This is a genomic window from Flavobacterium sp. YO12 (genome assembly GCF_004119495.1).
Taxonomy (GTDB): Bacteria; Bacteroidota; Bacteroidia; order Flavobacteriales; family Flavobacteriaceae; genus Flavobacterium.
Map to the genome: position 1 here is coordinate 1 of NZ_NRQU01000034.1, position 48285 is coordinate 48285.

Annotated in this window: 28 protein-coding genes; 9 read left to right on the forward strand and 19 right to left on the reverse strand. The window is 34.4% G+C overall.

The features are described from left to right. The 3 genes from BOW55_RS21050 to BOW55_RS12350 form a co-directional block, all read left to right on the forward strand. A partial coding sequence (locus BOW55_RS21050) for a hypothetical protein (protein WP_206733607.1) occupies positions 1 to 203 on the forward strand: 203 nt, incomplete at its 5' end. A 571-nt stretch (positions 204 to 774) separates the two neighbouring features. Beyond that, positions 775 to 1956 carry an IS3 family transposase gene (locus BOW55_RS12345; protein ID WP_129024367.1) on the forward strand — a complete coding sequence of 394 codons (1182 nt, stop codon included), beginning with the start codon at positions 775 to 777 and terminating at the stop codon, positions 1954 to 1956. A 14-nt stretch (positions 1957 to 1970) separates the two neighbouring features. Continuing rightward, the gene (locus tag BOW55_RS12350) at positions 1971 to 2567 is read left to right on the forward strand and encodes an IS3 family transposase (protein WP_129024368.1); all 597 of its coding nucleotides are present in this window, start codon (positions 1971 to 1973) and stop codon (positions 2565 to 2567) included. A 389-nt stretch (positions 2568 to 2956) separates the two neighbouring features. Here the strand turns inward: BOW55_RS12350 and BOW55_RS12355 are convergent, their stop codons facing one another. From BOW55_RS12355 to BOW55_RS12380, 6 genes are all read right to left on the reverse strand, one after another. Further along, positions 2957 to 4465 (reverse strand): alpha-L-fucosidase, encoded by a 1509-nt coding sequence (locus BOW55_RS12355; protein WP_129024369.1) that lies wholly within the window; start codon positions 4463 to 4465, stop codon positions 2957 to 2959. A gap of 19 nt (positions 4466 to 4484) precedes the next feature. Beyond that, a complete protein-coding gene (locus BOW55_RS12360; RefSeq protein WP_129024370.1) occupies positions 4485 to 7085 on the reverse strand; it encodes a LamG-like jellyroll fold domain-containing protein in 2601 nt (866 codons plus the stop codon). A 234-nt stretch (positions 7086 to 7319) separates the two neighbouring features. After that, positions 7320 to 9764, reverse strand: a complete 2445-nt coding sequence (galA, locus tag BOW55_RS12365) for a beta-galactosidase GalA (protein ID WP_241686549.1) — start codon at positions 9762 to 9764, stop codon at positions 7320 to 7322. A 52-nt stretch (positions 9765 to 9816) separates the two neighbouring features. Continuing rightward, positions 9817 to 11535, reverse strand: coding sequence for a beta-N-acetylhexosaminidase (locus tag BOW55_RS12370; protein ID WP_129024371.1), 1719 nt, complete (start codon positions 11533 to 11535; stop codon positions 9817 to 9819). Between the two features lie 58 nt (positions 11536 to 11593). After that, the gene (locus tag BOW55_RS12375) at positions 11594 to 12421 is read right to left on the reverse strand and encodes a glycoside hydrolase family 16 protein (RefSeq protein WP_129024372.1); all 828 of its coding nucleotides are present in this window, start codon (positions 12419 to 12421) and stop codon (positions 11594 to 11596) included. Between the two features lie 420 nt (positions 12422 to 12841). Further along, complete coding sequence (locus BOW55_RS12380) at positions 12842 to 15847, reverse strand: triple tyrosine motif-containing protein (protein ID WP_129024373.1); 3006 nt, start codon at positions 15845 to 15847, stop codon at positions 12842 to 12844. Positions 15848 to 16036: 189 nt separating this feature from the next. On the opposite strand from BOW55_RS12380, the gene BOW55_RS12385 reads away from it, so the two are divergent. The 3 genes from BOW55_RS12385 (at position 16037) to BOW55_RS12395 (ending at position 22711) form a co-directional block, all read left to right on the forward strand. Beyond that, positions 16037 to 17722 carry a sulfatase gene (locus BOW55_RS12385; protein WP_129024374.1) on the forward strand — a complete coding sequence of 562 codons (1686 nt, stop codon included), beginning with the start codon at positions 16037 to 16039 and terminating at the stop codon, positions 17720 to 17722. Between the two features lie 61 nt (positions 17723 to 17783). Continuing rightward, positions 17784 to 20942, forward strand: coding sequence for a TonB-dependent receptor (locus BOW55_RS12390; RefSeq protein ID WP_129024375.1), 3159 nt, complete (start codon positions 17784 to 17786; stop codon positions 20940 to 20942). An 11-nt stretch (positions 20943 to 20953) separates the two neighbouring features. Further along, a complete protein-coding gene (locus BOW55_RS12395) occupies positions 20954 to 22711 on the forward strand; it encodes a RagB/SusD family nutrient uptake outer membrane protein (RefSeq protein ID WP_129024376.1) in 1758 nt (585 codons plus the stop codon). A gap of 864 nt (positions 22712 to 23575) precedes the next feature. On the opposite strand, the gene BOW55_RS12400 is transcribed toward BOW55_RS12395, so the two are convergent. From BOW55_RS12400 to BOW55_RS12440, 9 genes are all read right to left on the reverse strand, one after another. Further along, on the reverse strand, positions 23576 to 24259 hold the full coding sequence (locus BOW55_RS12400; protein WP_129024377.1) for a DUF1080 domain-containing protein: 684 nt from the start codon (positions 24257 to 24259) through the stop codon (positions 23576 to 23578). A 276-nt stretch (positions 24260 to 24535) separates the two neighbouring features. Then, positions 24536 to 25441, reverse strand: a complete 906-nt coding sequence (locus tag BOW55_RS12405) for a carbohydrate kinase family protein (protein WP_129024378.1) — start codon at positions 25439 to 25441, stop codon at positions 24536 to 24538. 24 nt (positions 25442 to 25465) lie between these two features. Next, the gene (locus BOW55_RS12410) at positions 25466 to 27022 is read right to left on the reverse strand and encodes a glycoside hydrolase family 32 protein (protein WP_129024379.1); all 1557 of its coding nucleotides are present in this window, start codon (positions 27020 to 27022) and stop codon (positions 25466 to 25468) included. A gap of 21 nt (positions 27023 to 27043) precedes the next feature. Then, positions 27044 to 28441: a DUF4960 domain-containing protein gene (locus BOW55_RS12415; protein ID WP_129024380.1), complete on the reverse strand. Its 1398-nt coding sequence runs from the start codon at positions 28439 to 28441 to the stop codon at positions 27044 to 27046. Positions 28442 to 28460: 19 nt separating this feature from the next. Then, positions 28461 to 30152: a RagB/SusD family nutrient uptake outer membrane protein gene (locus tag BOW55_RS12420; protein ID WP_129024381.1), complete on the reverse strand. Its 1692-nt coding sequence runs from the start codon at positions 30150 to 30152 to the stop codon at positions 28461 to 28463. 15 nt (positions 30153 to 30167) lie between these two features. Beyond that, positions 30168 to 33272 carry a TonB-dependent receptor gene (locus BOW55_RS12425; protein WP_129024382.1) on the reverse strand — a complete coding sequence of 1035 codons (3105 nt, stop codon included), beginning with the start codon at positions 33270 to 33272 and terminating at the stop codon, positions 30168 to 30170. A 179-nt stretch (positions 33273 to 33451) separates the two neighbouring features. Beyond that, positions 33452 to 35068 carry a glycoside hydrolase family 32 protein gene (locus BOW55_RS12430; protein WP_129024383.1) on the reverse strand — a complete coding sequence of 539 codons (1617 nt, stop codon included), beginning with the start codon at positions 35066 to 35068 and terminating at the stop codon, positions 33452 to 33454. Beyond that, complete coding sequence (locus tag BOW55_RS12435) at positions 35031 to 36389, reverse strand: sugar porter family MFS transporter (protein WP_129024384.1); 1359 nt, start codon at positions 36387 to 36389, stop codon at positions 35031 to 35033. The genes BOW55_RS12430 and BOW55_RS12435 overlap by 38 nt, the downstream gene beginning before the upstream one ends. A 230-nt stretch (positions 36390 to 36619) precedes the next feature. Beyond that, entirely contained in the window at positions 36620 to 39358 is a 2739-nt protein-coding gene (locus BOW55_RS12440) for a substrate-binding domain-containing protein (RefSeq protein WP_129024385.1), read from the reverse strand. 390 nt (positions 39359 to 39748) lie between these two features. Here BOW55_RS12440 and fdhD point away from each other — a divergent pair, with 390 nt between their 5' ends. Beyond that, positions 39749 to 40621 (forward strand): formate dehydrogenase accessory sulfurtransferase FdhD, encoded by an 873-nt coding sequence (gene fdhD, locus BOW55_RS12445; protein ID WP_129024386.1) that lies wholly within the window; start codon positions 39749 to 39751, stop codon positions 40619 to 40621. Positions 40622 to 40716: 95 nt separating this feature from the next. Further along, entirely contained in the window at positions 40717 to 43071 is a 2355-nt protein-coding gene (locus tag BOW55_RS12450; protein WP_129024387.1) for an FdhF/YdeP family oxidoreductase, read from the forward strand. A gap of 11 nt (positions 43072 to 43082) precedes the next feature. Here the strand turns inward: BOW55_RS12450 and BOW55_RS21540 are convergent, their stop codons facing one another. Together BOW55_RS21540 and BOW55_RS12455 are read right to left on the reverse strand one after the other, a co-directional pair. Then, positions 43083 to 43214 carry a hypothetical protein gene (locus tag BOW55_RS21540; RefSeq protein WP_256371696.1) on the reverse strand — a complete coding sequence of 44 codons (132 nt, stop codon included), beginning with the start codon at positions 43212 to 43214 and terminating at the stop codon, positions 43083 to 43085. A 243-nt stretch (positions 43215 to 43457) separates the two neighbouring features. After that, a complete protein-coding gene (locus BOW55_RS12455) occupies positions 43458 to 44402 on the reverse strand; it encodes a Dyp-type peroxidase (RefSeq protein WP_129024388.1) in 945 nt (314 codons plus the stop codon). Positions 44403 to 44717: 315 nt separating this feature from the next. Here BOW55_RS12455 and BOW55_RS21545 point away from each other — a divergent pair, with 315 nt between their 5' ends. After that, positions 44718 to 45608 carry a DNA-binding protein gene (locus BOW55_RS21545; protein WP_129024389.1) on the forward strand — a complete coding sequence of 297 codons (891 nt, stop codon included), beginning with the start codon at positions 44718 to 44720 and terminating at the stop codon, positions 45606 to 45608. Between the two features lie 476 nt (positions 45609 to 46084). Here the strand turns inward: BOW55_RS21545 and BOW55_RS12465 are convergent, their stop codons facing one another. Both BOW55_RS12465 and BOW55_RS12470 read right to left on the reverse strand, forming a co-directional pair. Then, on the reverse strand, positions 46085 to 46525 hold the full coding sequence (locus BOW55_RS12465; protein ID WP_129024390.1) for a hypothetical protein: 441 nt from the start codon (positions 46523 to 46525) through the stop codon (positions 46085 to 46087). Positions 46526 to 46594: 69 nt separating this feature from the next. Next, positions 46595 to 48285: OmpA family protein (locus tag BOW55_RS12470; RefSeq protein ID WP_129024391.1), on the reverse strand; the 1691-nt coding region annotated here is incomplete at its 5' end.

The window sequence follows — 48285 nt, forward strand, 5'->3', positions numbered from 1 at the left end:
TTTATCAAATCATTTACCATTTCTTAAAGTCAAACAAAATCAAAAACAATAATACTGCAAAAGAAGAGAGTAAAATTCTGTTCTTACAGATATTTTCAAAATACATCTTATTTAATTTATGTATTTCAGAAGCTTCTAATTCAAATTTTAAAGATAAATTAAAACTATTCATATTATGTGGTACTTTGATGATATTTGTTTAAATACAAAAATATCTCATTACCAATGACTCCAACTCCTTATAAAGATATAAAACTATCAAAATAGGACTTTACTTCAATCTAGCAGAATCAAATAAAATTCAGAAAAACCACAAATTCCTCTCATAAATATCTCTCTGCCGGGAACATATTGGAACAGAATTTTAAGACAGCCCGCTGCACCCAAGATGGCTTAGAAAATACCTAGAAAGAAACCGATGAAAAATGGCTGCATTTCAAAGTAGAAATAGACCTCTTTAACCGCTAAATGATCGACTAATCACTAAAAACTCTCCAAGCAGAAGAAACTAGTAATCAAGCTTTTAAAACGTAATTATTAACCATCTTTTAAAAAACTGCATCTGGTAATAATCCTTTAACTATTCCTCTACTATCAACAGAAGCTGGTGTCATATCAAGACTAAAATAAACCATACTTCCAGATACAACAAAACTTAAAACTAAACCAATATAAATAATGGTCTATTTCGAGCTGGTAAACATTCTTTAAAACAAATAGAATTTATTAATTTAGTTTACAAATCAAACAAGCATATTCCTAATAATCAGACTTATGACAGGGAAATACAAAAAATATGACCGTATTTTCAAGGAGAATGCTGTTAAGCTAAGTTATGAAAAAAGAACTTTAAAAGAATTTGCTGACGAACTTGGGATCTTGCCGTGTCTGCTGACAAGATGGCGAAAAGAATATCAAAAATTTGGAGAAGGAAGTTTTCAAGGTACAGGTTATGAAAGAGTTCATCCTGAACAGAAACTAGTTTTTGAACTTGAAAAAAAATCGAAAGAAGCGGAACTTAGATATGAAATTTTAAAAAATGCATTCCCATATCTTTATAAAGGTAAACTTGTAATTTATAAGTTCATTAAAGACAATGAACACAAATACTCGATATTGAAAATGTGTGACGTTTTAGAAGTAGGTTATGGTAGATATCACAGGTGGGAAAAAGATGGCGTTTCAGAAAAACAACAACAGATCGCTTTATTAAAAAATGATATTATAACAATATTTTTTAAATTTAATAAATATTACGGAAAAAGTAAAATTACACAAGAACTTAACAACCGAGGATATAAAATATCTAAAACGCAAGTTGCTTTCTATATGGACCGTTTAGGATTGCGTAAAGTTGTGAAAAGAAAATTTAAAGTTACAACTGATTCCAATCATACTTATTATACAGCTCCAAATGTTTTAAATAGAAAGTTTGTAGTTAATGCCCCTTCTAAAGTATGGGTATCTGACATAACGTACATTCAGACAAAAAAAGGTTTTTTATACCTTACCATAATCATGGACTTATACGACCGAAAAATAATCGGTTGGAGTCTAGGTACCAGGCTTTCCACTGATAGGACTACTTTAGCTGCGTGGGAAATGGCTGTAACAAATCGAAAAATTTCAAATGGATTACTATTCCATTCGGACAGAGGAGTTCAATACGCTAATAGAGTCTTTACCGCTAAACTAGACTCCTGTAAATGTATAAGAAGTATGAGCCGTAAAGGAGATCATTTGGACAATTCCGTGTCTGAAAGCTTTTTCAGTTCTTTTAAAAGAGAACTAATCGATCGCAAAGGCAAGCTGCTCACCCAAAAAATGATGAGAGAAGAAATATTTGAATTTATCGAAAACTGGTATAATAAAAAAAGGAGACACTCAGCATTAAACTATAAAACTATAGAGGAATATAATGCAGCAAGCAATCAAAATCATAGCGATAATTTTTAAAATTAATTCATGTCATGAAAAGAAATAAACAAAAATATAATTTTGCTTTTAAAGAAAAAGCTGTTCTGCTGAGTTACGAAAGAAATTGTTTATCAGAACTAGAAAAAGAATTATGTCTTTTTCCTGGTGCATTGAGCCGATGGCGTAGAGAATATAAAAAATACGACAGTGAAGACGGTCAGCAAAATTTTTATTTAAAATCAAATATTGAAAGCCAAAAAATTAAAGAACTAGAAGGAAAAATTCAAAAATCAGATTTAAAATTTGAAATTTTAAAAAATGCAGGAAAATACCTTTCTCAAGAAAAAACATTGATCTTTTATTTCATGTATACCTACGAAAAAAAATATTCTATTAAACTAATGTGTGAAACTTTGAACGTAAACACAAAAACTTACCGAGCATGGAAAAATAAATCATTTACAAAAACGCAAGAAAGAAAAATCTTAATGCAGAAAGAAATAACCTCTATCTTCTTTGCGGCTAAACAGCGCTATGGACGCGAAAGGATTACAGCAGAGTTACGCAGCTTAGGATATGAAATATCCTATAGTACGGTAAATAAATACATGAAAGAATTAGGCCTATCGGACAAAGTAAAGAAAAATTAAAAATATTCTAAATCATCTTTTGTGAATATATATTATGAAATCCAGTTGTGTCCAAATTGCAGACACAACTGGATTTAAAATTTATTCTGAAAGATATTTTCCTTCATTTTTTTTGCTCAGTCGGTATTGAATGATATTGTTTAAATATTGGCTATTGCGGCGCACTCAAAAGCTTCTACAGTTATCTGCTTAGTAAATCCCTAACACTCACTAATTGGATTAGCATAAAACAACTTTACTTCTTTATTTTTCATTGGTATTATAGCTAAAAAAAATGGGATCAGCTTAATTTTCGTGACAGTATCACGACAATTTCTTTGTCAGTAAACTAATCAGCAAACTGCATCATTCTCCGAACTGATAAATTACCAAAACTCACAAAAAAAGATTTATTTAACCTTATTTTCATCATCAAAATACAATCCCATTTCTGCTAATGCAGGTTGCAATCTTGCTGATAAAATACGCAATCTAACTTTGGATGCTGTTACTGCAGGAAACTCCAGCAAACGTTTAAAACCAATAGTTGTTCCTTCTGTCGCTTTTTTCCATTCTTTGCCATCGTAATATTCAAATACAAAACTTTCAACTCGTTGTCCAATAGTGACATTTTCCTGAAGCAGCAGAACATTAAATTTTTGTTCTTTCTTCAAATCCAATTCAACTACATTATCATTTCCTTTCATCGAAAAAGAAATATGTGTTGCATCATTGCCATCCAGCAAAGGTTTTATTTTTTTTACAGCGCCAATTCCCTTTGAGTCATTCAGAAGATTTGTTTTAAATATTTTATCCAATTTTGCCTTCCAGCTTTTTAAAACGGTGATGTCAAAATCAGTAATCAAACCCCTTTTATCAGGCGGAATATTTAATAGAAGAACACCATTTCGTCCTACAGAATGAAAATAGATTTCTTTGAGATATTCTGCTGTTTTTACTTTTTGATCTTCGGCTTCATGATAAAACCAACCCGGACGAATCGACACATCCATTTCGGCAGGATACCATTTTAAGGCATCACCATCTCTCAATTGACTGCGGCCTCCTAAAACCTGTCCTCTGTTATTTCCGGATGGTGGCTCATCAGCCTTGGTTTGTGAACCTTCATTATATTTTTTGTTTTTCCCAACAGGCACTACACTCCATTCTTGTTCACGACCGTGTCCTGTTTCTGTTCCTACCCAACGTACATCTGGGCCTGAAACAGCAATAACTGCTTGAGGCTGCAACTTTCGAATATGTGCATACCATCTTTCAAAATCATACACTTGTTTTTTTCCATTAGGACCTTCTCCATTTGCTCCATCGAACCAAACCTCATCAACTTTTCCATATTGAGTCAGCAATTCTGTTAATTGTTCGATAAAAAAATCATTGTATTCAGGTGTTCCGTAAGAAGCATTATTCCTGTCCCAAGGCGATAAATAAATCCCAAAACCAACTCCTAGCTCTTTGCAAGCATCGGCTACTTCTTTTACAACATCACCTTTACCATCTTTCCAAGGACTGTTTTTTACAGAGTATTCTGTTGTTTTAGTGGGCCATAAACAAAAACCATCGTGATGTTTTGCAGTAAGAATAACTTGTTTTATTCCGGCATCTTTGCAGGTTTTCACCCATTGTCTTGCATCCAAAGCTGCTGGATTGAATAATTTAGGATCATCTTTTCCCTCTCCCCATTCTCTTCCTGTAAAAGTGTTCATTCCAAAGTGAATAAAACCTGTTATTTCTAATCGCTGCCATCGCAGTTGCTGTACCGAGGGAGTAATTGTTGCGGCAATGTTAACCACTTCTTCATCTGACATGGATTTGTCGATACGTACAAAATTTTTACTTTGCGAAAAACATGCTGGCGTAAGCATGATTACGAAAAGCATTAACTGAATTCTCTTTTTCATTTTATAATTGATAAAGTATTTAATTTTTGATAAGCTTAGTAGTTTTCGAATTTCCTTTTTCGTCAATATATTTAACAATATAAATACCTGATTTAAAGTTGCTGCTGTTGACACTGATCTCTTTTTGATCGTTTAAGGATTGTGTAAATAATTGCTGTCCAGTCAAATTATAGATTTTTATGAATCCCTTTTGTTCAGCTGGCAACACGACTGTAAAAATATTTTGGGCGGGATTTGGATATACTGAAAAAACAGAAACTACATAATTAGCATTAATTTCCAAGGTTTCGTTATTGGCTTTTCTACTGGTTAAACTTCCGCCTGCAACCGTCAATTCCAGATTAGCATTCATAACTGTATTTAATGCTCGCAAAAGCGAAAGTTGGTTGAGATAATCTACATCTGTTGCGGTATCCCAATACATAACTCCGGCTAACGCCATATCCCGAACATATTTCGTTTTTTTTATGATGGTTTGCTGTCCGTTAAACGTGATATCTTTTGAGGTAGGCGCATTCATTAATGCATTATCCAATGATGGATCCAGCGACGGATATTGCGCTACTATCGCTCTATAACTTACGGTAGCTTTTGTATTATCTGTAGTAGCTCCATAAAATGGCATTCCCATAATTAGTTTTTGAGCAGGATATCCGTAATTAAGCATAGCGGTAACATTGTTTACAAACTCTGTATAAGGAAATCGTTCCGGACTTGGCCCATAAGATTGTATTGATACATAATCAAGGACAGAAATTGCTGCCGGACTTATTTTATAATACAACGGATGCAGCGTCACGCTAAAATTTGAAGTTGAAGATAATGCAGTATTTAGGGCCAAAATTGCAGCACTATAATCCGTCCATTCCTGAGTTGTTAAACACCATTCGAAATCTAAATCTACTCCATCAAAGCCATAGGTTTCAACAATATTTTTTACATTATTGGCAAAGTTTGTTCTGGCTGTAGGTGTTGCAATCATCGTTTTCCAATCGCCTCCACTAATTCCTAAACGGATTTCAGCTCCATTATAACTGGACAATGTCTGTTTTAATCCATCTAATACACCTAACCAGGTTCTTGAATCTTTTCCGGGTTGAGATACATCGTCATATTTCCAGTGTGCGCAAGTTTTGGTTTCATTCCAGGAATCGACCACTATTTCGTTATTCTTGATTGTATTGATTTCACTACTGCTTAAACTCAATAAATTAAGGCTGGTTTCGTCTAATTTTCCATCAAAGTTAACGCCTAACTCAAAATTTGATCTACTAAAAGGTCCGGTTGTAGCGAGTAATCCGTCGCCGTTTTTATAAGAAACGGGTACAGAAATCCCATCAACATATATTTTAACTTGTTGATTGGCTCCGGCGGTTCCTGCATAAGTTACGGCAACGTGATGCCATCCGCCTGTGGCAATTCCAGAATTATTGGCCGTAACATAATTATCTGCTCCATTAGAAAGATGAAAAATCAATTGATTTGTCGCGGCTGTTCCTAATTGTAAATCAATATTTTTGGTTGCAGATTCGTACTTCCTAAAAATACTGCTGTTTTCAATCCATTGATCAATATAAACCCATGTAGCAAAAGAAAATGCGCCAAGTCCCGCTGTCGATTTATTAAGCAAATCACCTCCGCAATTCATGGAAGCTCCGGAACCTGAAAAATCCATCACACCATTTCTTGAAGCAAAACTGGCAAGATAAGTTGCGTTTGTCAAAACACCATTATTTACAGGATATTCAAAAAATAAATCACCATTTGCATAAGGATTTGCTGCCAGATATATTAAATCATTATTGTTCCGAACATACTCTTCACTGACTTGTCCGCTTTCGTAAAAATTAGATCTTATATAACCACTTACAATCTTATATTTAAAAACATTATTGTCTGTTACGGGTACTAAAGACGCACCTGTAAGTGTACCTTGATAAAGATTTTTAGTATCAGCAATTGATGTGCTGCTTTTATCCATTTTCCAGTACGAAATTAGATTAGCGTATAAAGGATGGTATTTATTAATGGTGTTCTTCATGTCAATATCTGCAGCCGTAATAGCATAATTCCAAATTTTGACTTCATCGATACGGCCATCAAAACTTTTCCCTAGTTCAAAAGCTCCTGTTGAGGCAGATGTCGTTGTGGGAAGTGTGCCGTTTCCTGAAGAATATGTAATACCAGATGTAACCTGAGTTCCATTGATATAAACACGAATCATATTGTATGCAGACTTCGTACCATCATAAGCCATAACGATATGATTCCATTGTCCAACTGCAATGGCCGAATTATCTACTTGCGCATAACTATTGCCATTGTTGGCAACATGAAAATATAATCTTTTTGTTGAAAGCTGTCCTAACTGAATGTCGATTCTATTTTGAGCAGGAAGTGTCGCAGCAGTTTTGCTAAAAACATAACTATTTACATTCCAAGCATTAATATAAACCCAAGCTTCAAAAGAAAACTGGTTCACTCCATTTAATTCATTAATATTCCCAAAAGAAGCGTAACTACTTGTCGTGCCCGAAAAGATGATGCTCTGGTTGATGGTCTGACTTTTCATTACCTGGTTAATGGTAAATAAAAAAGCAATAAGTAATACTTTTTTCATAATAAACGGTTGTTTTTGGTTAATTTTTGGTCAATCTATAAGCAATCTTTTTTAATGGTTTTATTAAAGAAAGAGTCATTTTATTTGGCAAACAAAAGACATAGAATATCCTTGTCACTACAACAGAAAGTGTGTTGTAGTAATTTGAAAATCCATTAATGTTCTATTGATTTTTTAAGGTAAAACGACTCTTTCTCTACTGCTGTCTTTTAATTTAAACAAAGCTTTAAGCTTTTATATTTTATCTCTTTTTTGGATTATGGTCACGGTCGCATTTTTCAAACCTTCAGAAGAAGCTTTCAATACAAACTCTCCTTCTTTTTCTGAAGACTCCAAAATAATTTGACATTTTCCGTTGAATAATGAACGTTTCCAATTGCCATCAAGACATTTGTCAGCTTCATGAGAACTTGGATCGCCGTTACCTACACCAAGAATACGAGCATCGCCGTTAAGGTTAAACTGAATCAAATTCATAGCATTAGTAACTTCTCTTCCTTTGTTATCGAGGACCGTTACATTTATGACAGATACATCATTTCCGTCAGCATTAATAATTTTACGATCAGGTGTCAAAACAATTTGATAGGCTTTATCAGTTGTTTCTACAAAAGTTCGAATTGTCTTTCCGTTTTTTAAACCAACGGCTTCGAGTTTCCCGCGTTCGTATACAACTTCCCATTCTAAATGTCCGTTTCTAGGCATTGCTTTTTTTCCAAGGCTTTTTCCGTTTAACAATAATTCGACCTCATCAGCATTACTATTACACCATACATTTACTTTCTCACCCGTTTTATAACCATTCCAATGCGGATAGATCTTGATAACGTCTTTATCTGTCCACCAACTTTGATAATAATAGTAGGTGTTTTTTGGAAAACCACAAACATCCATTATTCCAAAATGAGAATTGACGTTAGGCCATGTAAATGGTGTAGGTTCTCCGCGGTAATCGAAACCTGTCCAAACAAAACCTCCCATAAGCCAAGGTCTGTCGACTGTAAATTTCCACCATTCTTCGGCAGTTTGTCCCCAACGTGGTTTGTTCAAATCATAATCCGGCAAGTAACCTTTTATGGAATCTTTTACATACATTCCTCTAGAGCTAACCATACTCGATACTTCACTAAAAATAATGGGTTGCTTAGGATGTTCTTTATGATAATCGTCTAATTCTTTTATATGATAATTAAAACCTCTTACATCCATTTCCTGATTTATACCAAGATATTTAATACCGTTATTTCCGCCATACGTACTTAATCTCGAAGGGTCTAACTCTTTTTGTCTTTGTACCAAAGTATGCGCCATACGTCGTCCTAAGTCTGTATTCTGAACTCCTGTTTCTTCATTTCCAAGACTCCAAAGCATGATGCTTGCGTGGTTGCGATCTCTTAAAATTAGTTTTTCAAATTGTTCCAAATATTCTTTACCTGTACCAATTACTCTGATCTCATCTAAAACCATCATTCCTAACTTATCACAGGCTTCTAAAACTGATTTTGATGGCGGATTATGACTGCAACGGTAAGCGTTAACGCCCATTTCTTTCAATAATTTTATTCGGTAATACACCAATGCATCCGGAACTGCAGTTCCAACACCAGCGTGATCCTGATGTACACACATTCCTTTTACTTTCATGGATTTTCCGTTCAACGAAAATCCTTTTTCTGCATCATAGTCAAAAGTTCTAATTCCAAATTCAGTTTGAGTACTGTCTGTCGTTATACCATTCTTTTTTACAAGCGAAACCAAACGGTATAAATTCGGACTTTCCAAATCCCATAATTCAGGTTTATTAATAGTGAAATTTTGAATTGTCACAGCACTTTCATTGTTTTTAACGGTTAGTTTCTCTGTCAATGATTTAGTAACTTTTACTCCTTTTGCATTTATCAAATAAGAAACAACTGAACAATCTGTTGTTTTTCCTTCTTGATTCTTTACTGAAGTTTGCGCCTGAACTACTCCTTTAGCTTTTTCTACTTTTGCAGATACATAAACTCCATACTCCGGAATATGCACCGGACTTAATACTTCTAGAGAAACGTTCCTGTAAATCCCTGCTCCTTCATAAAACCAACCTTCGTACTGAGTGGCATCAACGCGAACTACAATAACATTGTCTTTTGAGAATTCTATAAAATCTGTTATATCAAATGAACTTTCAGAATACCCGCTAAAAGTACTTCCGATATAATTGTTGTTTACCCAAATTTTGAAATCGCGATAAACTCCTTCAAAACGAATAATAAAACGTTGTCCTTCTTTTGTATTATCGACCGTAAAATGTTTTCTATACCAACCAATACTATTATCTGGATAAAAACCCCCAACGGGTCTATAACCATGGCTTTGCACATCAAAATGCTTGTGGTATTCAAAAGGAAGTTCGACCGCCCAATCGTGTGGTATATTTACGGTACGCCAATCATCATCTTTAAATTCAGGAACAATACAACCACCTCCGCCGCCTGCAATGGTAAAATTACGAACGATGCTGTAGTCAAAGTCTTTTGATGGATTGTTGGCACTACCTAAATGGAATTTCCAGTTTTTATTTAAAGAAACTATTTGCCTGGATTTTGAAGTTTTAACTTGCGAATAAACGACTTGAAAGGAGATGCAAAACATCAATAATAAAACCCAATAATTATTTTTTTTTAAAATCTTCATATTTTGATAAGCTATTATAGTAAGTTATTTTTCTAATCGATTGTTCTCAATATCAAGGGGTATTATCCTTTTTAGTTTCAAAAACATGTTTTGCATAATTTACTCCCAAAGCATCATAAAGCACTTTCATTGTATTTAAACGAAATTTAAAATCGTTCCAGTTCTTATTTTCTTTTGGAGTCCAAACTACTTCTGACAGGGCCGACATTCTAGGCAAAACCATATATTCTACATAATTTGTCGTGTCCATATATTCTGTCCAAACATTGCCTTGAGCGCCAAGTATATATTTTTTCTCTTCAGCGGTTAAGGCATCTGGGGTTGGATCATAACTGTATACTTTTTCGACAGATATAAAACCTCCAATAGCTAACGGTTCTTTTGCATAATCCTGTTTATCTACTTGATATTTGTCAAAATAACAATGCGTCCCCGGAGTCATAATAACGTTATGATGTTGTTTTGCAGCTTCGATTCCGCCTTTTTCTCCGCGCCAGGACATTACTGTTGCGTTTGGTGCCAGACCTCCTTCGAGAATTTCGTCCCAACCAATAATTTTTTTACCTTTTGTGTTTAAGTATTTTTCAATACGCTGTATAAAATAACTCTGTAATTCATGTTCGTCGGCCAGTTTATTGTCCTTGATTCTTTTTTGACAGGCAGGACAGCGCTGCCAATTTGATTTTGGACATTCGTCTCCACCAATATGAACATATTCTGAAGGAAACAGTGGAATAATTTCGGCTAAAACATCTTCTAAAAATGTAAAGGTCTTTTCGTTTCCGGCGCAAAACACGTCATCAAATACACCCCAGGTTTCCTGAACAATTTTTGAACTTCCTTTTGCCTGCGCTTCTTTTCCTGCTTTCGATCCCATGTTGTTTGTTACGAATGTAGGTTCGTCCGGGAAACAGCTTAAAAAAGTATAAGAGGCTATCGCGGCACTTGCATGACCGGGAAGTTCAATTTCGGGAATAACAGTAATATGTCTTTGAGTGGCATATTTTACGATATCTTTTACTTCTTCTTGTGTATAAAAACCTCCGTATTCTGTTTCATCATTACCTGTTTCCTGATGAAAATGTCCTGTAATAGTTCCGTATCTTTTAGATCCTACTTCAGTAAGTTTTGGATATTTTTTTATTTCTATACGCCAGCCTTGATCTTCGGTTAAATGCCAATGCAGTGTATTCATTTTGTGCAATGCAATAAGATCGATGTACTTTTTTATGAACGACACAGGAAAAATATGTCTTCCCACATCCAAATGCATTCCTCTATACGAGAATCTCGGGTTGTCTTTAATCGTAACTGCAGGAATAGTAATTTTATTTGTGCTAGTTTTTCCTGTTTCTAGTGATGCTGGTAATAATTGCTTTAAAGTTTGAATTCCGTAAAAAACGCCTGTAGAGTTTTTTCCTGATATAAGAATTTTATCACTCGTAACTAAAAGTATATAACCTTCGTCTTCTTTAATGTTTTTATCTATTTTTAATTCGATCGTACCAGAACTTTGGGTTACAAACGGAATATTCATTTTTGTGGTAAGCGTTAAAAAAGAGGCCAAATATTGTCCTTCATTCTCTAAATCTGAGGTTCCGGAAATTTTGGTTTGAGGAGTTATTAAAAACCTCCCTTGTGATATTTCTAATGATTGTGGTTTTGGAATTATTAGATAATCTGATACCATATTCTGGGAATTCTTATATGGATTAACGCATGCAGAAATTAAAATGCTGCTTACTAATAATACTATTAGACTTCTTTTCATACTGAATTATTTTTTGATTCGTTTTTTACTCTAATTAGATTTTTTGAAAGATTTTGTTTTACTCAACGACGTTCCAAACTTTTACATAATCTACCGCCATTTCGTATGGAAATCCTTCAGTTGAGGTTACAAATCCGGGCCAAAATTTAACTCCTGCCTTTCCTTTATCTGCGCATGCATGATTCAAAATAATATAATAATCGGTTTCAAAAGGCCAATTTTTAGCAAAGTCGCCTTTGGGTTCGTGTGTCATAACTAATACGTTATTCACATAAAATTCTATCTTATTAGGTAGTTTTATAACGCCGTATGTATTGTATTCTGTAGACGAAATCAAAGGGGTTTTCCCTGTTGATATTGGTTTAAAATCACCATCGCTCTGATGAATTACTTGATTGACAAAATTGTCATTATTAAGCCTTTCCATAATATCAATTTCTCCACCTTTTGGCCATTCCGGATATATTGGATTTTGAGGCATTAGCCATATTGCAGGCCATCCTCCCTGACCCGCTTTATTGAACTTTGCTCTCACTTCAATTTTTCCGTATTTAAAACTAAACTTATCTTTGGTTTGTATAGCTCCAGTTTCAGGATGTTCTTCTTCATTGTTCCAACGTGCTCTTACAAACAAATTACCATTTTTAACTTCTGTCAGCATTTTATCATCAACTACAAATCTATTCCAGGGCGATCTTGCATTTTGTGACGGGTAAGCACTCCATAATTTTGTATTATATACTTCGCCATCAAAATTATCTTCTAACACTAATTTATAGCTAATTGGATTCTTTTTTTCTGCTGTATTCTTACGAACAGAACAAGATGTAAATCCGTAATACACCACAGCCAATACTAATATTCTGCAACAATAGTTTCTTTTCATTATTATTATGTAATTTTATTTTTGTCGAACATTCTTTAAAATTGAAGTATTCGAATTGTTTACTTTGAGGAAAAAACACAATCAAAAAATACAATAATACAGTGTTTTAATTCTGCCGAATGTTTTGACGTTTTTAAGTTATTTTAATGTAAATAAATCTTAAACTCCAACTGTCCAAAAATAAAATTAAAACTACTTAGACGACTTTTTTGAGGGTTACAAATACGTTACTTCACTACTACATTTAAGTTACATTAGTACTTAAAACCAAAACTAAAAAACTAAAAATAAAATACTTAGCACACAAAAGAAGTATACAAACAAATATTAAAAGTATAACTCACGAATATTGAAAGTCTAAAAGCAAATAGGTTGCTTAAAGACTTATCTTTTTCTGCCATTGGAATTTGCTTTTAGTGATTATTCCAATGGTAACTCAGACATAAACTGTTTTACAGATTTGCCATTTGGTATATTTAGTTTTTTTCGCAATCGATGCCTTGCTACTTTTACTGAGGTTAACGATATTCCAAAAAGTGTTGCGATATGCTGCGACGAAAAATTTATTAAAACTAAGGCACATAATCTTACCTCACGCTCACTCAGCGCAGGATACTGCTTCTTTAGACTTTTAATGAAGGTAGGATGCACTTGATTAAAAACGGTGTAAAAGCTTTCCCAATCTGCATCGAGTATAAAACTATCATTGATATGATCGACTATACTTTGCAAACTGGTTTTATCAATGGTTTTACTTTTTACTTCGATTTTAAGCTTGTCTTTTATATCGTTCAGCAAATTGTTCTTGTGTATGGTTCGCAGTGTATTATTGGTAAGTTCATCTATTTTGAAAGTCAGCTCATCTTCTAACTTTTTTTGTTTTAGGACTTGATTTTGCTTCTCGTATTCTAAGATAGAAATCTTGTCCTGAGATATTTTTTGCTCTTGTTCTTTGATCTCAATAGTTTTTAAGTCAAGAAGTTTTTCGAGCTTTTCTTTCTGTTTTTTAATGTTAGAAGTTCTCCAATTGTACACTAATAAAAGCATTCCGATAAAATATAAAACCATCATAATTCTCACAATAGGTCTTTGCCAAAATGACGGCTTAACAATGATGTACAGTGAGGTATACTTTTTATCCCACAATTTTAAATTATTAGTTGCTCTAACTCTTAACTCATATTTGCCCGGATTTAAATTCGAAAAAGATATTTTATTTTGTCCGTTTAAGTTTTGCCAATTCTCATCAAGTCCAACCATTAAAAACTGATATTCGATACTACTTTTCGAATACAATTCTGAGGAAGCAAAATTTATATTCAAGAATTTATTGTCAGGTTCAATAACTACCGTATCGTTTGCTATTTCGGCAAAAGGATAAACAAACTCTTTTTTTCCGTTTACTCCTTTAACTGAAGTAAAATAAACATGAGGAAAATAAATATTATAGTTTAATTTTTCAGGCCTAAAATAAGATAATCCGTAAACACCTGCCATTAATATTTTTCCGCCAGAATCTAAACTTGCGGCACCTCCATTAAATGGATAAATACCATCGGCCATTCCAAAATTAGATACATTGTGATTTGTGTCTATTTTTGTTAAACCTGTGTTTGTACTAAGCCAAATATTTTTTTGATTATCCTGCAAAATTCCACGTATAATCCCGCCTTTGATTCTGTCGCCATTTGCTACCTTTTCAAATTTTCCAGATTTTCGTATGTATGTATTTAATCCTTCTCCATAAGTTCCTACCAGAATTGAGTGATCGTAGGTTTCTACCACTGATAAAATATAACTGCTACTTAAAGAATGAGCATCTTTTGCGTTGTGTTTGTAAGTAGTTTTTAGAAAACTATTACCTCTTTTTTCATATTTAAAAAGACCATCTGTTGTTCCTATCCACATTGCTCCTGCAAGATCTTTATAAATACAATTTACCTGATTTGAATTTGAATTAACATTGGCTGCGAGTTTTATTTTATTTATCAGTTTTAACTCCTTGCTGTAAATAGTAATACCATTTCTATGACCAATCCAAATATTGCTTTCTTTATCTTCGGCTACTGAAAAAACACCTCTCAATTCTCTGCCTTTAGGCACGTCTAAGAACTTATCTGTTTTTAGATCGTACACATTAATTCCTTCTCTGAGCGTTCCTGCCCAAAGTCTTTTATTAGAATCTTCAAAAAGAGAAAGTACGATATCACCTCTAAATCCTGTACCTGATCCAGTTCCGGAAAATACACTTAATGCTTTTGTTTTGGGATTATATCTACGAAGTCCTGCTCTTCCAGCTGATAACCAAATGTTTTTATAGCTGTCTTCTATCACGCGGGAACCTTGCGGATCCTGAATTAAAAATTGGAAGTTTTTAGCCGGAATATTTTCTGTTTTATAATTATTTCGAAAAATGGATATTCCGCCATGCACCGTTCCTAATAAGATTACGCCATTTAATCCTGGTTGTATGTCGATAATAGAATTATCTGATACAGAGAACTCGTTCCCAAAATCGTACATATAATAATTGAAGCTTTTTTTATCCTGACTGTATAAATTGAGTCCTCCTCCATCTGTACCAATCCAAACATTTTTTCCTTCTGCATAAACTTTTGTTACTACATCATTATTTATGGTCGATTCTTGTTGTTTTGCTTCTTTAGAAAAATGTTTTACAGCATTACTTTCAATCGCATAAGAATAAAGTCCATTTCCATTTGTAGCAATCCATAGATTACCCAAATTATCAATAGACATATCATTTATGTACGAATTATTGCTGGATTTTGCAAAACCGGATTCTTTTATAACATCATTTTCGATATAAAATACTTCGCCTTTATCTGTACCTAACCAAAATCCAGAATTGTAACCTTTTACAATTTTGGTAACATATCCGTTTATCTTTCGTTTGTCTAAAACTTTAATTGAATTGTCGACGACTTGTCCATTTTGATCCACTTTAAACTTGACTAAAGAACCTTTTCCTCCACTTATTAATAGTTCGTTTTCTATTACTTGCGAGACACACAACACATTAGAATTAAATAAAACCTTAATTTTTTCTGCATTGAATTTAATTCTAACAAAATCATTCTGTTTCTTATCAAAAAAATAAAGTCCAAACTCTGTGGCTACCCAAAGGTTCTTGTAAACGTCTTCAAAAAATTGATTCACACTATTGTTTTCACCAACGTGATAGATTTTTGTTAGCTCTCCGTCAAAGCTGTTTATTCCTATTTTATTTCCTACCCAAAGTACTCCATTAAAATCCTGAAATACGGCATTGGCTCTATTTGTGGTTAAGCCGTGTTGCGATGTAATTCGTTTAAATCGTAAAGCATGTGTCTGGGAGTGCAAAGAAGTTTGTTGTAATAGAAATACAAAAAATATAAAATTTATTAACCTTAATCGTAGTATCATAATTTATTCTTTTTTCGGCTTTTAGTCATTAAAAACTATAGGCGCAAAAGTAGGGATGTAACCTTAAAATTCCTCACATGTAACCTTTATGTAGGCCTACAATATTAACAATAATTTAATACAAATGATATTTTTGCCCCAATTAGTTTTCAATTTAACCAATAGTTTACTCAATAAAAGTTATAAATAATGAATATTACTTCAATCAACTTATTTCCTTCTTTTAAAATAAAAAATTACAGCGTCTTTGCTCCCAAAAACGGAATCTTAGGAGCTGTAATTTTATGTATAACTGCTTGCTCAGTTCACAAAAATCAAGTTACTGAAAAACAAAAGCCTAATATAATTTTTATAATGTCTGATGATCATGCTTATCAAGCTATTAGTGCTTATGATAATAAATTAATGCAAACTCCAAATATAGATCGCATTGCTCATGAAGGAATGATTTTTACGAATGCAAGTGTAACCAATTCTATTTGCTCTCCATCCCGAGCTGTAATTCTTACGGGAAAACACAGTCACTTAAATGGTAAAATAGATAACTTAAGTAAGTTTGATACCTCGAATGTAACCTTTCCGCAATTACTGCAAAAAGCAGGTTATCAAACGGCAATGTTTGGAAAATTACACTTTGGTAATAATCCTAAAGGTTTTGATGAATTTATGATTTTGCCTGATCAGGGCGATTATTACAATCCGGAATTTATTACTAAAAAAGGTGATACTATAATAACGGGTTACGTGACAGATATTACTACAGATCTAACATTAAACTGGCTGGAGAAAGGTCGGGATAAAACAAAACCTTTTTTATTGATGTACTTGCACAAAGCGCCGCATCGACCTTGGCTTCCTAAAGAAAAGTATTATAAGGAGTTTACCAAAAAGACATTTCCGTTGCCCGAAACTTTATTTGATGATTATAGTACGAGATCGAGTGCTGCTAAATCTGCCGAAATGAACATTTTAAAAGATATGCTTTTAACGTATGATAATAAACTAGAAGGTTCTATTTTGGATAGTTTGGGTATTAATGAACGAAGACTAAATACTGGTTTAAACAGAATGACTAAGGCAGAACGCCAGGCTTGGGATGCGGTGTATGGCCCTATAAACGAAGAATTCTTAAAGAACTATCCAAAAATGAGTCCGAAAGAGCTGACGGTTTGGAAATATCAACGCTATATGCAAGATTACCTTGCTACAATTGCATCCGTTGACGAAAATGTGGGTCGATTACTAGATTATCTGGATGACAAAAAACTTTCAGAAAATACTGTTGTGGTGTATACCTCAGATCAAGGTTTTTATTTGGGCGAGCACGGCTGGTTTGATAAACGTTTTATGTACAATGAATCTTTTAGAACTCCGCTTTTAATTAAATGGCCCAACAAAATAGCACCAGGAACAACTGAAGATGAAATGGTACAAAATCTTGATTTTGCGCAAACTTTCTTAGAGATTGCCGGAGTTAAAGCACCAAATGATATGCAGGGAAAAAGTTTAGTTCCGCTACTATTAGGCAAAAAAGAAAAATGGGACAGAGATGCTATCTATTATCATTATTACGAATATCCCGCAGAACATGCTGTAAAAAGACACTACGGAATCGCAACAAAAAAATACAAATTGATTCATTTCTATTATGATATTGATGCCTGGGAATTGTACGACAGAGAAAAAGACCCTAACGAATTGCACAATGTTTATGATGATCCGGCTTATAAAGATATTGCCGAAATGATGAAAACTAAACTACAGGAATTAAGAGTAAAATATAAAGATTCTGAGATATTAGACAATTATTATATCCAACTCTATAAAAAAAAGAAAGTTACAAAAACTGCAGATCATTCTTTAATTTCAGAATGATGCTTTAAATTTTTAAATAACCAAAAACAATATTTTCTAAACTAACTAAAACACAATTTTTATGAGCAAAAGAAGTTTGATACTATCATTTCTTTTTACTATTATGGCTAGCAGTACTTTGTTAGCCCAAATAAAAGTGGTAACCGGAAAGGTTACTGATGATAAAGGTTCACCCATACCCGGTGTAAATGTCCATATTAAAAATAGCACAAGAGGTTCATTAACAGATTTTGATGGAATCTATAAATTAGATGCCAATAAAGGTGACATCTTAGTTTTTAGTTATTTAGGTTTTAATAACCAAGAAAAAACTATTGGTGCAGAAAAAATTGTAAACGTATCTCTTAAAGAAGATAGTCAAGAATTGAACGAAGTTGTCATCGTTGGATATGGCTCTATGCTTAAAAAAGATCTTACAGGTGCTATTAGCTCCTTTAAACCAAGTCGAGATGAAGCTGCTATTGCAACGTCGGTTGAAGACTTACTACAAGGAAAGGTCGCAGGTGTAAGTGTATCTACAGGAGGTTCAACGCCTGGTTCTGCAGGTTCTATTATTATTCGTGGTGCAAATTCACTTCAAGGAGACAGCCAACCCTTGTATGTAATTGATAATGTACCTCAATCCCCTACTGGACAAACCATGCGTAATTCAAGTGGAGATTATCAGCCTACACTAGATCCTTTGGCAGGTATAAACCCTAATGATATCGAAGATATTCAGATCTTAAAAGATGCTTCTGCAACTGCTATCTATGGTTCTCGTGGTGCCAATGGTGTTATTTTAATTACTACCAAAAAAGGTAAAGCAGGTAAAGCAACCATTCGAGTAAGCGCAAATTTTTCTGTGGCTGAACCAACAAAATTTTTAGATCTGATGAATCTTAACGAATATGCAACTTTCTGGAATACTAAATACCCAAATGATCAAAGATTTGTGATTGGTAACGACATAAAGTATGCATACACAGGTGTAGACGAAACTGGAGCAAATGTTAGGAAGGAAACTGCAATTAGCAATAGAGACTGGCAAAAAGAAGTAACAAGAGCAGCATTATCTCAAGATTATAATTTGAATATAAATGGTGGATCTGAAAATACAAAATATAGCTTTTCTACTTCTTATAAAAATGTGGAAGGTATTATTAAAAATACCGGTTTGAAACATGGCGATTTTCGCTTGAACTTAAATACTAATATCACAGATAAACTATCATTAGGTTTTCAGGTTAGTGGGTATTTAAGAAAAAATAATATGATGTCTGGAGGAAATACCGTTGGTAGAATTTCTGGAGGTCTTCTATCTACAGCAACGAGTTCTGCCCCTTATGTGAGACCTACTGACGATGTAACTTTTGCAACCGATGTGGATACTAGAGCTACAGTATATAGTTGGCTTACAGATTATGATGATATTACAAATGAATACCGTTTCACAGGTGCTTTTGATGCTAACTATAAAATCACTAAAAACCTAAAATATACTTTTAGAACTGGAGGTAACTTAAACAATGTAGATAGAAAAAACTGGTATGGTTTACCTTTATACAATGGTTTTCTTTACAATGGTTACTTAACTCAAGACATTTTAAAACGTAATAATTATAATGTTGAAAACCTCTTGTTCTTTAATAAATCTTTTGGGATAATGAACATCGATGCTACTGCAGGAGTAACTTATGATGTTTATCAATTCTCAAGTACAGGTGCAATAGGAAAGGGCTTTGCTTACACAAATTTACGTTCGAATGGATTGCATACTGCTACTAGTGTACAAACTTTAACTCCGGTTCAAAGCGATTACCAATTACTATCCTACCTGGCTAGATTAAACGCATCATTTTTTAACGGAAAATATGTTCTTACAGGTACTATACGTGCAGATGGAACCAGTAAATTCAGTCCTGAAAACAGATGGGGGTATTTTCCATCATTTGCTTTGGCATGGAACGTAACTCAAGAAGACTTTATAGCTGACAAAGCCGACTGGTTATCCCAATTTAAACTACGTGCAGGATATGGAGCTACAGGAAGTCAAAATATAAATCCATATTCAACCATATTTGGCTATGGAACTCCAGGTGTTGGTTATGCAACAGTTGCTGGAGCTCAAATACAAGGTTTGGGTGTTAACGGAATAACTAACCCTAACTTAAAATGGGAAAGTACAGAATCTATAAATGCAGGAGTTGACTTTGGCTTTTTTAATAACAGAATTTCTGGAGCAATAGATGTTTACAATAAAACAACTAAAGATTTACTTGTAAATATTGATATACCAGGTTCTACAGCTTACGGTTCACTAACAGTTAACAGAGGAGAAATCGAAAACAAAGGAGTTGAGGCTGCATTAAATGTAGATCTCATCCGTAAAAAAGATTTAAAATGGTCTATTGGCGGAAATATTGCATTTAACAAATCTACCATTAATAAAATAGGAAGTACACCAGGTACTTGGGGCGCTTTAGGTACAAAAACAGCATTTCTTGGTAACACTGCTGGAGATCACTTCGGCGCAGCTAATATCTTTATTGAAGGTCAAGCTCCTGGACTTTTCTACGGATTTAAAACCGACGGTATTGTACAACAAACAGACACTTATAAAGTAGGCGCTCCTTTTGCAAGTTCAGCAGCAGCAGGAAACCTTAAAGTAGTAGATGCAAATGGCGACGGTGTTATTAATATATCTGACAAAACCATTATTGGTGATCCAAATCCAAACTATACTTATGGATTTCAAACCAGCCTAAATTATAAGCAATTACGATTCAAAGCTTCATTTTCAGGTGTACAAGGAGGTGATATTTTAAATGCCAACAACCGCTACATTAACTTAGCCGGTTCTCAAAATGGAGACAGAAACATGAAACCTGAAGCCGTTGCAAATGCTTGGACAACAACAAATCCTTCAAACGTATATCCTTCAATTAATAGTACTCTAGCTAATGGACATATTTATGACCGTTACCTTGAAGACGGAAGCTACTTAAGATGTACTGACATAACTTTAGGTTATACTTTCGAAGAAAAAATCTCTAAACAATTAGGATTAAATAGTATCGATATATTTGCTGCTGCAAAAAATCCTTTTACAGTAAGCAATTATAGCGGTTATGACCCTAGCAGTAGATCTTTCAACTTTGACCCTCTAAGAAGAGGATTTGATCTTTATTCTTTCCCCGTACAAAGACAAATTATTCTAGGTCTAAATTTAACGTTTTAAAAAAATAAGCTATGAAAATGAAATTCAATATAACGAGCTTAGTGGTTGTTTTAGTATCAATCGTCAGCATATCGTGTTCTTTAGAAGAAGAACCTAAATATAATTTAACTTCTACAACTGTTTTTAACAATCAAACTACTGCCGAGTCGGTTATAATGCAAAACTATGGTTGGTTAGGAAGCAGTAATCTTTATGGCCAGCAGTTGCATGAAGGAACCTTGAATAACGGAGTTTATTGGGGAAGAAGCGATGGTGATCGTTTTGAAACAACGGCAAGATATAATATTTACGCAGCAAATAATTCAATAAATAGTATATGGTCAGGATTCTACAAAGTTATTTCTGAAAGCAATTATTTAATAAATGGAATGGGAGGTTCTACTCTCCCTGCTGCCTATAAAGCTAGAGCTATTGCACATGCTAGATTTTTGAGAGGCTTTGCTTATTTTCAATTAGCTAACTTGTTTGGAAAGGCAGTTATAATAACAGAACCTCTTTCGACAAGCAATTTACACAATACTTTAAGTGAAAGAACAGCTGTATATGATCAGGCCGTTAATGATTTAATATTTTCAGCAGAAAATCTACCTTCAACCGAAAGTATGAAAGGTTTAGCAACAAAAGATGCTGCTAATGCCCTTGTTGCTAAATGTTACTGGATGATGGCAAACCATTCTCAAGCAGACGGCAATGATGCAACTGCTTTGTACACATTAGCAAAAACATATGGAGACAAAGCAATTGGAAAATTTACTTTAGCAACTAAATTTGGTGATTTATGGGTTACTCATAGTAATTCTTCAGAATCTATATTTCAAATTAACTTTACCGATGCTATTGGTATTAATCTACGTGCTTCCTATAATTTTGGCCCAAGTAATGGGGTTAGAATTGCTGCACTTCAACCCTCTTTTGGAAACATTAAAATTGACAGAGCATTTTATGACCTTCATCGCGGTACTTACCCAGACGATCCTCGTATAGCATCTACTTATTTATCGAAATATGTAAATGCTTCAAATACTGCTCAAACTTATTGTACATATCCACTATTTAATACAGGTACTCCAACTGCACCAGTTATTTACGACATGTATGCCTCAGCACCACGTAATATTGGAAACACAGCAACAAATCCAGATTACGACTTTACCTCTACTACAATACCAATTTCTGTTAGAAATACTTGGAATAACAATACGGCTAATGAGAAGTCATTAAATCCTTTGAATAATAAGATGCTCTCTACAGTAATTGCTAATGCTCAATATGACCCTAAAAATTTGATTCTCTTCCGTTATGCAGATTTACTATTATTAATGGCAGATGTTGAAAACGAATTAAACAATGGCGGTCAAGCATTAACATACTTAAATCAAGTTTTAACCCGTGCCAGAAATTCTAATACAGGAGCTACCTATCCGCAATCTCAAACTGCACTAAGTAAAGATGCAATGCGTGAGAAAATCTTTTTTGAAAGAATGTTTGAAATGGCTGGAGAACCAAACTTATTTGAAGATATCCGACGTAGAGGAACCACTTACTTAAAAAAAGTAATGGAGCTCCATAACAACAATAAAAATGTTCAATACAGATACAATCTTGAAATTGCCAATAATATTACTTCAGGACAATTCAGAGATTATATACTTAATAATGGTGTTCTTTCTGAAGATTTCTTAAAAAAGAATTTACTACTTCCTATACCTTTAAATGAAATAAACTCTAACGACAAAATATTTCCTGAGGATCAGAATTTTGGATATTAACTCAATATATTTAAACTTATATAGGCCACCTTTTTTTGTTGTATTGAATAAAAAAATTAAGTTTTTCATATAATCCTTTTATAAAAAACAGGCCTAATAAGAAACAAAACGGAATACAATCTAGTAACAAAACAACTTAAAATCAGTTTTATAAAAAGCCTTTCAATGGATAAAACCCAATTGAAAGGCTTTTGTTTTAATATTTGGATATGCAAACAAAAACTAGAGAAAAAGTTAAGTTACATTTTTTGTAATTAACTTAGTTTATTAAATTCTTCAATAGTTTTATAGTTCAATGCAGAATGCCTTCTTTTTTATTGTACCAGATTTCGATATACTCAAAAATGGAGCGGATACCTTTTTTACCACAAAAAGTTAAGGCGCTTTTTGAAATTTTCATTAAAAAAGGATCGATTTTTTTAATTGGGATCGTCTCCGATTGTGCCACAAAAAGCTAAGACGGTTTTTATAAAAAAGATTAACCTACTTATTTAAAAGAACTGGTAGAGTTCCCTACAATTTTATCACAAAAAGCTATGGCAGATTAGTAGTAACTCTACTGTCACCTACATCGAAATTAAGAAGAGACTGGAATCCTTTTTCTGCCCTAACTAAATTACCCTCTTTATATTCACTATCTAACCTTTTTAGCAGTAACTCACTCTACCCATAAAAACTGTTTAAGCATAATAGTAAAATAGAGGTTAAAATGAAATTCAAGCAAAACCTCAGCTTAAAACATGGAAAGGATTTTTCCTTACAAAAATACTGAACCATGATATACATTAGTGATTTTAAATTATAACCTTTTTTACTTAGTCAACAAATTTTTATTGATACATATAGTATCCATATGTTATATTACTAATTTAATTCTTTAATCATAATGTTGCGAAACCAGACATTGTTTCCATGATCCTGCAAAGCAATTTTTCCTTTTTTGAATGTTCCAAAATCCAGCCAATCTGCAAATTTGCTTCCCGCTACATTTTTTTTGAAATTATCATCCCAAAGAACAGTTTCTACTACTGTAACTCCATTCAGAATAAGGCTTAATTTACCTTTCCTGCTGGCAATTTCAGCAGTATTCCATTCTCCTGCTGGTTTTACAGGTTCTGATTTACTTTCAATTAAATCATATAAATCTCCTGCTCTATGCTTAAGAATTTTTCCGTCCGGATGACCAGCATTGTCTAAAATCTGCATCTCCAATCCGGTACTATAAGTATTTTGGTATTTTACAGGATTCTCATTTACATAAAAAATTATACCGCTGTTCCCATCCTGAGCTATTTTCCAATCCAATTTTAAATGAAAATCTTTAAATTCAGCATCTGTTACTAAATCTCCTCCTTCTCCATCTTGTGCTTCTTTGGGATCAAAATGTAATATGCCATCTTCTGCTTTCCATGCTTTTCCTGCAGATTTTTTACCGTAGGCATGCCAGCCCTTTGTCGTTTTACCGTCAAAAAGGGGCTTAAAACTTTTCTGTGCCTGTATGGCTTGTATTGCAAAGAAAACAACTAATGAAATTATAACTTTTTTCATTTTAATATTTTTATTAATCAGTTAAAACTATATTTTTATTGTAACAGGTGGGACAGAAACCAAATTTTTCAAAAAAGTAAATTTAAAATTTTATTCTGCGTAAACAAGTTATAGCCAATTATAAAATTTTCAGCAATTAGATAAGCATTATGTTTTAAACTCTTTCCAATTATTAAAACAAAAGCCTGATACCAAAAGGCATCAGGCCTCTGTTTCCACAGATAAACATTAACATTACAAACCTAAGGGAGTAATACTTACTTCAGGCTTAAAAAATTAGATTTTAACTTTTCCTATCAGATTTTCAATTCTGGAAAGTGAAATTTCAGGATTTGCCCCTGGAGACTCGGCTACTAGAGCCCCTACCGCGCACGCAAAATCAATTGCCTCCTGCGGTGTTTTATCTGTAAGCAGCGATGTGATTAAAGCTGCTAGAAAGGAATCCCCTGCTCCAACCGTATCAGATACTTTAACAGGATATCCCCCATTCTGATAAAGTTCTCCCTCCCACATTAATAAAGCCCCGTGTTTTCCTTTAGTGACACACATGGCCCTCACCTTATTTCTCTCTGCAATAAAACGCATATTGTCTTCCAGACTTGTAAAAGGAGAATCCATAGTCGCTGCTATCTCAAGTAATTCCTCATCATTGAACTTAATAAAATCTGCAGAGTTCATTAATTCCTCCAGGATTTCATAAGTATAATGTGGCTTTCTTAAATTGACATCAAAAACTTTATAAACATCATTTTGAAGCAGCTCTTCCAAAGCTTTTCTCGAAACATCATCACGACAAACCAAACTTCCGTAAATCAATACATCAGCCGCTTTTACCGTTGCTTTTGCTAAATCATTCAATTCAATTTTATCCCAGGCAGACGGATAACTGATTTCATAAGTTGCCGATCCGCGCTCATTTAAGGTCACGTTAACCAAACCCGTCGGAAAATCTTCTGAAACTACGATTGTATCCGTTTCAAGTCCCAATTGTTTCACTTGATCTTTTATTGCTTTTCCGTCTTCATCATTTCCTACACAGCTAATCATGGCCACTTCGCAACCCAGCGTTTTCATGCGCAAGGCTACATTCAATGGAGCTCCGCCAATCTTTTTTTCATTGGCAAAAACATCCCAAAGTACCTCTCCGTATGCCACCGTTTTAAGGTTTTTTCCGTTATTCATTCTAAAATATTTTATTATTAGTTTTTATTCAGGTTGCGTTATCTGAAGATTTGTAATTGTGCTCGTTTGTCCTTCAGCAATTAATCCCCATTTGTTTTTGTCTCTTCCGTAAATGCGGTTGGTGAGCGCTGCTTTTCCGTTGATGTAAACTACGACAACACTTCCTTCGGCAATTATTTCAACATCATATTTTACATTAGTCTGAAATGCAAATGGCAAACGTGTTACTTCCTGTGAAGCAGAATTAAAACCGCTTATTTTTCCATTAGCAATATCCAAAACCACTTTATAATAACTTCCTGTATCATTGGTATGAAAAACAAATCCGGTTGTTCCGCTAGCTTTCGCTAAAGTGACTTCGGCTTTTATTTTGACTTTCTTTCCAATGCTTTTAAAAGTAACCATTGCTTTTTCTGTTTCTCCAGATAAAGAATAAATTCCGTTATTGGCTGTTGCGTTGGATGAAATTGCATCTACTTCTGCAGTAGCATTCTTTTTCGAAAATAAATCCTTAACCGATTTCGGCGATTGCGTTCCTAAAGTTCCATCCGAATTCTGAATCAATTCATGAATAACCATATTCCCTGCCCAATCTTTATTTCCTAAATCATTCTCAGGCGTCTTTCTGGCATTCCATCCAAAAACATATCTTTTATTTCCGTCAGAAGCTGTTTTTCCTGCATAAAAATATTCTCCGTCAATCCTGTCATTTTCCGGTTTTATCCATGGACCATTTATTGATGATGAAATTCTGTAATGCGTTCCTTTGTTCCCGCTCCAATTCTCAGAAAAAATTAAATACCAATTACTTCCCATTTTGAAAATGTCCGCACATTCCATCATCAGATAATTATCCTCAGGCGCTGTGGTATAAATTGGAGCTTGAACATCCCATTTTCCTGATGCAGGATCTGCGCTTGTAAAATGCAACAAAACGGCTTTTCTTCCTGGTTCTGTTTGTGTGCTTACTAACATTGAATATTTTTTCAATTCATCATTATAAAACACATGCGGATCTCTAAAATCATAGTTGTAATATCCCGCCGGAGCTGTAATTTTAAAAGAAGGAATTTTTGTCCATTTCTTCAAATCACTACTTGTTGCGCACAACACACTTTCTCTGGCATTCGACTGAACAAAAGCAGGATTTTCATTGTGCCCTGTATAATAAAAGTAATAAAGATTACCCACTTTGACAACTGATCCAGTACCAATAGCAAAATCAGGTTCAAGCGTTGTACCATACGGAATGGTTTGACCTTCGTAAGTAAAATGTGCCAAATCTGTACTCTGGTATTCATGAATATCATGAAATCCTTTTCCGGCAGGTTTATTCTGCGCATCATGCAGAAAGTAAATATGAAATTTTCCGTTATCGAAAAAAGGCATAATATCTCCCGTATAACCCGCGCTGTAATAGGGTTCGGTTGTACCCATCCATTGCGCCGGAGGAACAGGAAAAACACTTGTTATTTCAGAATTGCCTCCTGAAATCGAACCTCCAATATACGTTTCATCCTGGCTACACGAAACCAGCGAAAAGAAAACCGAGGCGATTGTGATAATATTTCTATATTTCATTTTAATTAAATTCAAAGTGGATTATTTTGCTGCTAAATAATTGATACTGTTTTGTGTCAGCAGTTTAATGTTTGTGATAAACTCATTCGCCTGACTTGGCACTCCGCTGCTGTTGGTTTCATTGTACCAATCGTAAGCTCCCATTGAAATAACGATTACATTTTTATTCGTACTTGTATTTGGAAATTCTGCAATTGTTACTCTTCCGTTCAATTCATTATCCCAGGCTTCACTTGCCAGATTGGTTCCTCCTGTTTGGTTTCTCCAACCTTCTCCATTATTGTAGCCTCCCCATTCCGGTAAAAACCACCAAGCTGTATGATTTAATCTGAAAGTCCCGCTTTGCAATAAATTGGCTTTTCCGGCTTCAAAAGTGGTTAAGCCTTGGAAAATTGGATGACCTTCATGACCTACAAAAGACATTCCCCATGAATTTCCGTCTACAAATCCGTTTGGAGGAAAATCACCAAAAACATTATTCGGCCCTTTTCCTGACGGAACAATTCCTAAAGCATCGACATATTGTGAAGCAAAAGAAGTCAAAAGCAAGTTTCCGCCATTTGTTCTGAAATTTTTCAATGCATTGGTAACCGAAGGATTATAAGCCACAGAAGGTAAATTTGCAGCCGAATCAAAATGCCACCAAATCACATCGATATCACTTAAATCGGCACCGTTTTGTATACTTTCGAAAGAAATATATTTAGCTCCCGGAAAATTATCAAACAACCAGTTTGAAGCCGTAACTTCATCCATATTTGTAATTCCTGATCTTGTAGCGGCAGTTCCTAAAAATGCAACTGTCAATCCTGTAACCGGAACTCCTACATTTGCTGTATAGTTAACGCTTTTTCCATTTGATGTTATTACAAAAGTGACTGCGTTTGTAAAATCAACGGTTGCTCCTGAAGCTGGTGAAATGGTAACACCTGTCGTAACTTCAATTACGGGTTTTAGTGCTGTCAAATCGGTATTTTCAGGAAGCGTCATATTAATGGTTTTGCTAATGTCGTTTACAGTCGCTGCAACACCATTGATCGTAAAACTCTTAATCGGACTTAAAACGGTTGTTGTTACTGTATAATCTTTATATAAATTGCCATTAACAACCCTGAATTTAACCGGATTTGTAAAGTTCATTGCCGAATTTAATTCCGGATTTGATGTTGCTCCTTCTACAAAAACAACTTCCGGTTTTATGGCTGTTATATCTGAGCCGTAAGGCATTACAACAGTAATTTTTCCTGTTGCCTGATCAATGTTTCCTGAAACTCCATTTAATTTGAATGAAAGTACATTTGAAGGCGAACTCACATCAAATCCGCCAGTTTCAAAACTGTTTTCGCAGGCAGTAATCATAAAAATCATTGCCAATACTATAGACACTTTGGTCCAATATTTATTTAAAGCTTTTTTCATATTGCTGATTCTTTAAAGATTAATAACCTGGATTTTGTTTGTACAATCCCTGACTGAAATTAATTTGCTTCAACGGAATTGGACAATATTCTTCTTTATGCGCATCAAAAAAAGCATCCTGATAATACGTACGTTTTGTTTTTTCTTTCGCATAAAAATCATTCATAACCTGATCTGTGATTCCCCAGCGAACAAGATCGAAGAATCGGCTTCCTTCCATTGCCAATTCTAAACGACGTTCCCAACGCAACGCTTTACGGGCAAAATCCTGTGTCCAATTGCAGTTGCTTCCGTCCACATAAGTATTAATTTTGAAGTTGCTCACATAAGGCAGTCTTCCTGTACTTTGTGCGGCTCTTTTTCTGATTTCATTGATCAACGGCAAAGCTTCAGATTGTCTTCCTAATTCAATCAAAGCTTCGGCACGCATCAAAATCACATCAGCATAACGAATCTGAATTCTGTTTTTTGAATTTCCGTAAAACGGATCAATATTAACCACACAGCTGCAATTTGGAGCAACGTTTTCTTTTAATGAAGCAAAATAACCATACGTTCCAGGTGAACGTACCCAAGCTTCAACATATAGAAATTCAGGATCATATTTATACGGAAGACCCGGCATGGCAACAGTATGATACAATCTTGGATCCACAGTATTGGCATCTATATTTTTATAATCAAAATCTTCGTTGTTGTACGTATCAAATTCAGGCAAACCATTTGTTCCGGTTTTAAAAGCATTCACCAAGTTTTGACTAGGTTTATGAAAATCACAACAACCCAAACCTTGTGGCGTAGAAAGAACATCTGAGAAATTCAATCTTCCGTAAAGCGTTCCATCGTTATCCGAAAACTGAATCGAGAAAATAGATTCAGGTCCGTTTTCGTAAGTTCCCGGTAAGAAGTTGTTGGCAAAGTCAGGTTCTAAAGAAGCTTTTCCGATTACTTTATCCGTTGCTGCAATTACTTCCTGCAAATGCTGCTGACTAATTCCTGTAACTTTAAACGTTTCATCCTGTGTATAAGCCTGATACAATCTTGTTTTTGCCAAATAAGCAGAAGCCGCTTTTTTATTCGCACGTCCTACTTGTGGTTGTGCATCGGGTAAATTATCGGCTGCAGCCTGAAAATCTTCAGCGATTTTACTCCAAAGTTCTTCGTTTGAAAGCGCTTTGTTTGAAATCGTTTTATAATCTTCAACCGGAACATCTTCAGTAATATAAGGCACATTTCTGAACATGATTTTCAACATAAAATAAAAATGTCCTCTTAAAAAACGCATTTCTGCCATTCGTGTTTTCTTCAATGGATAATCGGCTTCTGAGATTTGTTCTAAAGCTTTCAACGCTTTATTGGTTCTTGAAACGCCCACATAACTGATGTACCAGAAACTGTCCAATTCTCCAAAATCCGGACGGATATTATTTGAAACTTCAAAAAAGTGAAAATCCTGAATATCATTTGTACCGCTTCCGCCTTTGTAGGCATCATCAGAACGAACATTTCCAAACGGCCATAAACTGTAAGGAGAATCGTAATGATCATTTCCTAATTGAGCGTAAGCCGCATTCATAAATCCTTCAACATTCTCAGGCGTAACAATATCTTTTTCTGACAAAACGCCACGCGGATCATTTTCTAAAAAATCGGAACAGGAAGTGAAGAAACCCATCACTGCAAATCCTGCTATATATAGTATTTTTTTCATTTTTAAAATCTTTTATTATAAAGTAAAATTAAGACCAGCAGTAAAAGTTGTCGGCTGAGGATATCCAAAACCTGCATTTTCCGGATCAACTCCTGTGAAGCTTTTCGCATCGATAATCAATAAATTTTGACCGCTGATGTATAATCTAAAGGTTTCCATATTTAGTTTTTTCAACAATTCTTTCGGCAGGCTATAGCCAAACTGCAAAACTCTAAGTTTTAGATAACTTCCGTTTTCTACATAATAAGTTGAAAATCTAGATTCTGCATTTCGGTCAACCGTTGTCAATGCCGGAATAGTTGAATTTGGATTATCCAAAGACCAGGCATTTAACAAACGTGTTCCTTTATTTGATCCAACGTCATCAACACTCCAGAAATCAGTTTGGTATTTTGTATTGTTAATTACATCAACATCTGTTGCACCTTCCCAAAAAGTGGTAAAATCAAAGTTTTTATAAGACAAGTTTAAATTGATTCCGTACAACAATCCCGGATTTGGATTTCCTATCCACGTGCGGTCTTTATCCGTAATTGTTCCGTCACCATTTAAGTCTTTGTAACGAATTCTACCAAGACCTTTTCCTTCCTGAATTGCTGAATTATCAACCTGATCCTGACTTGTAAATAATCCGTCGGCAACATAACCATACATCGAATTAATTGGACGTCCTAAAATATTATCATCCAGTCCGTTTCCGCCGTAGTTGTTTTTTACTTCATCCGGCAATTGTGTAATCTTATTTTTGTTTGCCGAAATGTTTCCTGAAATATCATATTTCAGTCCAAATGAAGTTTCGTCGTGATAGCCTAAAGAAAATTCCCAACCTTTATTTTCCATAGAAGCTCCGTTTACCCAACGATTTCCACCTTCGCCAATTACTCCCAAATATGGTGGCAATACCAAAATATCATCTGTTTTCTTGATATAATAGTCTATCGATCCGCTTAATTTTTGTTTGAATAAACCAAAATCCAAACCAATGTTGGTTTGTGTAGTCGTTTCCCATTTCAAATCATCATTTCCTGATTGCGTTGCGATAAAACCAGACGGAAGCAATCCGTTTCCGTTTCCTGCAATATCATAAGCTGTTCCGTAAGACGTTGCCCAAGTTGGACTTCCGCCTGCATAACTTGCCAGATAAAGCGAGTAAACTGCCGTATTACTAATTTCCTGATTACCGGTTTGTCCCCAGCCCGCTCTTAATTTTAAGTCAGAAAAAACAGGAGCATTGTTTTTAATGAAATTTTCGTTGCTGATTCTCCATCCCGCTGAAACTGCCGGAAATGTCCCGAACTGATTGTTTTTTCCAAAACGAGAAGAACCATCGCGACGAATTGTAGCCGAAACCAAATAACGATTATCAAACTCATAATCTGCTTTTCCAAAATAAGAAAGCAAAGAATATACAGTCGAAGTTCCGCTTGTAAAAGATTCCCCTGTTCCTGCATCCGGATACATATAATCCGGCGTTTCGATCAAAAAGTCATTTTTACGCAACGTATTTGTATCATAAGTATCTTTATACATCTCCGTTCCCGCCATCAAATTAAGATTGCTTTTTCCAAAGTTTAAGCTATAGATTGCTGTATTCGTCCAAGTCCATTTGTCACTAATCGATTGATCGATTGTAACCGACGTTTGATCATTTTGAAGATAACCTGATTTGTAGCTTCTTTGCAGCGTACGTTTTTTGTAAAAACCATAATCCATTCCGAAACTGGTTTTGATGTGCAGGTTTTTGATGATTTCCAAATCCGCGTAAGCGTTACCAAAAAGACGTAAATAATCGTATTTATTGTCTTTATTATATTGTAAAAGTCGAACCGGATTTTGTCTGTCGTTCATTCCTCCAACCGGTCCTCCCCAACCTATTCCGTCTACAGTGTGCACCGGAATAATTGGCAAAGCTCTAAGTGCCGGATCTAAAACGCCCGGATCTGTTACTTCGTTTGTACGATTTAAACTGAAGTTTTCTCCAATAACTAATTTGCCATCAAAATATTTATAAGAACTGTTCATTCTGGCAGAAATTCTTTCGAAATCTGTTGTTTTTACAACACCTTCATTTCCATAATATCCTAGCGAGAAAACATAATTTCCTTTTTCAGAAGCATTCGAAACTGATAAATCATAAGAATTGGCAACTCCGGTTTGAGAAATCGCATCGTACCAATCCGTATTAGATGCTTTTATGGTTTGTTGCGCGTCAAGATATTCCGGCACCAAAACTTTGTTCAATTGTGGTTTATTGTTGTTTACCGACCAGTCAAACTGATAGCGCAGATTGTTATTATTCGGATTCAATCCGTCGTTGATATTTGCCTGCCAAAGTGCCTGTCCAAATTGGTTCGCGTTTAGAACATCTAACTTTCTTGAATAATCAGAAAAGGAAGCATAGGTACTGAAATTGATTCTCATTTTACCTTCTTTTCCTTTCTTGGTTGTAATGATAATCACACCGTTTGAAGCGCGAGAACCGTAAATACTCGCTGAAGAAGCATCTTTCAAAACCTGAATCGTTTCGATATCATTAGGATTCAATTCATGCATTCCGGATTTTGTCGGCATTCCGTCAATTACATAAAGCGGATCTGTGTTGTTTAAAGTTCCTACACCACGAATCACCACTTTTGTATTTCCTCCGCTTGGCGAACCATCAGAAGTCACTTTTACTCCGGCGATTCTTCCCTGCAAAGCTTTGATTGGGTTTGGTTCCGGCTGTTTCATAACATCTTTCATGTTAACAACGGCAACGGCTCCTGTAATATCCGTTTTCTTTTGTTTCGAATATCCTGTTACGACAACTTCATTCAATTGATTGTTGTCTACTTTCAGTGTCACATTGATTGTTTTTTGCCCTTTAACAGAAATCGATTGCGGGGCATATCCTACAAAAGAAACTACAAGTACAGCATCTGAAGCGACATTTGGGAAAGAAAAATTCCCATCAAAATCGGTGACTGAACTGGTATTTGTTCCTGAAATAATTACTGTCGCTCCAGGAAGAGGCATTCCGTCATCAGACGAAATTACCGTTCCTTTTATTCCGTTTTCCTGCGCCGTCATCATCAGCATCGGAAAGAAGAAAAATAGAAAATAAATAATCTTACTTTTCATAAATTAATGGTTTTGGTTATATTTAATTGGTTAATTACGTAGTTAGTATTTCGCTTGCGATAAGCAACCGATAATTTTCAGAGCAAAACATAAAAGGTCAGAAAGAAAAATCTTTCGAGTGTTTCTAAGCTTTAGCTGTGGATTTATTTATGAAGAAAAAATAATTCTGCTATTCTTTCTTAGTGACTTTTTGAGACGTTTAATTCCTGAATTATTAAATTATTTACTTCAATTTTCTCTTTTGAAGTAACCGAAAGTGAAGTAAATGGTTTGTTTAGAAAAAAGATTTCCGTCATTACTTTTTCGCCATTATTGTAGAATATTTCAATTGAAGTTTTATCCAGAATAATTTTAAAAGCGGTACTTTTTTGGCTTCCTTCCAAAAATGCTTTGCTAACTGGTAACGCGAACTTATCTGAAAAATCAATTTTACCGGCTTTAGAACGATCAACAAACAAATAATTTTCTTTGTTGTTTAAACCGAAACTTAAAGATTCTCCATTTGCATTTGAAAGTGTAAAAGAATAATCTTCCTGTTTTAAGTTTTTTAAATCTAAACTAACAACCGCCTGTGTTAAATCTACTTTTCCGTTTTCAATTAAATTTAAAGTTCCTTTTCCTGTTTTACTTTTTGCTTTAATGGTTTTAGAAACATAATTATTGATTTCTTTTACCGGAGTGCTAACCAAATTATAATGGTTCCCTTTTTTAACCAATTTCAATTCGCGCGGAATCGTCGTGCTGCTTCTCCATGTCGTTGTTGGAACCTGTTGCGCATATTCCCAATTTGACATCCATCCGATAAACAATCTTCTTCCGTCTGAAGTTGGAACATTATTCCAGGTTACTCCGGCATAATTATCTTTTCCATAATCTGCCCAAACCGCTTTTTCGTTATTTACTCTTTCAGCAAAACTAGCGTCCATCGTAAATGTTTTTCCGTCAAAATCACCAACAAAATATTGAACTCCTGAACCTCCGTTTGGTCCACCCGGATTAAGATTTACTATTAGAATCCATTTCGTTTCTTTTGTACCTTCAACTTTTATTTCGAAGAAATCAGGACATTCCCAAACACCGCCGTGAGCACCAATATTTTTTCCAAATTCAGATGCAAATTCCCAGTTTTTCAGATTCGATGATTTGTAAAAATGAATTCGATCCTGTGCTGCCAAAGCCATAATCCATTGTTTGTGCGTTTCATCCCAAGATACTTTTGGATCACGAAAATCTCTAATTCCAGGATTTTTCACGACAGGATTTCCTTCCTCAAATTTCTGCCATGTAAAACCGTTATCATTGGAAAATGCAATATCCTGCTGCTCGACATCAATTTTGCCAGCTTTCTCCTTTGTCATATCATGCAAAGTATAAATAGCAACAATCGGCGTTGTTTTTCCCGTTCCTAAACTAGATGTGTTTTGCGTGTCGACAACGGCACTTCCTGAAAATATATATTTGTCTTTATCCGGGTAAAGCGCGATTGGCTGTTCTTCCCATTTAATTAAATCTTTAGAAATGGCATGTCCCCAATGCATTGGTCCCCATGTATTTCCGTCAGGATAATGCTGGTAAAACAAGTGATAATACCCATTGGCGAAGAACATTCCGTTAGGATCATTCATCCAGCCTTTTTTTGGCGTAAAATGAAAATGTGGGCGATACATTTGTTCTTCCGCTGTGTTCGATACAGTAACGGCAGCAGTTTGTGCAGTTGCAGAAGACGGTTTTAATCCTACTATCGACAGTAAGGCAGCACTATAAAGAGCTAACGGCAGATGTTTCTTTGATTTCATTTTTGTGGTTATTTTTTTTAGTTAGTGTTTCGCTTAAAGCTTCTAAAGAGATTCCTTTTGTTTCCGGCATCAGAAAAAATACAAACAACAGCTGAAATACCATCATTATTGTAAAAATAAGGAATACTACTTCGGGTCCGATTTCTGAAAATAACATTGGAATTAAAGAGGGAATAATTGCTGCTAAAACCCAATGTACTGAACTTCCAAATGCCTGTCCAGATGCGCGAATATGATTTGGGAATATTTCTGAAATGAAAACCCAAATGACCGCGCCCTGACCAATTGCATGTGAAGCAATAAAAAGGAAAAGGAAAATAGGAACTGATAAGCCTCCCCAATTGTAATAGAAAGAAGCCGATACTAGTCCGAGTGAAATAATATATCCAACAGAACCAATGTACATTAACAACTTTCTTCCTAATTTGTCAATTAATGCCACACCAATTAAGGTGAAAATAAGATTTGTAACTCCAATTCCGATACTGCTTAACAACGCTGTATTTTGTCCTAATCCGGCTTCTTCAAAAATTCTTGGCGCATAATAAAGAAATGCATTAATTCCCGAAAACTGATTGAAAAAGGCAATTAAAAAAGCCAGAATCAAAGGGAAACGGTATTTCTTCATGAAAATATTTTCGTGTTTCGTAACACCGTTTTCACGGGAATCATCCATCAAGTCTGAAATATTTGCAGATGGATCAATAGTATATAAAACTTTACGAGCTTCTTCGTCACGGTTTTTAGACAAAAGCCATCTTGGACTTTCAGGAATTGTTAAAATAAAAAGTATATAAATAAGCGAAGGAATTGCCTGAACCCCAATCATCCATCTCCAAGCATTTTCTCCAATATCTTTTAGAAAATAATTAGATATAAAAGCAATTAAAATTCCTAATACAATATTAAACTGATATAAAGCGACCAATCTTCCGCGTTTGTCTGCCGGAGCAATTTCTGATACATAAGCCGGAGCAGCAATAGTAGAAGCGCCAACTCCTAAACCTCCAATAAATCTAAAGGCAGCAAAAACAAACGGATCATTAGCGAAAGCGGCACCAATTGCTGAAGCAAAATATAAAATACCAATCCAGAACAACGTTTTTTTACGTCCTATTTTATTAGTTGGGATTCCTCCAAAGATTGCACCAACTACAGTTCCCCATAATGCCATTGCCATAACAACTGAACCATGAAAGGCATCTGACGAGTGCCACAGAAGCTGTAATTGTTTATCAGCTCCAGAAATAACTACGGTATCAAAACCGAAAAGAAAACCTGCCAGTGCAGCAGTAACAGACCAAATCAATATCTTATTCATTGTACATGTATTAAAAACTTGTTGCTAAGATATCTGCAAAAAAAACAACTTATTTTTAATGATGTTACAATTTATTTCTATAAATATTGACAGTTTAGCATTTTAAACGCAAAACCTTTATTTACAAGGTTTTACACAAATTAAAAAACTTTTACGAAAACCATGTAGTTTCGATTTTGTTACATAACCTTCAAAATTGATACTTTAAAAGAAACAATTTCAAAGACAAATTAGTTGGACGTTTTATATTCTTTAGGAGAAATTCCAAATTTATTCTTAAAAGCTGTAGAAAAATAGTTTGGAGAGGAGAAACCTAATGAGTACGCAATTTCAGAAATATTCATTTCATTTGACTTCAAAAGCTCTGCGGCTTTCTCTAATTTGACATTATTAATATGATCACTAATATTAATTCCGATAATTGCTTTCACTTTTCTATACAGCTGAACTCTCGAAACGCCCAATTTATCCGCTAAATCCTCAACTGAAAACTTTGGATTCTCGACATTTTTTTTAATAATATCATTCATTTTGGTAATAAAGGATTGTTCCTGATTTCCAAATTTAGATTCAGGTTCGACTCTGTAAATATTATTGGTGTAATAATAACGTAATTTTTCTCTGTTGAAAAGCAAACTCGTAAGAGATTGTTTTAGAATTGAAAGACTAAAAGGTTTTGTCAAATACTGGTCTACTCCACTCTGCAAGCCTCTTAAAACGGATTCTTTATTACTTTGCGCCGTTAGAATTATAATAGGAATATGTGAGGAACGAAGATCTTTCTTTAGTTCTTTGCTGATTTCGTAACCATCCTTATCAACTAAATTAATATCGCAGATAATAATATCCGGAATAATTTCCAATGCTTTTTCAATTGCATCGCTTCCGTCAGAATTATAAACTACATATTCATTGGACAGTTTTGCTTTTAGAAAATTTACCAAATCTAAGTTGTCTTCTATAATTAACAGCGAATGTTTTTCAGCATCAGAAATAGTATTTGACTCTTTTAAATCGGGTTCTATGTTTAAATTATCGGTAATTAAGTTTGGAATACTGGCTAGACTTTCGACTTTCTGAATAATTTCAGCAGGCTGCAAATGACTGTTTCCTTTTAATAACGTAATTACAAATTCACTGCCTTGTTTTGATTTAAGTTCGATAGTTCCCTGATGCAAAAGCACAAACTCTTTAGACAAATGCAAACCAATTCCGGAGCTGTTTTTATTATTGTTTGAAGCCCTGAAAAATGGATCAAAAACATTTGAAAGCTCATCGTCAGGAATTCCAATTCCGGAATCTTTAAAATGAATCTTTACCGTGTTATCCTGATTTTCGACAATCGAAATACTAATTTTTCCATTGTCCGGCGTAAATTTAAAAGCATTCGACAATAGATTGAAATAGACTTTATCCATTAAACCACGGTCAATAAACAGTTCCAGGTTTTTGTTTTTACAGACTAATTGAAAATCAATATTTCTTCGGGCTGCTTCGCCTTTAAAATTAGCCATGACTTCATTTGTAAAATCATAAATCTTAGTATTGGAAGCTCTCAACCTGAATTTCTGTTCTTCAATTTTCCTGAAATCCAGTAATTGATTGATCAAACGAAGTAATCTGTTTGAGTTTTTGTGAATCAATTTCACTTCATCTATCAATGCGGTTCCTTTGATTTTCTCATTTTCAATTAAAGATTCCACATAACTCATTATTAAAGTTATAGGCGTTTTAAATTCATGTGAAAGTCCGGTAAAGAAATTCAGTTTTGCTTCATTGCTTTTAGCCGCAATCTGCGCCATTTCCTGAATTTCATTGTTTTGATCAATTACCGTTTGATTGATTCTTTCTAATTGTTTTTTCTTTTTTGAAATCGAAATTGTAGAATAAATACTATAAACCGTTAAACTTAAGATAATTACAAGAAAAAAACTTAGCAATCTTACCAAATTATTCTGCGAAGCATATTCCCTTTCCTGTACTTTAATAGCGCCTTGCTGTGACTCGATTACCAACTGCTGCTGATCGACTTTATCCATCTGATTTTCGATAATTTCAGCATTGTTTTTATCGATAACAATCGTGTTTAGGATGTTATTTCTGGAAATTGATTCTTTGTTGTACATTTTCAATGCCAATTTTAAAGCTTCGTTTCCTCCGGTCGGATATAAAATTGTTCCATCAAGCACACCGCTTTTTACCAATTCAATACCGCCATTTACAGAGTTTAAAGCATCAACACCAATAAACTTTATTTTCTTTTCAAGCCCCAAGGTTTTAGCAGTTTCCCAAGCGCTTAAAGCCATTCTGTCGTTGTGAGCGAAAATATATTCAACATTTGGATTTTGGAGAAGAATTGCCTTCAAAGACGCTTTTACCGATTCTTTTTCCCAGTCGCCCTGAATGGTGTTAACAATCTTAAAACGCTTATTTTCCTTGATAATCTGATTGAAACCAAGCGTTCTTTCGTAAGCCGGAGATGATCCGCTTGCACCAGTAATTTCTATAATATTGCCAGAACCTTTACTGTGAGAAATAATGTAACGACCAGCTATTCGGCCAATTTCAATATTATCAGCTCCGAGATAAGCTGTGTAACTTTCTCCTTCAATTTTTCGATCAACTACAAGAACAGGAATTCCCGCTTTTATAGATTTTTCAACAACTGCCGTTAAAGGTTTGGACTGAATTGGCGATACAATAATAACATCAACTTTATTAGAAATAAAACGCTCAATATCTTCGATTTGTTTCCCAACATTATTATTAGCGTCTTTGATTGTCAAATCGACTTCAGGTCGCAAAGAAGCTTCGATTTTTATAGAACTGTTCATTTGCTTGCGCCAATCATCAGTTGTCATCGCTTGCGAGAAACCGACTTTAATTTTGTCTCCCTGTTTTTGCTTACAGGAAACCAGACTTAATGATGCTGCCAAAAACAGCAAAATATACTTTACAAATTGATACATGAAATTATAAGTTTATGTAAATGAAAATGAGTTTCAAAAAAATACCCTTGTGAACCAACAGCCTGTCAAAATAATTAGGAAGGATTATTTTGTTATGACAAGTAAGAAGTGCATATGTGAATGTAAAGATAAAATTAAACTTTAAAATTTTAACAATGATAGCTCACAATTTATCATTCTTATGATCAACTCAATATGCATAACAACATTTTGGTTAGACCTTCAGTAGCTAAAAATTGAACTTAATGGTGCAAAATCAATTATTACACAAGTTATGCTAAAAATTCTGTTTATATCAAATCAGTCATGTTCTCAAGATATTATATGACCAAAACACCTTTTTAAAATCATTTTTCACTAAATTTACGTATCAACTTTTAATGAATTTACATGGAAATGAATGATTTGCAGTCAGTGTCCATTAAAGACATGCCTATTAGAAAAGTAAATGGCTTTGAAAGTTCATTTTTTGCAGACACACTTTCTGTAGAAGAACCGCTGGAGATAAGAATTTCATACGGACCTGAAACCCAAAAAACGTACAAGAACATCTCCGTGACCATGCGTACACCTGGCAATGACTTTGATCTTGCGATTGGTTTTTTATATACCGAAGGCATTATAACTTCTTACCTGAATATAAAAAAAGTCTATCACATAAAAATGAACTGTGGATTACAAAAGAAAAATATTGTTCAGGTAGATCTTATAGAAAATTTTACTCCGCATTTGATGCAGTCCGACCGAAATTTTTATACAACTTCCAGCTGCGGGGTGTGTGGGAAAAGCTCCATTGAATCTATTAAAACAGTTAGCGTTTTTAATCATTTAGAAAATCCTAAATTAAATATCACGACAGATATACTTTATCAATTACCTCAAAAGTTACGTTTAGCTCAAAGCAATTTTGCTGCTACTGGAGGTATTCATGCATCAGGGCTTTTTACTGTTGAAGGTGATTTACTTCTTTTACGTGAAGATGTTGGAAGACACAATGCACTCGATAAATTAATTGGCTGTGCATTAATAGACAACTTATTGCCCTTAAACAAACATATATTACTTCTTAGTGGCAGAATTAGTTTTGAATTAATTCAAAAAGCCGCTATGGCAGGCATATCAGTTGTAGCCGCAATTGGTGCTCCGTCAACTCTCGCAGTAGAAATAGCTGCCGAATTTAACATTACCCTTTTAGGTTTTCTTAAAGAAGATAGATTTAATATATATTACTCTAGTGAAAAGGTGTCAATAACAACTTCATAAAAAAATAAAATAATCAGTCAATAACTGCTATAAAAAAGTAATTGAAAAAGATTATTCAAAAACTCACCCAGAGATTCTGATTAAATACTAAAGCTATGAAAGAAGATCAACACAAAAAAAACACGAAAGAGCCGGATGCTGAAAATCCGTATAAACTTCTAGATCTTAAGTTGACAAAAGTAGAGAATTGGGCTGCCGGAGTTCCTGCTGTAATAGCAGCTTTTAGTGATCTTATTGAAGAAAAAACTCTTATGAGAGGCACAAAAGCTTTATTTAAGATGAATCAGATTGGGGGTTTTGACTGCCCAAGCTGTGCGTGGCCTGATCCAGATGATGAGCGGTCGCCACTTGGCGAATACTGTGAGAACGGAGCTAAAGCACTAGCCGAAGAAGCTACTTCCAAAAAAATTACAGCCGAGTTTTTTAAGGAAAACTCCGTATACAGTCTCGCCAAATTAGACGATTATCAGATTGGCAAGATGGGGAGGCTAACTGAACCTATGTATCTTCCTCAAAATGGAACACACTACGAAGCTATCAGCTGGAACAATGCATTCAAAAAAATAGCGGAGCACCTCACTGCGTTGAAATCACCAGATGAGGCTGCCTTTTACACCTCTGGAAGAACAAGCAATGAAACATCATTTCTTTACCAGCTCTTTGCAAAAGAATTTGGCACCAATAATATGCCGGACTGTTCCAATATGTGTCATGAAACATCAGGATCCGCTTTAAGGCCTACTATCGGAATTGGAAAAGGCACCGTAACTCTGGAAGATTTTTATGATACAGATGTTATTATAATCATTGGACAAAACCCAGGAACCAATGCTCCTAGAATGATGAGTGCATTAGCAAAAGGCAAGGCAAACGGAGCAAAAATTATCGCCATCAATCCTCTGCCCGAAGCAGGTTTAATGGGATTTCGAAATCCGCAGGAAATCAAAGGAATTATTAGAAATGGCGTTAAACTGGCTGATCTTTATCTGCCTGTAAAAATAAATGGCGACATGGCTCTTTTAAAAGCTATTGAGACTATATTAATTGAATTGGAAAATAAAAATCCTGGAAAAATCTTTGATTATGATTTTATCAGAGAAAAAACGACTGGATACGATGCCTTCCTAAAACAATTCGAAAATTATAATCTTGATGATCTTGTAGAACTCTCCGGTGTTTCTAAAGAAGCACTTTATCAGATGGCTGAAATGATTGCATTTAAAAAACGAATCATTGTCTGCTGGGGAATGGGTCTTACACAGCAGCCCAATGGTGTAGATATGATTAAAGAGATACTCAATATTCTATTGCTAAAAGGAAGCATTGGCAAACCAGGTGCAGGTGTCTGTCCTGTTCGTGGACACAGTAATGTTCAAGGAAACAGAACCATGATGATTGATGAAAAACCCAGTGACGAACAGCTGGATCGCTTACAGTCATTTTATGGATTCAACCCACCTCGCAAACATGGATACGATGTTGTTCGGGCTATTAAAGCAATGCATGAAGAAAAGGTAAAAATATTATTTTCAATGGGAGGTAATTTTCTATCCGCAACACCAGATACAAGCTTTACTGCAAATGCGCTAAGAAAATTGAATCTGACAGTCTGCATATCTACCAAACTCAATCGCAGTCATCTGATACATGGAAAAGAAGCAATCATATTACCTACGCTATCCCGAAGCGACATTGATATAGTCAATGGTGAAATACAATTTATAACTACCGAAAATTCTATGGGAGTAGTACAGTCATCGAAAGGAATACTAAAGCCGATATCAGATAATCTCATTAATGAGACACAGATTGTATGCAGAATGGCTATGGCCACATTAGGAAATAAATCGGTCATCAACTGGAAACGCTATCATGACAGTTATGATGCCGTGAGGGATGATATAGAAAAATGCATTCCCGGTTTTGAAAATTATAACCTAAAAGTGAGAGAAAAAGGAGGCTTTTATCTGCCTAATGCTGCGCGAGATGGACAATTTATCACTAAAGAATTTGGCGACCGTGCACCTTTTACATTAACTGAAATACCAGTTAATGATCTTAGTCACGATGAGTATCTGATGGCAACAACTCGGACACACGACCAGTTTAATACTACAATTTATGGACTTGACGATCGCTATCGTGGTATAAAAAACGAACGTCGAGTAATATTTATGAATCCAAAAGACATTGAGAAGGCGGGTTTCAAATCAGGCGATAAAGTCGATTTATTCAATTATGATGATGGTATTGAAAGAATTGCACCTTTATTTATTATTGTTTCTTATCAAATACCTGAGAAAAATACAGTTACTTATTTTCCTGAAACTAACGTCTTGGTTTCTGTAAACAATGTTGTAAAAGACAGTAATATGCCCGCATCAAAATATGTGAAGATTAAGATTAAAAAACACGATCCCAAGATTTACGAGAAGATAAATAAACTATGACTAACTGTAGTTTATTTGTCTTCTGTATTATTAAATGCTGAAGGCATTAATTGAATATTATATTTATGGGCCGCTTTTATCAATATTGGCAATAATACAGAAGCACCTGGAAGTAATACAAAAGGAATACCAATACCCAGCATTTTCAACGAATCAAAAAGCTGGTTTTTTAGAACATTTTCCTCTTCATTACTTATTTTACCATTTTTTTATATACTTCTGAATAATCAAGCCGGCCTCCTTTTCTCCTTCCTCTTCTTTTTTCAGGTCGAATAAAAAAGAATGAACATTTTCTTCAATAATAGTTTCAATCTCCATAAAATTTTGCTTGGTCAATTGTTATTCAATTTTCTTTAGGATTTCTAATTTATAATGAGAACAATATCTTACGAATCAGATTCAGCAGAATATTGATCTAATAAATCTAATGCGGGTACAAAAAACAATGTTCCGGTTTCCGCGGTGCTAAAATCCAATATACGATCATAATTTCCAGGCGGGTTACCAATAAACATATTCTCTAACATTCTTCTTGTTGTACTGAATTTACTGGCATACGAAATAAAATAGGTACCGACTTCACCTTTAGCAGGATTGCCAAAAGGCATATTATCTCGTACAATTTTAAGGTCTTCTCCATTTTCATCCGTAATGGCCATAAGAGCACTATGAGAATTAACAGGTTTCACATCATCTTCCATTTCAATATCATTCATTTTAGACCTTCCAATTACTTTTTCCTGATCTTCAGTCGATAGATTTCCCCAATTTTTCATATTATGAAAGTACTTCTGGACAAATAAATAACTTCCCCCTTTATAAGCAGCATCCTCCTCGCCTACCACTGCAAAAAATTGTCTTTCCTCGCCTATTGGATTCTCGGTGCCATCTACAAAACCAATAATAGAACGCCCATCCCAATATCTAAATCCGTGAATTTCTTCCAAACATTCTGCTGCTGACTTTATAACATTTGAAATTGCCAGAGCCATATCAAAACAAACAGCTGTATTTTGGCCTCTTAAATGAAAGTGAAGATCTCCTTCAGTAGCTTTTGCTGTATGTTTTGCCCCTCTAATCGATTCAAAATTCACTAATTCCTTAGGCAGAGGTTTTGGTAATCCAAGCTTTATCCACGCATCATATCCAACCCCCATTACACAGCTGCTTCGTCCATTAGGAATTCTTATTGTAAAAGAATTATTTAAATTATTTACTAAAGAACAAAGTTTTTCGAAAGAAGACTTTATATCAGTCTGATCTTTAAATTTCCAAACCATAAAAATGGTATTATTATTTGGGTAGTCGGTAACATTTTGTGATTGATTCATACATGTTTCTATAAGTTATTTGCGATCAGAATTAAATTCCCACTATTAAACTAAAATTAATAATAAAAAATTACTTCTAACGTAAAAAGTAAATTTAATGGTAGCATTCTACAATTTTGATTCTGTCTCATCTATCAAAATCTTGAGTTACCTCCATTTTTCCACAAAAACTTAAGGCACCAATCTTCACAATACTAAGAAATTAGACTCAAATCTTTTGATTATTTTTATTTCATATTTCCGATATCGGCAAATTAACACCTTACAAATTTATATTTTATCATATATTTGCCGATACTAAAACTAGTATAAAACATGAAATATCTTTCAGTAGTAGAATTTTCAAAAAAACTGGAACTGTCCGAAAGGACAATTCGTAATTATTGTGCTTTAGGGAAATTAAAAGGTGCATTCTTAACTGGTAAGACCTGGAATATTCCTGAAGACGCAGTAATTCCTCAAAAAGGGAATAAAAAAGTAAGTAAAAATGTTTTATTAAACAGCTTGAAAGAGCAAAAGAGTATGAAACTGAAAGGCAGTATTTATCACCGCACTCAGATTGATTTGACTTACAACTCAAATAAAATTGAAGGAAGCAGGCTGACACACGACCAAACAAGATATATTTTCGAAACCAATACAATCGGTGCTTCTAAAGAAAACTTAAATGTCGATGACATTATTGAAACCACTAATCACTTTCGCTGCATAGATTTTATTATTGAAAAAGCAAATGCCAAACTTACCGAATCTATTATTAAAGAACTTCATTTTTTATTAAAGTCTGGTACTTCTGACAGCGGAAAGGGTTGGTTTAATGTTGGTGAATATAAAAAGCTGCCAAATGAAGTTGGAGGTAATGAGACTTGCCCTCCCAAGCAGGTCGCTGAAAAAATGAAAGATCTTCTCATTAATTATCATGCAACTAAAAATAAAACTATTGAAGACATAATCGATTTTCACTACAAATTCGAAATCATACATCCTTTTCAAGATGGAAACGGTCGTGTAGGTCGATTAATTATTTTCAAAGAATGTCTTGCAAACAATATAGTACCATTCATAATAGATGAACAGCTTAAACTTTTTTATTACAGAGGACTACAGGAATGGAACAATATAAAAGACTATCTAATGGATACCTGTCTTACTGCGCAAGATAATTACAAATCAGTTCTCGATTATTTTGAAATAGAATACAAATAAAAAAACTTGAGGTGGCTCTGGAGTTTAACATTAACAAAGATGCTCTATGGCACTGGAACTAACTTTACAAAAAAGAGAAGTTTGCCTCAAAAAAGTATTATTCATCTTCCGATTTTGATAAAAGGAACTCATGAAAATAAGAAAGTAGATTAAAGAGCTGCAGATGGAATGCACCACATTAAAAAAGGCTCTAGACATCTTCTCCAAGAACAGTCGGTAAAATATGAATTTACCATATAGCATGCCGCTATATTTCCTGTTGTCAAGACGTCTAAGATTTCTACGTTCGATCCAATCAAAACAGTCAACGATTTAAATAAAATAAGGATGTTATAACACATCCTTATTTTAATCTGTATAATATACAACAAACAGATAAACATGCCCCTAAAAACAATGAGTTAACAAAAACCACTTTACCTTATCCCAATTTTGGGGCTGTTTACCTTATCTTCACTGCGGGAGTACAACATAATTTAATGCTTTCCATTTCCGTGGCCATTATTTTTATGCTCTTTATTATTTCCTTTTCCTGGTTTTTGACCAATTGTTTTTTGTGGTTTTCCTTTATAACCTTTACCGTATTTTACTTTATGAGTTTTATAATTATCATAAGGCGAATTTCCCCTGTAGTCAGTAAGGACAACTTTATATTCATTATAAAGGTCATAGTTTCTATATTTTTTGGGCAGTCTTTTTGATCTTAACCATCTCCCACTGTTTATATAAATATAGTCAGAAGCATTAATATCATAATAAATTTCTAAATCCGGTAAGTAATAATAATGAGCATCTGCATAACCCGTCGGTCCCCATGCGGGAGGTGTACCAATATTAAGGTTGACTGACACCTGAGCGTTTGAAAAACTTACAGTAAAAAATAAGGCTCCGATAAATAAATGTTTTAGTAATTTCATGATTTCAAGTTTTTATTAAAGTGATAAAAACAAAAAGTGTACCTAATTTTTAATCTTAAACATTTTTTATTACAATCCAACTATAATGAACTCGCTTCGTCTGTTCATTTGGTGTTCTTCTTCAGTACATGGTACTCCATCAGAACATTTGTTTACGAGCTGTGTTTCTCCATAACCTTTTCCAGTCAGACGATTTTTAGCTACGCCGTTTTTAATAAGCCAAGCAATTGTTGATTTTGCTCTTCGGTCAGATAAAGCTTCATTGTATTGATGAGTTGCTCTACTGTCTGTATGCGAACGAATATCTAACTTCATAGTTGGATTTTGATTCAATACATCCAATATTTTTTCTAAGTCTAAAGCAGCTTCAACACGGATGTTTGATTTGTCAAGGTCAAAATAAATCATTTTTATTCCGAAGCATTTTCCTAAATCATCTCCGATAGCAACTTTACAAATGATTTTATCCAAAGCAATTGGCAGATCTGTTTTTCCGCTTACTTTTCCAATATTCACCATTACTTCTTTAGTTGCATAATCTGTTTTTACAGCTCTTACATTATATGATTTGCCACATTCAACTGCAAAACTGTATTTTCCTTCGGCATTTGAAATGGTTGTACTTACAACAACCTGCTGGCTGTCATATAAAGTAAGTTTTGTTCCAGGCAGTATTATGCCGCTTTCAGCATCTGTAATAACACCAGTTAATTCCTGTAGACATTTTAGTCTTCTAGTTTCTAGAAATTTATAAATATCATCAGAACCGTGACCGCCGGCTTTATTTGAACTGAAATAACCTCTTCTAGTGGCTGGATCAATAATGTAGGCGAAATCATCATTAGGTGAATTGATGTCGCTTCCTAGGTTTTGAATATCACTTACGGTTCCATTATCCTGTAATTGTCCCACAAATACATCAAGTCCGCCAAGTCCTGGATGCCCGTCAGAAGCAAAATAAATTTCATTTTCACTAGTTACATAAGGAAATGTTTCTTTTCCTTCGGTATTAATTGATTTTCCTAAATTTTCGGGAGTGCCGTAACCGCCGTTGCTGTTAATACTTACTTTGTAAATATCAGATTGTCCTATTGTTCCTGGCATATCAGACGCAAAGTAGAGTGTTTTTTCATCAGGACTTAAAGCAGGATGAGCAGTGCTAAAGCTGTCACTTGTAAAAGGAAGAGCAGTTATATTAGTCCATTTTCCATTTTCAAGTGTGGCTTTGTATATTTTGATTAGAGTAACTTTGTTATCATCTTTTCCTTTTTTGCCGTCAATAAAATTGTTTCTTGTAAAATAAACGGTCTTTCCGTCTTTAGTAAATGCTGGAGACGATTCGTGAAATTTTGTATTTATTGCTGTTTTTATTTTATTCACTTTAGTCGAACTTCCGCTTTCAGCATCAATATCTGCATTGTAGATGTTAGTAAAATATTCGCCTGTCCATTTGTGTTTTCTCTGGCTGAAATTACCAGTATCTCTTGCCGATGCAAAATAGATTTTGTTGTCATACACAAAACTTCCGTAGTCAGAATATTTAGAGTTGATTCCGGCATCTTCAATTTTATAGCGTCCAGAGTTTAATTTGATTTGATCGAGATAGTTTACATCTTCTTTATAAAGCTTACCTCTGGAATCGTTTTTGTATTTTGTATTAAACTCATTGAGAACTTTATCAGCTTTGGCAAGCTGTCCAGTTGATTTTAAAGATTGCGCATATCTGTAAAAATATTCGGCCTCCGGAGACGGATTCATTG

What these genes read in the sequence shown, in the direction of transcription:
- BOW55_RS12345 (WP_129024367.1), top strand. Translation starts at nt 775, where the DNA reads ATGACAGGGAAATACAAAAAATATGACCGTATTTTCAAGGAGAATGCT.
- BOW55_RS12350 (WP_129024368.1), top strand. Translation starts at nt 1,971, where the DNA reads ATGAAAAGAAATAAACAAAAATATAATTTTGCTTTTAAAGAAAAAGCT.
- BOW55_RS12355 (WP_129024369.1), bottom strand. Translation starts at nt 4,465, where the DNA reads ATGAAAAAGAGAATTCAGTTAATGCTTTTCGTAATCATGCTTACGCCA.
- BOW55_RS12360 (WP_129024370.1), bottom strand. Translation starts at nt 7,085, where the DNA reads ATGAAAAAAGTATTACTTATTGCTTTTTTATTTACCATTAACCAGGTA.
- galA (WP_241686549.1), bottom strand. Translation starts at nt 9,764, where the DNA reads ATGAAGATTTTAAAAAAAAATAATTATTGGGTTTTATTATTGATGTTT.
- BOW55_RS12370 (WP_129024371.1), bottom strand. Translation starts at nt 11,535, where the DNA reads ATGAAAAGAAGTCTAATAGTATTATTAGTAAGCAGCATTTTAATTTCT.
- BOW55_RS12375 (WP_129024372.1), bottom strand. Translation starts at nt 12,421, where the DNA reads ATGAAAAGAAACTATTGTTGCAGAATATTAGTATTGGCTGTGGTGTAT.
- BOW55_RS12380 (WP_129024373.1), bottom strand. Translation starts at nt 15,847, where the DNA reads ATGATACTACGATTAAGGTTAATAAATTTTATATTTTTTGTATTTCTA.
- BOW55_RS12385 (WP_129024374.1), top strand. Translation starts at nt 16,037, where the DNA reads ATGAATATTACTTCAATCAACTTATTTCCTTCTTTTAAAATAAAAAAT.
- BOW55_RS12390 (WP_129024375.1), top strand. Translation starts at nt 17,784, where the DNA reads ATGAGCAAAAGAAGTTTGATACTATCATTTCTTTTTACTATTATGGCT.
- BOW55_RS12395 (WP_129024376.1), top strand. Translation starts at nt 20,954, where the DNA reads ATGAAAATGAAATTCAATATAACGAGCTTAGTGGTTGTTTTAGTATCA.
- BOW55_RS12400 (WP_129024377.1), bottom strand. Translation starts at nt 24,259, where the DNA reads ATGAAAAAAGTTATAATTTCATTAGTTGTTTTCTTTGCAATACAAGCC.
- BOW55_RS12405 (WP_129024378.1), bottom strand. Translation starts at nt 25,441, where the DNA reads ATGAATAACGGAAAAAACCTTAAAACGGTGGCATACGGAGAGGTACTT.
- BOW55_RS12410 (WP_129024379.1), bottom strand. Translation starts at nt 27,022, where the DNA reads ATGAAATATAGAAATATTATCACAATCGCCTCGGTTTTCTTTTCGCTG.
- BOW55_RS12415 (WP_129024380.1), bottom strand. Translation starts at nt 28,441, where the DNA reads ATGAAAAAAGCTTTAAATAAATATTGGACCAAAGTGTCTATAGTATTG.
- BOW55_RS12420 (WP_129024381.1), bottom strand. Translation starts at nt 30,152, where the DNA reads ATGAAAAAAATACTATATATAGCAGGATTTGCAGTGATGGGTTTCTTC.
- BOW55_RS12425 (WP_129024382.1), bottom strand. Translation starts at nt 33,272, where the DNA reads ATGAAAAGTAAGATTATTTATTTTCTATTTTTCTTCTTTCCGATGCTG.
- BOW55_RS12430 (WP_129024383.1), bottom strand. Translation starts at nt 35,068, where the DNA reads ATGAAATCAAAGAAACATCTGCCGTTAGCTCTTTATAGTGCTGCCTTA.
- BOW55_RS12435 (WP_129024384.1), bottom strand. Translation starts at nt 36,389, where the DNA reads ATGAATAAGATATTGATTTGGTCTGTTACTGCTGCACTGGCAGGTTTT.
- BOW55_RS12440 (WP_129024385.1), bottom strand. Translation starts at nt 39,358, where the DNA reads ATGTATCAATTTGTAAAGTATATTTTGCTGTTTTTGGCAGCATCATTA.
- fdhD (WP_129024386.1), top strand. Translation starts at nt 39,749, where the DNA reads ATGGAAATGAATGATTTGCAGTCAGTGTCCATTAAAGACATGCCTATT.
- BOW55_RS12450 (WP_129024387.1), top strand. Translation starts at nt 40,717, where the DNA reads ATGAAAGAAGATCAACACAAAAAAAACACGAAAGAGCCGGATGCTGAA.
- BOW55_RS21540 (WP_256371696.1), bottom strand. Translation starts at nt 43,214, where the DNA reads ATGCTGGGTATTGGTATTCCTTTTGTATTACTTCCAGGTGCTTCTGTA.
- BOW55_RS12455 (WP_129024388.1), bottom strand. Translation starts at nt 44,402, where the DNA reads ATGAATCAATCACAAAATGTTACCGACTACCCAAATAATAATACCATT.
- BOW55_RS21545 (WP_129024389.1), top strand. Translation starts at nt 44,718, where the DNA reads ATGAAATATCTTTCAGTAGTAGAATTTTCAAAAAAACTGGAACTGTCC.
- BOW55_RS12465 (WP_129024390.1), bottom strand. Translation starts at nt 46,525, where the DNA reads ATGAAATTACTAAAACATTTATTTATCGGAGCCTTATTTTTTACTGTA.